The following is a 56,905-nucleotide window of genomic DNA, read 5'->3' as shown; positions in this document are numbered from 1 at the left end:
GCCCCCTTCCTTTTGAAACAGCGCCTTGCGCGGCAAAGCTGATCTTAGCTGCACCGCGACCTTGCCGCAAAGCGCCGCTTTGGCTTGAACTTTGCGGGGCGGCTGATATGCACGGGCGCAACATATTTTCATCCTCTATAAGGAAGCCCTCCACGTGGATCTGACAGCCCTCTCACGCGCACACCCTGACCACTGGTCCAAAGCAACCGCCATTCGGGCACTGACCCTGGATGCTGTTGCTGCAGCCAACTCTGGCCATTCTGGTATGCCGATGGGCATGGCTGATGTGGCCACGGTATTGTTCGAAAAGCACCTGAAATTTGATGCCGCCAACCCGCTTTGGCCTGACCGGGACCGGTTCATTCTGTCTGCCGGTCACGGGTCCATGTTGCTTTATTCTTTGCTTTATCTTGTGGGCGATGCGCAGTTTCCCATCGAAGAAATCAAGAACTTTCGCCAGATGGGCGCGCGCACGGCGGGCCACCCTGAGAATTTTCTTGCCGATGCGATCGAAGTGACCACGGGTCCATTGGGTCAGGGCATCGCCAATTCCGTGGGATTTGCCATGGCCGAGGAAATTCTGCGCGCGACCTATGGCAGCAAGGTTGTCGATCACCATACCTACGTCATCGCGGGCGACGGGTGTCTGATGGAAGGGGTGAGCCAAGAGGCAATCACCCTGGCCGGACGTCACAAGTTGAGCAAATTGATCGTGATGTGGGACAACAACAACATCACCATCGACGGCCCCGTGAGCCTGTCCGACCATACTGACCAGGTGGGACGCTTTGCAGCAGCCCAGTGGCATACAATCGAAATCGACGGACACAACCCGGATGAAATTGACGCGGCCCTCACAGAGGCCCGTAAATCTGACAAGCCGACGATGATTGCCTGCAAAACCCACATCGCACTGGGCCACGCGGCACAGGACACCTCCAAAGGTCACGGTGCCCTGACCAATGCCGATCAGAACGCAGAGGCCAAGGCCGCCTATGGTTGGACAACCGGCCCGTTCGAAGTGCCCGCAGATGTCAAAAATGCATGGGAAGCCATCGGCAAGCGCGGCGTGGATGCGCGTAAAGAATGGGAAGAGCGGTTCGACAAAATGCCGCGCTCCAAGCGGGAGACCTTTAACCGTGCGCTGGCGCTGGACACCCCAAAGAAACTGAGTGCGACGATCAAAGCTTTCAAAAAGCAGATGTCGGACACGGCACCGAAACTGGCGACCCGGTCCAGTTCTGAAAAAGTGCTGGAAGTGCTGAACCCGATCCTGCCCGAAACGGTGGGCGGGTCCGCAGATCTCACTGGCTCCAACAACACGAAAACCGGTGATCTGGGCGTGTTCGACGTCGACAACCGCGCCGGTCGGTATGTGTATTGGGGGGTGCGCGAGCATGGCATGTCATCTGCGATGAACGGCATGGCCCTGCATGGCGGCATCCGGCCCTATGGCGGGACATTCATGTGTTTCACCGACTATGCGCGCCCGGCGATGCGCCTGGCGGCCCTGTCGCAGATCCCAACCGTCTTTGTGATGACCCACGATTCCATCGGTCTGGGCGAAGATGGGCCAACCCACCAACCGGTTGAACATCTGGCCATCAGCCGCAGCACGCCAAATACCTATGTGTTCCGCCCCGCTGACACGATTGAAACAGCCGAGGCGTGGGAGATCGCGTTTTCATCCCAGAAAACCCCATCGGTGCTGTCATTGACCCGTCAGGGCCTGCCCACCGTGCGCACCGAGCACAAGAACACCAACATGACCGAAAAAGGCGCTTATGTTTTGGCCGATGCAGACAGCAAACGGCAGGTGATCCTGATTGCCACCGGGTCAGAAGTGCATGTCGCCATGCAGGCCCGTGATCTTTTGCAGGCCGAAGGCATTGGTGTGCGGGTCGTGTCTATGCCCTGCATGGAGCTTTTTGCCGCACAAGACGATGCCTACCGTAAGCGCGTGCTGCCCGGTGGGGCCGTACGTGTCGGCATTGAGGCTGGTGTGCGCATGGGCTGGGATCGCTGGCTGCTCGGCGAACGTGGCAAATTCGGCAAGGCTGATTTTGTCGGCATGGACCGTTTTGGGGCCTCTGCCCCGGCCGAAGAGCTGTTTGAAAAGTTCGGGATCACCGCCGAAAATGTGGCGGCAAAAGCCAAGGCACTGCTGGCGTAACAAGCACAACCTAAAATTGTGCGCCGATTGGTGCCACCGCCTTTAAAAGAGAGTTACATGAATCGCCGCTGCCTTTGGGTAGCGGCGATTTTCGTGATTATCACCTGTAATTGGAGCTTCCCCACAAAAATATCATCGCGAAATTTCCTTTTTGCTACTTATACTAGAATCAATCTATAGTAGTACTTACTAAATTAACGATACGTTAGTCCTTTGCGTACAGAGTTGCTGTGTTGATGTTTTTAAAACTCAGAAAGACCTGATCCATGTTGCTGGCCTATCTTCTCTGCGCGATCCTATTTGCAATCTTCTGCACAGTTGTCTGGCTGATTGGCGGGGGATCATTGGTGCTGGCGATTGTCGTTTATACGATGTCCGGAATGCTGATGCTTGCGGCCCTGGCTTCGGCGAAACTCTTTCGATCGCGCGACCGGGAAGAATAGGCGGATCGCCCCGCTCGCTTCGCTTATTTCAATGCAGCTTGAGTTGCCGCATCGCGGTTCATGACCTTGCGCCAGATCGGGGTGACGATCTTTTCCCCAATGGGGATCAGGACCAGCCCCAGCAGCAGACCAAAAATGCCGTCAAGGGCTGCTTTGGCAAACCATTCAACGGCCCCCTCAATTCCAGCCGGAACAGCATGTCCTGCAGCATAGGCCGCATCATGTATCCAGTGTCCCAAGGTGCCGAACCCCAGTTCCTCTAGCCCATGAACGATAATTGATCCGCCAACCCATAGCATCGCCGCGGTACCGATAATCGTGAGCAGATGCAGAAAGCCCGGCATGGCTTTTACCAGCCCGCGGCCGAGGCTGCGGGTCAGGCCCAGCTGGCCGTGATTGGCCATTGCCAGCCCCAGATCGTCCATCTTAACAATCAGCGCAACAGATCCGTAAACAGCGACCGTGATCATGATTGCCACAGCGGCGAGCGTTGCCGCTTCCATCCAGAAATTGCTGGCCGGGATCGCAGCCAGTGCAATTGTCATTATTTCAGCGGATAGAATGAAATCCGTCTTGATGGCCCCGGCGGCCTTTTGTTCTTCGAGATGGGCAGGATCATCCGGCACCTCGTCGTGACCGGGATAATCCTCATGGCCGTGACTTAAGCCCAATGCATGGGCAACCTTTTCGGCCCCTTCAAAACATAGATACGCCCCACCCAACATCAAAAACAACGGAATGAGGAAAGGCGCAAAATTCGACAGCAGCAACCCAATGGGCAGCAAAAAAACCAGCTTGTTTTTCAACGATCCTTTGGTGATCCGCCAGATGATCGGCAGCTCGCGGCTGGATTCAAATCCATGCACGTATTTGGGCGTCACCGCCGCATCGTCAATCACAGCGCCCGCAGCCTTGGTTCCCGCCTTGGCCGCCTGCCCGATCACGTCATCAATACTGGACGCCGCCACTTTGGCAATCGCCGCCACATCATCGAGTAACGCAATCAATCCGCTCATACCTGTTCCCCTGCTGTCAGAACCTTTAGCTAGCACTCTGCGGGCTGAGGGCAAACCCTTTTGGTGGCCCTCCACTTTTACCGCTAACAGTCAAGTTTAACGCTAACATATGGAAATCCTGCATCTTTCCCCCTTTTAACCCATGCCGCCCCCCCGATATAGAGCGGCCAACGGACGCCACCTAAAGGATTGTTTTCATGACCATCAAAGTCGGCATTAACGGATTTGGCCGCATTGGCCGCTGCACGCTCAGCCATATTGCGTCCTCAGGTCGTGACGATATCGAGGTGGTCAAGATCAATGCCACAGGGCCTTTGTCAACGGCGGCACATCTGATCAAATACGATTCGGTGCACGGACGGTTCCCCGGTGAGGTGAGCATTGACGACGGGTATATGAACCTTGGCCAAAACGACATCGAAGTGATGTCGACCTACAATCTCGAAGAATTGGACTGGTCCGGCTGCGATGTGGTGTTGGAATGCACAGGGCAGTTCAATGACGGCAACAAGGCGAATGTCCACCTCAAGAATGGGGCCAAGCGGGTTTTGCTGTCTGCCCCCGGTAAAAACGTCGACCGTACCGTGGTTTATGGCGTGAACCATGACACCATGGTCAAATCCGATCGGATCATTTCAAACGGCTCCTGCACGACCAACTGTCTTGCCCCGATGGCCAAGGTCATGCACGACGCGGTGGGTATTGAATCGGGTCTGATGACCACGATTCACAGCTATACCGGTGATCAGCCGACGCTGGACCGCAGGCATTCTGATCTTTACCGCGCCCGCGCTGCCGCGATGGCGCTGATCCCCACGTCGACCGGGGCCGCCAAAGCGTTGGGCGAGGTGTTGCCCTCGCTCAAAGGCAAGCTCGATGGCACAGCGATGCGGGTGCCCACGCCCAATGTCAGCGCTGTCGACCTTACCTTCACCGCGTCGCGCGTCGTCACCGTTGAAGAGATTAACGCCGCCGCGCGCGCCGCTGCCGATGGGCCGATGAAACGGGTGTTGGGGTATGATCCCGAACATAAGGTCAGCATCGACTTTAATCACACCGAGGAAAGCTGCATTTTCGCGCCTGATCAGACCATCGTCGTTGCGGGCCGGACCGTGCGCGTGTTGGGCTGGTACGACAATGAATGGTCCTTCTCTGTGCGGATGGCGGATGTTGCCGTTGCGATGGGCAACCTGGGCTAGAAATAGCGCGCTCTGATGCTTGCACGTATGCAGCACCCCTGTCATATCGGGGCACGCCACCCGGAGAGCGTTTGTGACGAACCGAATTGCCATATATTTAGGAGCGTTCCTGATCGCCGCGCTTGTGCTGGACAGCATGGTGTATGGCAGTGATCACCTTGTTTTTCTGGGCAAAAAACTATTCGAACTGATCGAATGGATCGCTTTCTGGCGCTGATCCAGTGTTGTCAGTGTGCCGCGTAAAACATTGTATCGGTACGTTATAATCCGGGTCGAGCCGTTGACACCACAGGTGAAGCGCGCATTTTGATCGCATAATTTGATCAAAAGGTGCCATCATGACCGTCAAGCTTGGGATCAACGGATTTGGCCGCATCGGCCGCAACATTCTGCGCGCCATTCTGGAGCGCAGCCAGGGCAATCTGGAAGTTGTGGCAATCAACGATCTGGCCCCGCTGGAAACCAACGCGCATCTGTTCGAATTTGATTCCGTTCATGGGCGGTTTGGCAAACCTGTCACCTTGGGCGATGGCACCATTGATGTGGGCCGCGGGCCCATCCGCGTCACTGCTGAACGTGAGCCGGACAAATTGCCCTGGGCTGATGTGGATATCGCGCTCGAATGCACCGGCTTTTTCCGCAGCCCTGAATTGGCAGGGCTTCACCTCAAAAACGGATCGAAGAAGGTTCTGATCTCTGCGCCCGGTAAAGGGGACATTAAAACAATCGTTTACGGGGTGAACGACACTCTGGTCACTGCGGCTGATACGATCATCAGCAATGCGTCCTGCACGACCAACTGTCTGGTGCCCGTGGCGCATGCCCTGCATCAGGCGTTTGGCATCAGGCGCGGGCATATGACCACGGTGCACAGCTATACCGGCAACCAGCCGGTACATGACCGGGCGCACAAGGACCTCTACCGCGCACGGGCCGCTGCCCTTTCGATGATCCCGACCACCACGGGTGCTGCGCAGACTTTGGGTGTTGTCCTGCCCGACTTGGACGGGTTGATCACCGGCACCGCAATTCGGGTGCCGACGCCCAATGTGTCTTGCGTTGATCTGGTGATTGAGACCGACAAGAGCGCCAGCGCGGACGAGGTCAACGCCGCGATGGCAAAGGCGGCCAAGGGCATGCACGGGGTGATGGGCGTCACGGACCGCAAATTGGTGTCGATGGATTTCAACCATGATCCGCGCAGCGCCATCTTTGCCAGCGATCAGACCGCCGTTCAGCAGGGCAATCTGCTGCGGGTTCTGGCGTGGTATGACAATGAATGGGGATTTTCGAACCGGATGGTCGATATGGCCGGGGTCATGGGGCGGATGTGAATGCGCCCCGCCCGCCTTATCCTTTGGAAAACTGCTTTAGCAATTCGCTGTTGACCCGCGGTGTCACGAATTTGCTGACATCACCGCCAAGGCGGGCGATCTCTTTGACCAGTTTGCTGGCAATCGGCTGATGCGCGGCCTCGGCCATCAAAAACACGGTTTCGATTGTATCGTCCAACTGCCTGTTCATGCCAACCATCTGATATTCATATTCAAAATCCGCAACCGCCCGCAGGCCCCGCACGATGATCTGCGCACCGACATCGCGGGCACAGTCGATCAACAGGTTCTCAAAAGGGTGTACGACAATCTCGATCCCGGTTTGCTCAGCAAGGGTCGCACATTCCGCCTCAATCAGCGCCACGCGTTCTTCCAGATGAAACAACGGGCCCTTGTCGCGGTTGATCGCCACACCAATCACCAGTTTATCAACCAGCGTTGCCGCCCGGCGGATGATATCAAGGTGTCCCAAAGTGATTGGATCAAAGGTGCCGGGGTAAAGGCCAACGCGCATAAATTCGTCTCGATTGGATCATGTCAGTCTGGTCACGCAACCACGCTGCGCTTTGGGGTGCAACCCGAATTTCTGGGTTAATGGCCCATGATCATGCCCTGAAGGGCATCTTTCTCCATCGAGAGTTCTGTCAACCGCGCTTTGACCACGTCACCGAGCGAAATCAGCCCCACCAATTCACCGTCTTTCAGCACCGGCATGTGGCGAAACCGGCCATCGGTCATCTTTTGCAAAATGGCGTCTGCCCGGTCATCAAGGCTACAGGTGACCAGCTTTGACGTCATCAGATCTGCGACAGTCTGTTTCAGACACGCACCACCTTTGACACCCAGTTCCCGCACGATGTCACGCTCAGACAGAATGCCATCAGGCGTCTTGCCATCTTTGGAAATCACCAAGGTCCCGATCCGTTTTTCCGACAGCATCTTGGCAGCATCAGAAATCAACATTGTTGGCAGCGACGTGAACACCGCGTCATCCGATTTTGTCTTGAGAATTTGCGACACCAGCATTGAATGCTCCTTTGGTTGGATGACAATTGTCTTAGCGTCACCAGCATTGGGTGTTCTGTCAAGTGTTTGGCTTAGTTCAGGGCCTCAATCCGGGCCACTTCTGCGCGCAATCCGGTGCTGAGCGCATGTGCAAAGCGGCTTAACCGCAGGTTGCGTTGGTCATCTTCGTGCCGGATCAGGTAAAAGGCGCGTTTCAGGCCGAATTTATCTGTCAGTATGCGGCGGACCCCCGGCGCGAATCCCAGCGAAAAATCATGCACCACACCAATGCCGCCCCCCTGACGTATCATGTTGACCTGCACCGAGACTGAGTTGGATGCCATCGGCACCCGCGCACCGCCCAGTTCAGCAAGATAATCCAGTTCCCGGTCAAAAATCATATCGGGGATATAGCCGACCAGCCGGTGGTCTTTCAGGTCCGCGAGGTGGTGCACAGGGGCGCGGGCGGCCAGATACGTCTCGGATGCTGCCAGATGCAGCTGATAATCCGTGATCTTCTGCACCACCAACCGGCCCGCAGTCGGCGCACTGACCCCGATGGCCATATCCGCCTCGCGCCGCGACAGGTTAAAGATACGTGGCAAGGCGACAATCTGGATGTCCAGATCGGGGTTGTTCGCGACGATCTGTGCACAGACCTGCGGCAACAGAAAATTCGCACAGCCATCCGGGGCACCAATGCGGATCTGCCCGGTCAGATGTTCGCTTTCAACCGCGACCTCTGAGGTGGCCAACCGCATGGCACGCTCGGCCACCTCGGCGCGCTCCATCAATTGCACGCCGGCCTCGGTCAGCGCATACCCCTGCGGTGATTTCACGAACAGCCCAACCTGCAGGGTCTTTTCCAACCGCGCCACGCGGCGCCCCAGGGTCGCGGGATCAAGGCGCAGGACCTTTCCCGCCCCTGACAGGCTTTGTTCGCGTGCGACGGCCAGAAACAGCCGCAGATCGTCCCAGTTATGCGCCATGTCTGTCTTTCATTATGGACGGTATCACCCAGATGAGATTGGCCTCAGTCTTGCAAAAATGCAAAACCATTTTGGAACCTTGCCTCTTTCCCTTGTCTTTTTGCAAGCCTATCGTGCTGTCAACATCAAGGGAGAGATGACCATGAAAGAACTCACACATTATCTGAACGGCGCTCATGTCAAAGGCACGTCTGGCAGGTTTGCTGACGTCATGAACCCCGCCACCGGCGAAGTGCAGGCAAAATGCCCGTTGGCAAGCGCCGATGAACTGGATCAGGCGGTGAAATATGCACAGGCGGCACAGCCAAAATGGGCCGCAACCAACCCACAGCGCCGTGCGCGGGTGATGATGAAATTCGTGTCCCTGCTCAACGATAACATGGACAAACTCGCCGAAGCGCTGAGCCGTGAACACGGCAAGACCCTGCCCGATGCGGCGGGCGACGTGCAGCGCGGCCTTGAGGTGGTTGAATACTGCATCGGCGCGCCGGAACTGCTCAAGGGTGACTACACCGATTCTGCCGGCCCCGGCATCGACATGTATTCGATGCGTCAGGCGCTTGGCGTTACCGCAGGCATCACGCCCTTCAACTTTCCCGCGATGATCCCGATGTGGATGTTTGCCCCGGCGATCGCCTGTGGCAATGCCTTCATTCTCAAACCGTCCGAACGTGACCCGTCCGTGCCGCTGATGCTGGCTGAACTGATGGAAGAAGCCGGCCTGCCCAAGGGTGTGCTGCAGGTCGTAAATGGCGACAAAGAAGCGGTGGATGCGATCCTGCACCACGATGTCATTCAATCCGTCGGCTTTGTCGGATCGACGCCGATTGCGGAATACATCTATGCCACCGGCTGTGCAAACGGCAAGCGCGTGCAGTGTTTTGGCGGTGCCAAGAACCACATGATCATCATGCCTGACGCTGACATGGATCAGGCCGCGGATGCGTTGATTGGTGCGGGTTATGGTGCGGCTGGCGAACGTTGCATGGCAATTTCCGTGGCGGTGCCTGTCGGGGATGAGACCGCAGACCGTTTGATCGAAAAGCTGGTGCCGCGCATCGAAAGCCTCAAGGTTGGTCCCTACACCTCTGGTAAAGACGTCGATTACGGCCCGGTCGTGACCGCCGCAGCCAAGGCAAATATTGAACGATTGGTGCAAACCGGGATTGATCAGGGTGCGGAACTGGTTGTCGATGGCCGTGATTTCAAATTGCAGGGCTATGAAGAAGGTTTCTTTGTTGGGCCGCACCTGTTTGACCGCGCAACCAAAGACATGGACATCTACAAATACGAAATCTTCGGTCCGGTCCTGACCTGCGTGCGTGCGCAAAGCTATGAAGAGGCGATCGGCCTTGCCATGGACCACGAATATGGCAACGGCACCGCGATCTTTACCCGTGATGGCGATGCGGCGCGTGATTTTGCCAATCGCATCAATGTCGGCATGGTGGGTATCAACGTGCCAATCCCCGTTCCGCTGGCTTATCACACCTTTGGTGGCTGGAAAAAATCGGTCTTTGGCGATCTGAACCAGCATGGCCCGGATGCGTTCAAATTCTACACCCGCACTAAAACTGTGACGGCCCGCTGGCCCTCGGGCATCAAAGAGGGCGGCGAATTTTCCATCCCTGTGATGGAGTAATTGGTCATCTGACCCCTCTTCGGGCACGCAGGCAGCAGCCAGCGTGCCCGTATTAGCGTTAAATTAGCGCCATATTTTTGCCAAATTCCATCTCTACCCTAATTTGCAATATCTTGATTTTGGGGAAAATTACTGATGTTTGCGATGCTGTTTGGAAAACCAGAGCCTGAGGAAAAGGTGTTTTGCCGGATCCATGAACCGAGGCCCCTGACCCGGTTTCCGCGCAATCACACACGACCCGAACCGCTTGATGACGCCCCCGAAACGGCGCCGCAGCAGCAGGTGTTTCATACACCAGAACCCATGGAACAGCCCGGGCCAGTGATCAACCCTGTTGACCATTTGCATTCTGATGCGCCAATTCCGATTGATATTTTGCGCCGGGCTTTGCCGCAACGGTTTCGTGAAATTGATGCAAAGGCCCGCGACCGCGCGGCAGGTGCCGCGGCCTGAAACGGTCCGTCAAACCATAGTCACTTGCGTTTACCCATCCCGTTCATTCGCGCGGCCCACGTTGCCAGGCATGACAGATCCACACGCGGCTGATCACAGTAGCGCAACCGCGTCCGGCATTGTATAGATTGACTATGCAAGACAAATTTACCATCGGCATCGAAGAAGAATACCTCATGGTTGACCGCGACAGCTTTGCGCTGACCCCGGCACCTGAGGCGTTGATGAAGACCTGTCAGGCTGAGCTCGGCGAACAGGTCAGTCCCGAGTTCCTGCAATGTCAGATGGAGATCGGCACCAAAGTTTGCGAAACCGTCGCCGAAGCGCGCGAAGAGCTGTGCCGCTTGCGCAGCTGCATCGCCAAACATGCGAAAGATTACAATCTGGCCCCGATTGCTGCGGGCTGCCATCCGTTTTCAGATTGGAAAGAACAGCATTTCACCAGCAAGGAACGCTACAGCACTCTGGAACGCGAGCTGGAAGGTGTCGCGCGACGGATGCTGATCTGCGGGATGCATGTGCATGTTGGCATCGATGCGGAAACCCTGCGCATTGATCTGATGCCACAGCTTTGCTATTTCCTGCCCCATCTTCTGGCGCTGTCGTGCTCTTCGCCTTTCTGGCAGGGGGACGACACCGGACTTGCCTCTTACCGTCTGACGGTTTTTGACAATCTGCCACGCACGGGATTGCCCCCGAAATTCGGCAGTTGGGCTGAGTATGAGCGCACGACCGGAACCCTGATTGATCTGGGCGTGATCGAAGATACAACCAAGATTTGGTGGGATTTACGCCCCTCTGACCGCTACCCCACTCTTGAGGCGCGCATTTGTGACGTGCAGCCGCGCCTGGAAGATGCGCTGGCGCTCGCCGCGCTGACCCAAGCTTTGGTGCGGATGTTGATGCGGCTGCGCGACCGCAACCTGCGCTGGCGTGAATATGATCGTTTCCTGATTTCTGAGAACCGCTGGCGGGCGCAGAGATACGGCGTGTCAAAGGGCCTGATTGATTTTGGCGAGCGCAGCATCCGTCCCTTCGATGACTTGTTGGACGAATTGATCGAAATGTTGGCTGAGGATGCCGAGGCGCTTGGCAGCCTCAAAGAGATCGAGCGCCTGCATGACATTGTGGCCAGCGGGGCCAGTGCGACGCGGCAGCGCGATGTATATGCAACCGCCGAAAAGGGCAAAGGTGGTGAAGCGGTCGTAAAACACCTGATCGAAGAGTTCCACGAAGGCCTCTAACTGTTGCCGGGTGAAGATGAGACTGCTATAATTAAACAAGCGTTCATTTCAATCTTCACCCGAGGACTCTGAAGCCATGGATTTTGCCCTTAGCGAAGAACAAACCGCCATTTTCGACATGGCTTATGCCTTTGGGCAAGAACATATCGCGCCTTTTGCACGCGACTGGGAAAAAGACGAAACCATTCCCAAGGAATTGTGGCCGAAGATCGCCGAACTGGGGTTTGGCGGGCTTTACGTATCAGAGGATGCGGGCGGCTCTGGCCTGACCCGGTTGGATGCGACCCTGGTTTTTGAAGCGCTCAGCATGGCCTGCCCTTCGGTTGCCGCGTTTTTGTCGATCCACAACATGTGCGCCAAGATGCTCGATAGTTTTGCCAGCGATGAACTCAAAGCCCGGATCATGGATGATGTTTTGTCGATGAATACCGTGCTCAGCTATTGTCTGACGGAACCCGGTTCCGGATCCGATGCGGCGGCGCTCAAGACCAAAGCGGTGCGCACGAATGAAGGATACACCCTGAACGGCACCAAAGCCTTCATTTCCGGTGGCGGCTATTCCGACGCCTATCTGGCCATGGTGCGCACGTCTGACAATGGCGCGGCGGGCGTGTCCACGGTCTATGTCGAAGATGGCTCCGAGGGCCTTAGTTTTGGCGGGTTGGAAGATAAAATGGGCTGGCGCAGCCAACCCACGTCTCAGGTCCAGTTTGACAATTGCAACATTCCTGCTGGAAATCTGGTGGGCGAAGAGGGCAAGGGTTTCAAATATGCGATGATGGGGCTGGATGGTGGGCGGTTGAACATTTCAGCCTGTTCGCTCGGTGCCGCTCAGACGGCACTGAATGCCACGCTGCAATATATGGGCGAACGCACCGCTTTCGGCAAACCTATTGATCAGTTTCAGGGCCTTCAATTCCGCCTTGCTGATATGGAGATTGAATTGCAGGCGGCGCGCGTTTTCCTGCGTCAGGCCGCATGGAAGCTGGACACAGGCGCGCCGGATGCAACGAAATTCTGCGCGATGGCCAAGAAATTTGTGACCGAAACTGGCAGCAAGGTTGTCGATCAATGCCTGCAACTTCATGGCGGCTATGGTTATCTTGCTGATTATGGAATCGAAAAGCTGGTGCGGGACCTGCGGGTGCATCAGATCCTGGAAGGCACCAACGAGATCATGCGCGTGATCGTCGCGCGCGACATGCTGAAGAATCGCTGAGGTCCGGGACATGAGTGATATTGATATCCGCGTCACGGGGTGTGCGGGCCGGATCACCCTGACCCGCCCTCATGCGTTGAACGCGATGACCTATGACATGTGCATGGCCATTGATGCGGCTTTGCAAAGATGGGTCAACGACGATGCTGTCGCAGTGATTGTCATCGATGCCATCGGTGAACGCGCATTTTGTTCCGGTGGCGACATTGCCGAGCTTTATGAAAGCGGCACCAAAGGCGATTATGCCTACGGGCAGAAATTCTGGGCCGATGAGTACCGCCTGAACAACCGTATTTTCAATTATCCCAAGCCTGTGGTGTCGTTCCTGCAAGGGTTCACCATGGGCGGTGGCGTTGGCATTGGCTGTCATGGGTCGCACCGCATCGTTGGCGAGACCAGCCAGATCGCGATGCCAGAATGCGGCATTGGGTTGGTGCCGGATGTGGGCGGCTCGCTGATGCTGGCGCTGGCACCGGGGCGGTTGGGTGAATATCTGGGCACCACAGGTACAAGGATGGGGGCCGCAGACGCGATATATGCAGGTTTTGCAGACAGTTACGTGCCAGAGAACCATTGGCCCACCCTGATCGAAAAGCTTGAACAGGACGGCGATGTGACAGTGCTTGACGCCGCGGCAGAGGTGGCACCGCCCGGCACGCTGCACGGCCGGATCGATCAGATCAATGCGCTTTTTGGCGGCGAGGCCCTTGGCGATGTATTGACGGACCTGAGCAACGACAGCAGCGATTTTGCGGCTGAAACCCTCAAGGGAATGCGCCGCGCCTCACCGCTGTCGATGGCCTGCGCCATTGAGATCATACACCGGTTGCGGGGGCCGTCGCTGAGCATGGCAAAGGCACTGGATCTGGAGTACCGTTTTACCTTTCGCGCGACGGAGCATGGCGATTTCATCGAAGGCATCCGCGCGGCGATAATCGACAAGGACCGCAATCCGAAATGGCAGTTCGCGGACATGAAGGTGCCGCCGGCCGCCGTTTCCAAGATGCTGCAACCCTTGGGCAAACACGCGCTGACATTGGAGGATAGAGGTATGCAACCGCTGACAATTGGCTTTATCGGACTGGGCAACATGGGCGCGCCGATGGCCGCCAATCTGGCAAAGGCCGGGCACAAGGTGCGCGGATTTGATGTGGCTGGCACCACTGCCGCCGGGGTAGAGGTTGCGCCAGACATTGCTGGTGCGGCCAAGGGCGCCGATGTGGTCATCACCATGCTGCCCAACGGATCTATCTTGCGACAGGTGGCGGCGCAGGCGATTGAACATATGGCCGAGGGATCGTTGTTTATTGATTGCTCGACCGTCGATGTGGAAAGTGCCCGCAACACATCTGAGGCCGCAGAGAAGGCCGGGGTATTGGCCGTGGATGCGCCGGTCTCGGGTGGCATTGGCGGGGCGTCTGCGGGTACGTTGACGTTCATGGCCGGCGGGTCCGAGGCGGCGTTTGCCAAGGCGGCACCGCTTTTTGATATCATGGGTCAAAAGGCCGTGCATTGTGGTGATGCTGGTGCGGGTCAGGCCGCGAAAATCTGCAATAACATGATTTTGGGGGTGACAATGATCGCCACCTGCGAGGCGTTTGCGCTGGCTGATAAGCTGGGGCTTGATCGCCAAAAGATGTTTGATGTGGTCAGCACCTCGTCAGGCTATTCGTGGTCAATGAATGCCTATTGTCCGGCCCCCGGTGTCGGGCCAAATGCGCCCAGCGACAATGACTATAAACCGGGCTTTGCCGCGGAATTGATGCTCAAGGATCTGGGGCTGTCGCAACAGGCCGCTGAGATGGCTGATGCGGATACGCCAATGGGTGAACTGGCCCGCGCGCTTTATGCCCAGTTTGTCGAGAATGAGGATGGCAAAGGAATGGACTTTTCCGCCATGTTGCCGCGTTTTGAAAAGCGCGGGCGCAACAGCTGAGCGTCGCAAACAGGCAATTCAGGCGCATGAGGTGACGTAAGGTGGGGATGAATGCGCCCCACTGGAAATCTGTCATGCCCCTGCCCTTTCATAAATTTGCTGCCGATCTGACCCTTGCCGATCTGCCGGATGATGTGCTGCGCGTCTTGCGCCGATCGTTCACGGACACGATGGGCGTGGCCGCAGTGGGGTCGACAACCGCAATGGCCGATATTGCCCGGCGCGGTGCTGTGGCGCTTTTTGGTGCCGGGGCTGCGGGTGGTGCGCGGATCGTGATGAACGGTCAGACCGTCAGCCCCGCAGGTGCCGCGATGGCGGGGGCATTCACCGTTGACGCCGTCGATGCGCATGATGGGACATCCCCCTGCAAGGGCCATGCCGGATCAGCGGTGTTTCCTGCCCTTCTGGCCATGGCAGATGCGGCAGAAGGGACAATGACGGGTGCAGATTTCGCCGCATTGCTGGCAGTGGCCTACGAGGTCAGCTATCGCGCGGGTCTGGCTCAGCATGCCACCTGTGCAGATTACCACACCTCTGGTGCATGGACTGCCGTGGGGGTCGCTGTCGCCTGTGCCCGCGCCCTGGGGTGCAGCGCCGATCAAATCAGACATGCGGCAGGCATCGGCGAATATCATGGCCCGCGCAGCCAGATGATGCGCTGCATTGATCACCCGACGATGCTGCGCGACGGGGTTGGCTGGGGTGCGCCATCGGGTCTGACCGCCGCCTATCTGGCCCGCGAAGGATTTACCGGTGCACCGGCGCTGACCTGCGAGGACGCGCCGAAATTTTGGGCGGACCTTGGCGAGCGCTGGCGGCTGGTCGAGGACACCCATTACAAGCCCTACCCCTGTTGCAGGTGGGCACATCCAAGCCTTGATGCCGCCGCTGCATTGATGCGAGATCATGCGCTGACCCACGATCAGATCGCCGCCGTCGAGATTAAAACGTTCCACAACGCCACAAGGTTGGCGGGCCATACCCCCGCAACACCTGATGAATTTGCCTATTCCATCGCGTTTCCCGTGGCGGCGATGATCGTGCGCGGACAGGTTGGGGTGCCGGAACTGGCCGAAGCCACGTTGCATGACCCCGACATCCTGCGCATCTCACAGGCGACCCGATTGGTGGATGATCCCCATTTCAGTGCAATTTCCGTCGGTAAACGATGGGCGCAGGTGACGATGACACTGAAAGACGGGCGTTCTGTCACGTCTGAGCCGCGCACGCCACGCGGCGACACCGACCTGCCCTTGTCTGATGCCGAGATATCTGAAAAATTTCATCTGTTTGCAGACCCGGTGTTGGGCAGCAGTCGCGCAGATGAATTGGAAAAGCTCAGCGGTTGCTTTGACACACTTGACGCGAAAGGTTTTGCCCGCCTGTGTGATCTAGCTCTCAACGCACCCGGAAAATAAAGTCATGTTGATTCAGATCAACACAATCTGACCAAAAACATGCGACTCTTTGAACATCAAACCAAGGAGATGGTGACATGTTTTCAAAAAATGTAGGGGTTTTCGACAAGACCGTGCGGGTCCTCGTCGGGATCGCCTTGTTGGTCGCGTTCTTTATGATGCCCGACGCCCCTTATCGCTGGCTGCTTCTGATCGGGATCGTCCCATTGGCCACCGGTGTTTTGGGGACGTGTCCCTTGTACAGCTTGCTGGGCATGAACACCTGCGGCACGAAACGTTGAAAAGGCCGGCGGCGGACTATTCCGCCGCCACTTTCGTCCGTTTTTCCAGCATGGGTTTGAGGTATTTGCCAGTGTAGCTTTCCGCGACCTCGGCCACCTCTTCGGGGGTTCCTGTGGCCACGATGAGGCCACCACCATCGCCGCCCTCCGGGCCAATATCGATGATATGGTCGGCTGTTTTGATCACATCCAGGTTGTGTTCAATGACGATCACCGAATTGCCCTGATCCACCAGTTCATGCAGCACTTCCAGCAGCTTTCGCACATCTTCAAAATGCAGACCCGTCGTCGGTTCATCCAGAATATAGAGGGTGCGACCGGTGGACCGCTTGCTCAGCTCTTTGCTCAGCTTCACGCGCTGCGCCTCCCCGCCCGAAAGCGTGGTCGCCTGTTGACCGACCTTGATATAGCCAAGGCCAACCCGCATCAGTGCATCCATCTTTTCGCGGATTGACGGAACCGCCTGAAAGAAGGTTTGCGCATCTTCAACAGTCATGTTCAGCACGTCTGCGATGCTTTTGCCCTTGAATTTGATCTCAAGCGTTTCGCGGTTATAACGCGCGCCCTTGCAGGTTTCACATTCCACATAAACGTCCGGCAAGAAATGCATTTCGATCTTGATCACGCCGTCGCCCTGACAGGCCTCGCACCGCCCGCCCTTGACGTTGAAACTGAACCGTCCCGGCTTGTAGCCGCGCGCCTTGGCCTCGGGCAGTCCAGCAAACCAGTCGCGGATCGGCGTAAAGGCACCGGTGTAGGTCGCTGGATTTGAGCGCGGTGTGCGGCCAATGGGGCGTTGGTCGATGTCGATGACCTTGTCGAGGTGTTCAAGGCCTTTGATGGTCTCACAAGGGGCTGGCGTCTGACGCGCGCCATTGAGGTTCATCGACGCGGTTTTGAACAGCGTTTCAATGGTCAGGGTGGATTTGCCGCCGCCTGAAACGCCCGTGACACAGACAAACTTGGCCAGCGGGAAATCCGCCGTGACGTTTTGCAGGTTGTTGCCGGTGGCTTTGACCACCTGCAGTTTCTTCTTGTTCCCCTTGCGCCGCGCTGCGGGCACGGGAATTTCGCGCACGCCGGTCAGATATTGTCCGGTGATCGAATTGGGGTCGTTCGCCACATGATCAGGGGTGCCGTGGCTGACCACACGGCCACCATGCACACCCGCACCGGGGCCGATATCGAACACATAGTCCGCCTCGCGAATGGCTTCTTCGTCATGTTCCACCACGATCACCGTGTTGCCCTGATCGCGCAGGTTCTTGAGGGTCAGCAACAGCCGGTCATTGTCGCGCTGGTGCAGCCCGATGGACGGTTCATCAAGCACATAAAGAACACCGGTAAGACCAGAGCCGATCTGGCTGGCCAGACGGATGCGCTGGCTCTCGCCGCCACTTAACGTGCCACTTGAACGGGCCAGCGTAAGGTATTCCAACCCAACGTTATTCAGGAAACCGAGACGCTCGCGGATTTCCTTCAGAATCGCCTTGGCAATCTCGTTTTTCTGGACCGTCAGATGTTCCGGTACGGTCTGGCACCACTCAAATGCCTCGCGGATCGACATCTGAACCACCTGCCCCGCATGGAGCAGTTTTTCCGGCCCACCATCAGCAGGCCCAATCTTGACCGCCAAAGCTTCAGCACGCAGGCGGTAGCCGTTGCAGGTGCCGCAGGAGCGGTTGTTCTGATAACGCTCAAATTCTTCGCGTATCCAATTGCTGTCGGTCTCGCGGTACCGGCGTTCCATGTTGGGGATCACGCCTTCGAACACGCGCGTCACTTCGTAAACACGCCCGCCTTCGTCATAGCGAAACTTGATCTCTTCCTTACCGGATCCATAAAGGAAAACCTGCTGTACGTTTTCCGGCAGGTCCTTCCACTTGGCGGATTGCTTGAAACCATAGTGTTTTGCAATCGCTTCGATGGTCTGCAGAAAATAGGGCGACTTGCCCTTGCGCCAGGGTGCCAGTGCGCCGTCATAGATTTTCAAGTTCTGATCCGGCACCACCAGGCGTTCGTCAAAGAACAGTTCGACCCCCAAACCGTCGCATTCTGGACAGGCCCCAAACGGCGCATTGAACGAAAACAGGCGCGGTTCGATTTCCGGGATGGTAAAACCGCTGACCGGGCAGGCAAACTTTTCGGAAAAGGTATAGCGGTCCGGGTCGCCTTCGGACGGGGCCGTTTCCAGAATTGCGATTCCGTCGGCAAGGTCAAGCGCGGTGCGCAAGCTGTCCGCAAGACGCGTTTCCAGCCCTTCGCGCACCACAATCCGGTCGACCACCACATCAATGTCATGGCGAAACTTCTTGTCGAGTGTTGGCGGCTCGTCCAGTTCATAGAACTCACCGTTCACCTTGACCCGTTGAAAGCCGGTCTTGCGCAACTCCATGAATTCCTTGCGGTATTCACCTTTTCGGTCACGTACGATGGGGGCCAGCAAATAGGCGCGTGTGCCCTCCTCCATCTGCATGATGCGGTCCACCATGTCCTGAACCTGCTGGGCTTCGATGGGTTTGCCGGTGGCCGGGCTATAGGGCGTGCCGACACGGGCGAACAGCAAACGCATGTAGTCGTAGATTTCCGTCACCGTCCCGACTGTGGACCGTGGATTTTTTGACGTGGTTTTCTGTTCGATGGAAATGGCCGGGCTGAGGCCGCTGATGTGATCCACATCGGGTTTTTGCATCATATCAAGGAACTGACGCGCATACGCGGAAAGCGATTCGACATAGCGCCGCTGCCCTTCGGCATAGATCGTGTCAAAGGCCAGCGACGATTTTCCAGACCCGGAAAGACCCGTGATAACAACCAGTTGGTCGCGGGGGATATCCACATCTATGTTCTTGAGATTGTGTTCGCGCGCGCCGCGCACTTCGATATTTTTCAGCTCAGCCATCACATGCCCCCGTTAACGATCTGTACATAGGTGGTGTGGCGGGATTCTCCAATCAAAAAATGAGAACGAAAGTGGAACGAACTCACTTCTTGCGCAGAACACCCAAGGATAGATGGATCGCCAGACCACCAACAAAGGCCATGCCCGCCAGCAATGGCAGCGCGGCATAGCCCATGCCAGCCAAGGCGGCGGCCATAATCGGTGTGCCGATGGTATTGCCGATGTTGCCCATCTGGGCCATCGCACCATTGGCCTGTGCCTGGGTTGCGGGTGTTTCATTCAGGTATGGCACCGCGGCAAAGCTGGCCCCCTGGATCAATCCCATCGCCCCGGCCAACGCGAGACAGGCCAAAGGTGCACCGGGGCTAAGCCACAGCCAGACCATGCAAAGCGCCGACAGGGCAAACCCCACTTCGACAACACGCACCGGCGAGATGACCCGCAAAAGCGCCACGCCAAAGGTCATGGAGACCGCAATGCTGGTCAGCGGCATCGCCCCCATGATCAGGGTGCGCACCTCTGCGTCCAGATAGGGGGGCAAGACGGTCAGGATCGACACGAAACTGAAGGTATAAAACAACCATCCCGCCGCTGCCGCAGGAATGCGGGGGGACCGGTAAATGGTGACATGGTCGCGCAGGGTCTGGACCAGCGAGAATGGCGGCTGTGTCCCCTCGTCCGGCAGGGCGCGAAGGCGTGCAGAAAGATACAGCGCAAACCCCGCCATATAGACCCCATGTGCCGCAAAAAGCGCAGGCAGGCCCAGTGACAGCGCCAAGGGACGTCCAAGCCACGCCAATACGGCAAAGGCCACGCCAAAGAAGGTGCCCCAGAGCGTCAGGGTCAGTCCCCGGTCCTTGGGCGCGCTGAGTTGGGCGATGAGGGTCGGTGCGGCAACCACGATGGCAAGGTGCGATGCGCCCTCAATGATCCTGCTGAGCAACATCCAGGGCAGCGGTGGCAGGAACGCCTGCACCATTGAAACGGCTGCCCCGGCCCACAACGCCGCCAGCAAGGCGCGTCGATAACGGATGCGCGCGACGACCAATCCGGCGACAACGCCGAACAGGATGCCGACAAAACCAACCAGCGACACGATGAAGCCAATGGCAGCGCCCGCGCCGGGATAGGCGTCGGGCAGCATGTCAAAGATCACGCTGACCTTGCCATATTGTGCAGCCGCACCAAGGCCGGCACCCCAAAGGGCAAAGATCAAGGGAAAGGGGGTTTTATCAGTCACTCAGCTTCGCATTACGTCTTCTGGGCCAAGGCCCAGGAACAGATCGGCATCATCGGATCGTTCTTGATATCATCGGTTTCGGGGTCGTAGACGGGCGGCCATTCTTCTTCCATATTGCGCAGGGCGACATGGCGGTTGCCCCATTGCTCGGAATGGATTGCATCCGCATCAAAGCCGCCCTCGATCAGCAGGTTTTTGAGGCCGCGCGCGGACCAGCGTGAATTGTCCTGCGGGGCGGCGTGGAACGGCACGAAAAACGGCACGGCCACCCAGAAGAACCCGCCCTTGCGCAGCATTTTATGGATGTTACGGGTGGCGGCATAGGGCCGGTCCAGATGTTCCCAGACCTGATTGGCAAGGATCAGATCAAAGCGCCGTTCCTCACCCGTTTCGGCATCTTTGAACGGCCCCTCACAGATGTCATATTTGGGATAGCGAAATTGTTCATAACTCTTGAAGTTGAACATTTCGCCCCATTTGCCAGACACCTCTGCGACCTCAAGCTTTTGTGGTCCAAGCGCCTGGATCATCCGGCGGCTGGCCGGTTGCATGACGACACGGTTGATGCTGACCATTTGGCGTGACTTCCTAAGGGTTTGGTACTGCGCCCAAGTCTGTGCGCAACCAGCGATTGTCGCCTGCGTTTATCAAACCCGATGCGCAATCGCGATGGCAAAAGGGACAAATCCATAAAGCGATCCGTTTTCGATCCGACGGTCATATTCCGCAATCAACGCATCGGCCAGCTCTTGCCCAATCAGGCCCTGTTCCACCATCATCTTGCCGCCCATGCCCACAAAGGTCATGCCGCCCTGCCCTTCGGTGATGATCCGGGTTGCAACCCGAAAGGAAGCGAGGTCGAGGCCGCTTTGCGCGATCAGATCACGCAGCTTTCCAACCAGGAACTTGTCGGTCACGAAGTGTTCCGCGAAATACTGCGCGCAGGCCCCTAATGGGTCCGCAAAGGCGTTGCCAATGCTGGCCTTGGCAAAATCGGCGTCACAGACGACCAGCGCCCCGCCCGGTTTCAGGACACGCGCCGCCTCGGTCAGCAAGACCGATGGATCAGGCACATGCGACAACACCGTGTGCATCACAACATTTTCAACGCTGGCGTCCGCGTGCGGCAATCTCCCCCCGTCGCTGACTTCAAAGTGCAGGTTTTCGGGATTGTCTTTGTGGGCCTTGGCATAGGCGATCAGGCCCGGTGACATGTCACTGGCAACAACTTTGCCGTTGTGCGCATGGGCGGCCAGTTTGCGGGCGATTGCCCCGCTGCCCGCGCCGATTTCGATGTGCAGGCCACCATCAGGATAGGTCAGTTCAGCCAGATAGCTGTCGACGATTTCCTGCATCTTGGGTTCAGCCGCACGGGTCTCAAGCGCATCACCTACGGTTTTGATGAATTCAGCGCCGCGCGCGTCGACGTTTTGAAACGGATCAGACATGGCTTTCTCCTGCCGCAAGTGAAGGTGCGGCTCAGGTCAAGTTACCCAGCCGAACGCCAGACACCTACATGTGGATGACACGCCCATAGGCATCCAACACCGCCTCGTGCATCATCTCGCTCAGCGTTGGGTGCGGGAAGACCGTGTTCATCAGGTCTTCTTCGGTGGTTTCCAACTGTCGGCCCACCACATAGCCCTGAATCAGTTCGGTCACTTCGGCCCCAACCATATGCGCGCCCAAAAGCTCTCCGGTTTTGGCGTCAAAGACGGTTTTGATCATGCCGCCCTCTTCGCCCAGAGCAATCGCCTTGCCGTTGCCGATAAAGGGGAAGCGGCCGACTTTGATTTCATATCCCAGTTCCTTGGCCTTCGCCTCGGAATATCCAACGCTTGCGACCTGCGGATGGCAATAGGTGCAGCCCGCGATGCTTTCGGGTTTGACAGGATGCGGATGTTTGCCCGCCATCAATTCTGCGACCATGACGCCCTCGTGGGACGCCTTGTGCGCCAACCATGGTGCACCTGCGATGTCGCCAATGGCATAAAGCCCGTCCACACCCGTACGACAATATTCATCTGTCACAACATGGGTCCGGTCAACTTTCACGCCCAGTTCTTCAAGACCCAGTCCCTCGACGTTGCCGACGATGCCGACGGCGGAAATCACGGTGTCAAACTCTTGCTTTTCGACCTTGCCGCCCACTTCGATATGCGCGGTAACCTTGTCCTTGGCACGGTCAAGCTGCTTGACCATCGCCTTTTGCATGATCTTCATGCCCTGCTTTTCAAAAGCTTTCTTGGCAAAGGCTGAAATCTCGGCGTCTTCGACCGGCAACACGCGATCCATAACTTCGACCACGGTCGTTTCGGCCCCCAGCGTGTTGTAGAAACTGGCAAATTCAATGCCGATGGCACCGGATCCGATGACCAGCAGCTTTTTCGGCATGTGGGGTGGCTGCAGGGCGTGCTTGTAGGTCCAGACGCGTTCCCCGTCGGCCTCAAGCCCAGGCAGTTCGCGCGCACGTGCGCCGGTGGCCAGAACGATGTTTTTGGCGATCAACTCCTCATCACCTTTGTCGGTTTTGACGCTGACCTTGCCCTTGCCGGTCAGTTTCGCCGCCCCCATGACAACGGTGATCTTGTTCTTTTTCATCAGATGGCCAATGCCACCGGACAATTGCCCCGCCACCTTGCGCGAGCGTTTCACCACGGCATCGAGATCATAGCTGATGCCTTCGGCTTTGAGGCCAAATTCCTTGGCGCGGTGCATCAGGTGAAATACTTCGGACGAACGCAGCAGCGCTTTGGTCGGGATGCAGCCCCAGTTCAGACAGATACCGCCGAGATGCTCGCGTTCGACAATTGCGACACTCATGCCCAATTGTGCCCCACGGATCGCTGCAACATAGCCGCCCGGCCCTGCCCCAATCACAATAAGATCAAAGGATTTCGCAGCCATATCAGGGACCTCGCAGAGAAGAATTGCAAATATAGTTTACCGTTAAACTATATTTGCAAGGGCTACAACCGCGAGAATGGCGCGAATTCTACGCTGCCTGAACGCCTTCCTGCAACGCGCGCACTGTCATGCCGTAACCACCCTGGGCCACATAATCGCGTTCAACGGCTGTCCCCGGCCGTTCAAGCGCATCGTTGCGATACGGAAAGCGTCCAAATTTGCGGATCACTTCGCGGTGCGCGCGGGCGTGCAGTAGATTGGCTTCGCGGGTGACCGGCATGCGTTCGCACATCAGGCGCACGCAGCGGTCCTGATCGCACAGATTTTCGGAATGCATCAGCGGCATGTAAAAGAACTGACGCGCCGGTTCGTCAATGCGCATGTCCCAGCCTTTGTCGATGGCCGATTTTGCGGCGGCCAATGCAATCTTGTCGCTGGCAAATGCCTTGCCAGTGCCGCGGAACATATTGCGTGGAAACTGATCAGTGAGGATGATATAGGCCAAGGCACCGGATGGATATGTCAGCCAGAGCGAAAACTGGCCTTCGCAGGCTGCATTCCAGGTGTCCTCAAACTTATTGCGAATATCAGTATCAAGGGTATCGCTGGCATCATACCACCCTTTTTGGCCTATTTCATCTAACCAGAACTCTAATACCTTTTCAGGGCCTACCATTGGGTGCACTCCTTTGTCGTGCGGTTTCCAAGTTATTAAAGATTAAGAGCTACTTAACCTGTCTGCCTACTCACATTTTGCAACAGGTTCGACACAGTTGCACTAATGTCCCGCATCGTCGGCATCCTGGCTGGCGTCTATTGCGTATTCCTGTGCATATTCAACTGCTACCGGCGTGGCCGAAGCATAGATCGGCACATAATTGCCAGTCTCGTCCACGGGCTTGGCCGCGCGCTGTGTCGCGCGGTAGGCGGCATAGCCCGCCAGCACAAAAAACAAGATGGCTGTGAACAGGTAAAAGCCACCCGGTCCCAAGGCTGTTCCCATCAGCCAACCGGTGATGATTGGCCCAAGAATGGCCCCTAAGCCATTGATAAATACCATACCTCCGGAGGCGGCGGCCATGTCTTCATGTTCCAGAAAATCATTGGTGTGGGCAATCAGCAATGAATAGAGCGGGTTTGACATCCCCCCCACCACAAAGGCAGAAACCAGCAGGATCGGGAACAGATGGCCAAGCACCATACCCAGCACAGACCCGCCCCCGCCAACCAGTGAAACGATCACAATCAGCGTGCGGCGGTCCATCCGGTCAGACACCCAGCCGATCGGATATTGCAAGATCACGGCCCCGACAAAAAACATCGCAACAAACATCGAAATCTGCGCCACGCTGAGCCCGGCTTCGGCCCCGTAAACCGCTGCCATCCCGAATTGCGCGGAAAACACTCCCCCCAAAAGGAACATGCCAACACAACCCAAGGGGGAAAAATTCAACAATTCCCGAAGGCTCATCGGTTTGGTGGTGTCAAAGGCAGGTGTCGGGCTGATCGACAGCAAAATCGGCGTCACCGCGATGCTGACCAGCACCGATGGAATGACAAAAAGGACAAACCCGGACGGGTCCGCGGTCAGCAACAGCGCCTGTGCAAGCACAATGCCCAGCGTCTGCACGATCATGTAAAGCGACAAGGCCTGACCCCGGTTTTCATTGGTTGCCGCGTTGTTGAGCCAGCTTTCCGCTGTCACATACACGGCAGAAAAACAGAACCCGATCAGCACGCGTCCCAGGGACCAGATGATGATGTTGGGAAAGGTAGGATAGAGGATCATCACCGCTGAAATGAGCGATGCGAGTGCTGCAAAGACGCGCACGTGGCCAACCCGCCGGATCATGCCGGGTGCCATGCGTGATCCACCCAGAAAGCCCACGAAATAGCACGACATCACGATCGACATCTCGAAAGTCGAGAACCCTTCAATGCCGCCCCGGATACCGAGCAAGGTGCCCTGCATCCCGTTCCCGATCATCAGCAATCCCATGCCAAGCAAGAGCGCCCACGCGCTGGCCAAAACCTGAATCATCTGCCCGAATCCTTTGTCACTTTTGACCCCTCCCTGAACCTATTGAAGGCCCAAGTCATCCCTTAGAACGACATGCGCGCCTTTAATTGCGGCGCGGCCTCAGGGGGCGGGAAAAAGCAGCGATGCGTCGCCATAGGAAAAAAACCGATATTGTTCTGCAATCGCATGGGCATAGATGTTTTTGACGGTTTGCGTGCCCATCAGCGCGGACACCAGCATCATCAATGTGGATTTGGGCAGATGAAAATTGGTCATCAAACCATCCGCGACCTGAAATTTGAAACCCGGTGTGATGAAGATGTCCGTGTCGCCCTCCCAGGCGGCGATCTGGCCTGTGCGGGCAGCGGTTTCAATCAAGCGCAATGCAGTTGTCCCCACTGGGATCACGCGCCCGCCTGCCGCTTTGGTGGCCGCAATGTCAGCCGCCGCAGCGGCGCTGACCTGACCCCATTCGCTGTGCATTTTGTGCTGGCTGATGTCGTCGACCTTGACGGGCAGGAATGTCCCGGCCCCCACATGCAGCGTGACATGGGTGACTCTAACGCCCTTCGCCGCAAGGGCGGCAAGCAGGCCGGTGTCAAAATGCAGCGACGCCGTCGGGGCGGCGACGGCCCCCGCACGGCGGGCAAAGACGGTCTGATAATCGGTCAGGTCCCGGGCATCGGCAGGCCGCTTGGCGGCGATGTAGGGCGGCAGCGGCATGGCCCCTGCGGCATTGAGGGCAACATCAAAGGCATCACCTGTGCAATTGAACCGCAGATGGCCCTGCCCGTCTGCAACACCGTCCAGTGTCGCAGACAGATCGGCGCTGAACACCACGGTTTCCCCGATCTTGAGCTTGCGCAGCGGTTTGATCAGCGCGGCCCATGTGCCATCTGCGCGCGGCTCCAGCAAAGTCACCTCGATCCTGGCCTGCACACGTCCTTGGGTGCTGTCGCGGACCCGCTGGCCCGTCAGGCGCGCGGGGATCACCTTGGTGTCGTTGAGCACCAGCAAATCCCCGGCCCGCAACCAGGTGGTAAGGTCGGTCACATGGCCATCATGCAGATCATCACCCTGCGCCACCAGCATGCGCGCCGAGGAACGCGGCACAGCGGGGCGGGTGGCGATCAAGGTTTCGGGCAGGTCAAAATCAAAGTCAGACAGTTTCATGGCCGCGCCCTACCGATCCTCGCCGCGCAGGACAACTGGTTTATCGCGTTCGGGTGGCGGTGCGGGCAAGGTTGATCCGGTGACGCCGTCAACGGCGGGCAATTCGGGTGCCGGGGCACGAAAGATTTCCCGAAGACCGCCGGGCGTCAGGGCCGACAGCGGATTGACCGAGACATTTGGCGCTTTGGCCGGACCTTTGAGGGTATAGTTGAACCCGATCAACCCCTCGCCCTTGCGGGTGAAAATCGACCCGATCCCATTGAGCAGATAGACAGGCGTGATCACGCCCTGCATGTTCACCTGCCCGCTGTCCAAAACATAGATGCCGTCCATCGACAGCCCCATGGATGCGCCCACGGCGCTGGCCTTGGTCAGGGTCAGCCGGTTCGGGGTCAGCCTGAAATCCGCTTCAACATCATCAAAATAGATACCGTCGCCATTCAGTTCATTGATCAGGCCCACGACGGAAACGGCATTGAGCAAGGCGGCGATGCCCGGTGCGTCCTTAATGCGCACATCACCAATCGTCAGCCGCCCGTCAAAGGCACCGCCCGATCCGACCGGCAACAACGACAGCGTCAATTGACCGCCAACGACCTGTTTGAGCAAGCCCGCCGCGCGCAGCACACCGCCTGCATCGGCAGAGATCAGCCGCACAGCACTGCGCCCTTGTTGCGGGCTCACGCGCCCCTCAACAGGTGATCCACCATTCAGTTGCGCCTGAAACGCCCCGTCCAGACCGCGCGCTGTGTCAAAGCGCCCGTTCAGGCCGGTCAGCGCGATGGTGTCGGTAATCTGCAACCGGTCCAGAATGACAATCATTGGCGGACCGGGTGGCGCATTCGCGTTTGGTTTGCCAAATTCAGCGCGGCGCAGATCAAGGATGCCACCGCGCAACACCACCTGAACCGGGTTGCCCTTGCCCTGCCCGATCAGGTCGACCGGGATATCGAGCCATCCACCAAGGCGCAGACGGTCAAAGCGCACCCGTTCCAAGGAGCCGCCTTCCGCAAGACGCACCGAGCCTTTGGCGCTTAGCCCGGCCCCTTCGATTTGCAGCACATCGACCTGTGGTGTCGTCCCCAATTGTCCCGAGACCTGCAAATTTCCGGATGCTGAGCGTGGTTTGACCCATGACAATTGCGGCACCGAAAGCGAGATCCCGCGCAGGTCCGACCCAAGAGCAAATTTTGGCGGCGTGTCCCGCTGAAAATCAAGGGCGATCCGGGCGCTGCCTTCGCCGGAAAACATGCCCGACGGCAAGGTGATGCCAAACGCATCAAGTGTGGTCTGGGTCAGGCTCACATCACCGCGCAAGGCGCTCTTGCTGGCCCCCGCACCGATCGGCTGCGTCCATGTGCCGTCAAAGGGCACCCCGTCAATGCGCCCTTTGCCAGAGATGACCAGCCCATCATTGTCGACCGATACCTTAAGCCGTGCGGCCCGCAACGCGCGCCCTTTGACCAATGTGTCAGTGCGCAGCGACACCAGATCACCGGTCGCATGAAATTTGACATCTCTGGGGTCGCCGCCTTTCCTCAGCGGCACCGCCAAAGTCCCTTCGAGGACCGCCTGTGCATCGGCCAGATCGACAGGCAGCTTGACCTTGTCCATAACCTTCATCGGTTCTTGGTTCAGCAAAGACAGCGCGGCGGTGAGCGTTGAGCGTGTCAAAAGCCGGATAACGGACGGCGGCCCATCCTTAACCCGTACATCAGGCATGATAAACGACGATCCGCTCAAGGTAACGGCACCCCCTTGGGGGGCGATGACCTGACCATCATCCACGGTCACCACAAGACGGTTATCGTTCAGGCTCATGTGGCCGCGCCCTTTGGTAACGGGCGGCATGGTGCGCATGAAACGCACCGTGGCATCGTGATAATCAAATGCGAGATAGGTTTGCGGCGGCGCATCGGGACTGCGGCGCAAGGCCAGATCAATATTGCTCAGCACCCCGGATTGCAGGTTTTCAACCAGCCAGGTGCGGGTCTTGGGCTTGAGCCGCTCTGGCCATAGTTCCAACAGCCGCTCAGGTCGCACCCCGTCCATGCGCCCATCCAATGACAGCCGCCAGCCGTTGGGATCGGCCTGCAACCCGCCATCAACAAGCAGTGTCTGTCCCTGATCGGAGATTTGCAACCGACCCAGTTGGACGCGAAACGGTTTCAGCTTCATTTGGAAATCAATGTCTGCCTCGGCGAGGCTCACAGGTTCAGGATAAAGGTTCAGCGGATTTGCCGTCAGGTCTGTCAGGGTGAATTGCCCGACCAGATCGGTCAGCTGTCCGCCCGCCCCCACACCCCCCAAGGCGGCGGTTCCGCTGGCCTGCCCGCTGACCCATTGGCTGCGCACGGACAGGGAGTCGAACCGCAACAATTGTTCTGCCGGATCATAGCTGAAGTAACTGCGCGCACCCTCAAAGGGGATCGGTTTGGTCTGCTCGTTCGGCTGCACTACCCCGGCCCCGATCTGCAAGGTGGCGTTGATCGGCGCAAAGCGACCGTTTTCGTCCAGACCACTGCGCACGGAGCCCGAAATTGGCGCGCGCAGCACGTCGAGCCATGCGAATGCGGGGCCCTGGGCGGCAATATCCGGGGCTGCAATGCCATCAAAACTGACCCCGAATTCGGCTGCCGTATCACCAATATCGCTGGTGTAATTGGCCGCCAGCGTGGCCACGCCCGCCCCGCCACTCAGCACAGCCAGATCCGCAGCCAAGGTCAACGCCTTGCCTTTGCGGGTCGCGACGATCCGCCCGCCATCCAATGTCCAGACCCGACCGGACCGGACGTCTTCATAGCGCAGCGTCAGGGCGCGCAGTTCAATGTTGACCAGCGCGCTCAACGCAGGCGTATCCAACACCTGATCCATCTGCCCGATCAGCTGTGGCAGTGTTGCGGCTTCGCGCCGGGGGGCCGATGGTGCGGTGCCCGCGATCAGGGAAACGCGCCCGTTCTCGCCCCGCCTGAGTGCGGCATAGACCCCGGACAGCGATACATCACGCGGCTGCACGACACCGCGCATCAGGGCGCGCATGGAAAATGATGCTTTGAGTTCGTTAAAGCCGATGATCTGCGTGCCTGTGGGTGTGTCCACGGAAACATCTCGAAGCAGCGCACGGGGCCGCCACCCTTCATCCATGACAAAGACCATTTCGCCAAATGTCACGCGGGCTTGCGGCATCTCTTGTGCGATCCGCGCCTCAATACGCGATTGCACCCATTGTGGCGCGGTGATGGGGCGTTCTTTCACGTAGATGAGCGCGCTCGCTGCGGCGATCACCACAAGCATCGTCATCGCCAGTGACCAGACCCCGGCGAGGCGCAATCGACGGCGGCGCGGCTTTGGTGTGGGTGGGGCGACGCTTTTGGTCATTGATGTCCATGTCATGGGAATTCAGGGGGGCTTGGCCGTTGCCAATTTCGCCCTAGTATGACAGCCCTTACCTGCCCTTCCAAGTGAATAGAAAGTGAGCCATGCCAGAGATTTCGCAGCCCGCCCCGGATTTCACCCTGCCCGCCACCGGTGGCGGCGACATTACGCTGAGCGCCCTCAAGGGCAAGGCCGTGGTTCTGTTCTTTTATCCACGCGATGACACGCCCGGATGCACCAAGGAAGCTATCGGATTTTCGGCAGATCTGGCAGCGTTTGAGGCCGCAGGTGCCCGGGTTTTCGGCATTTCGCGCGACACCATGGCCAAGCATGACAAGTTCACCGCCAAACATGATCTGACGGTGCCGCTCTTGTCAGACGAGAACGGCAGCGTGACAGAAAGCTATGGCGTCTGGGTCGAGAAAAATATGTACGGCAAGAAATCCATGGGCATTGAGCGGGCGACGTATTTGATTGCCGCGGATGGCACCATCGCGCGCATCTGGCGCAAGGTCAAAGTGCCTGGTCATGTTGATGAGGTTCTCGAAGCGGTGCGCGCTTTGTGAAACCGCTGGCAGAGATGGCCGAAGCCGTTTTGCGCTGTGGCGATGGCCGCGCAAAGACCAAAATGTCACGCAGCTTTGCCGCCCAGTGGCAAGCCGCGCGTGCGGCGGGTGAAACGCCCGACGTGGGCCGCGCCTCCCCCCCGATGCAGCCCGCAAGGCCCGAGCGCCCCGAATTGTTACGCCCCCGCGACGTGCCCCACCGCAAGCCCGGCACGCCCGAGGGTCGGATCGCACTGTTGCACGCTGTGGCCCATATTGAATTGAACGCGGTCGATCTGCATTGGGACATCATCGCGCGGTTTTGCGATGTGAAACTGCCGATGGGGTTCTATGATGATTGGGTCAAAGCGGCAGATGAGGAATCCAAACATTTTAATCTGATGTGTGATTGCCTTGAATCGGCAGGCAGCTTTTATGGTGCATTGCCGGCCCATGCCGGCATGTGGCGCGCCGCAGAAGACACCGCGGAAGATCTGATGGGACGCCTTGCCGTGGTGCCGATGGTGCTTGAGGCGCGAGGGCTCGACGTGACCCCGGGCATGATCAGAATCTTCCAGCAGGCCAAAGACAAAGGGGCCGTCGCCGCGCTTGAGACGATCTATGCCGAGGAAGTTGCCCATGTTGCTTACGGCAGCAAATGGTTTCATTTTTTATGCGGGCGGTTTGACGAAGACCCCAAAGAGCGGTTTCACGCGCTGGTCCGGCAATATTTTCACGGCGCTCTCAAGCCACCGTTTAACGAAGAAAAGCGCGCCGAGGCGGGTATCCCACCTGACTTTTACTGGCCCCTGACGGAACAAGGATGAAGCTGATCCGGCAAGTCGTTGGTATAGGCGGATTTTTGCCCATTTCTACCATTCCGGTGGTTTGACGCCAAGCCGTTGGTCATCAGGGTTGCCCGATTGGCACCCACTGGCTAATGACGTATGAAAGCGAGCGCACCAAAGGGGGATTTGGTGGGCCTTTTCGGGACGAAAAAAGAGGACATCACACGTGCGCACACGGATCGCTATCAAAATCCATTCCATACTGGAACGACACTTTCCCGAACGCCGGGTGTTCCTGAAATCTGACAATGATACGCGCTTTATCCGTTTACACCCCAGCACCCAGCTGATTGCATTTGCGGGCTCCGCCTTGCTGGTGGCATGGGCGATTGTGGCGACGGCCATCATTTTGATGGACAGCATCGGTTCCGGCAATTTCCGCGAGCAGGCCAAACGGGATCAGCGCACCTATCAGGCCCGCCTGAATGACCTGTCTGCTCAGCGCGACACCCGCGCCGACGAAGCACTTGCCGCGCAAAACAGGTTCAATGCCGCCCTGAAACAGATTTCTGTGATGCAGTCGGAGTTGTTGGAATCAGAGACCCACCGCCGCGAACTGGAAACCGGTATTGACGTGATCCAGTCGACGTTGCGCGACACGATGAAAGACCGTGAAATCGCGCGCACGCAGCTTGCTGAATTGCAAGGCGACCTCGAAGAAGGCGGCACAGGGGTCATTCAAACCGCCGCCAGCAACGCCCCGATTGATTTTCTGGCTGAGGCATTGGCCCGCACGGCAAAAGAACGTGATCAGGTGATTGTCGATGCGCAGGACGCATTGCTTTACGCCGATGAAATGACCCAAGAGATTGCGCTGATGCGCGACCAGAACGACGCGATCTTTCGCCAGTTGGAAGAAGCGATGACCGTTTCGGTTGCCCCGCTTGATAAAATGTTCCGCAATGCAGGCATGCCCACCGAGAGCATTCTGGCCACTGTGAAACGCGGCTATTCCGGTCAGGGTGGCCCGATGACGCCGCTGTCGTTTACCACGCGCGGCGAAGAGCCTACCCCTGATACATTGCGTGCCAACCGGTTGCTGGATCAGATGGACCGTCTGAACCTTTACCGCATCGCCGCTGAAAAAGCGCCCTTTGCAAAACCCGTGAAAAACGGGTTTCGCTTTACCAGCCAGTTCGGGTTTCGCCGCGATCCCAAAACCGGTGGTCGGCGCATGCACTCAGGCGTTGATTTCGCGGCCAGCGCCGGCACCCCGCTTTATGCCACGGCGGACGGCGTTGTCACCCACGCAGGATGGCAATCGGGTTATGGACGACTGGTCAAAATCAAACACGACTTTGGCATTGAGACAAGATACGCTCATCAATCGCGTATTCGCGTAAAAGTAGGCCAAAGGGTCTCGCGCGGACAGCATATTGGTGATATGGGAGCGTCTGGACGGGTCACCGGTGTCCACCTCCACTATGAAGTCCGTGTAGGTGGCAAAGCTGTTAACCCCATGATCTATATCAAGGCTGCAAACGATGTTTTCTAAAAGCAAAATCAACGATCCCGCCCCTCAAAAGGACGGCGATGCGCACAAACCAACGACCTCGAATGTATCGGCATCTGGTGCCCCTTCGGCACCCAAGCCCAATGAATTCAAGGCCAGCGCGCCCAAAGCGAAACCGCCAGCCTCTGTGCTTTCAGCGGATTTGCACGTCACGGGCAATATGAAAACCACCGGCGACATTCAGGTCGAAGGCACGGTTGAAGGTGACATTCGCGCACATCTGCTGACCATTGGTGAAACCGCCACCATCAAGGGCGAAGTGATTGCCGATGACGTTGTGATCAATGGCCGCATTGTCGGACGTGTGCGTGGCCTCAAGGTCCGCCTGACGTCGACTGCACGGGTTGAAGGCGACATCATTCACAAGACCATCGCCATCGAATCGGGTGCGCATTTTGAAGGTTCGGTTCAGCGTCAGGACGATCCGCTGAACCCCGGTGCCAAAGGTGCACCAGCGCAAAAGTCGAACCCCGCCTCTTAACGGCTAGGACGGCAACCAACGACTTAAGGCATCGCAGCACGCTGCGGTGCCCTTTTTTATGCCTGATGCAAATCCCTAGCCCGACCTGACCACAGCGGCACCGCCGCGTCGGCCCCCGCGCATGCAAAAAGGCGGCCCGTGCTGGACCGCCTTTTGTTTTTTTAACGTTGTGGCCGCTGCCCTCAGTCGATCACAGTGACTTTCTGCATCACGTCAGGATCGCCAACCACAGTGCCGTTACCGCCGGTGCCGCGTTTGATCGCATCAACGATATCCTGTCCGTCCGTCACCCGGCCCACCACCGTGTACTCGCCATTCAGGAAATGACCGGCATCAAACATGATGAAGAACTGGCTGTTGGCACTGTCAGGGCTTTGCGACCGCGCCATCCCCACCACGCCCTTGTCAAAAGGAATCTCAGAGAATTCAGCCGGAACATCCGGCATATCCGATCCGCCCATGCCAGCACGCGCCGTGTCGCCATCAGACTTGCCAAACTGCACGTCACCGGTTTGTGCCATAAAGCCATCAATCACGCGGTGAAACACCACACCATCATACGCCCCTGCCGCAGCGAGTTCAGTGATCCGTGCGGTGTGCAGAGGTGCAACATCTTCGAGCAAGTCAATAGTGATGGTGCCGTTGGCCTCACCGGCCACTTCGATCTTGAGGCCAGAGGCCACCGCCGATGTGCCGATGAGTGCCGCAAAAAGGCCGCCGATTACAACGTCACGCATCGGCTGCGACCTTGACGCTGATCATGCGATCAGGTTCGGCCGGAGGCTCGCCCTTGGTGATCGCATCGACTAGGTCCATGCCTGAAATCACCTGACCGTAGACGGTGTATTGTCCGTTCAGGAAATCGTTGTCCTTGAAGTTGATGAAAAACTGGCTGTTGGCGCTGTCAGGATTGGCAGAGCGCGCGGCACCGATAGACCCGCGGGCATGGGGGATCTTGGAAAATTCCGCCGGCACGTTGCCAAGGTCCGACCCACCTGTTCCGGCCATCCGCAGGTTAAAATCGTTTTCCATGTTGCCATGTTCCACATCGCCGGTCTGGGCCATGAAACCATCAATCACACGGTGAAAGGCCACGTTGTCGTATTTGCCTGCGCGGGCAAGTTCTTTCATCCGTTCCACATGTTTTGGGGCCACATCGGGCAGCAGCTGGATTGTGACGGTGCCGCCTTTCAGCTCCATCAGGATGGTGTTTTCGGGGTCTGTAATCTCGGCCATCGGGCGCTCCTTAACTGAAAATCTTGACTGTTACCTAGGGGTGATTTCCACAATTGCCAAGCGGCTCCATTGACCTAAGCCTCCATAACAGCAAAACACAGGCGCAACAGATGGTCAGGGAGACGTGAAATGAGCTGGAAATCGCTGGATGATATGGATGTGGCAGGCAAAAGGGTTCTGGTGCGCGTCGACATTAACGTGCCGGTGGAAAATGGCCATGTCACCGACGCGACCCGGATCGAGCGGATCGTGCCGACGGTTGCGGACATTCTGGCCAAGGGCGGCAAGCCAATGCTGCTGGCGCATTTTGGCAGGCCAAAGGGCAAAGTGACCCCAGAGATGAGCCTTGCACAGATCCTGCCCGCGCTTGAGGCGGCGTTGGGGCGCCAGGTGCAGTTAATCGAGACGCTTGAGGCCGCTGAGGCGCTGAATGCGGATGCCTGGGCGGCAGATGTGCTGCTGCTTGAAAACATCCGGTTCTATCCCGGCGAAGAAGCCAATCACATCAGTTTTGCGCGCCGGTTGGCAGCACTTGGGGACGTCTATTGCAACGATGCCTTTTCCGCCGCACACCGCGCCCATGCGTCAACCGAAGCGCTGGCGCGGCTTTTGCCCGCCTGTGCCGGACGTCTGATGCAGGCAGAGCTCAGCGCGCTTGAAGCGGCCCTTTCGAACCCTGAACGCCCGGTGGGGGCAGTGGTGGGGGGGGCCAAGGTATCGACCAAGATCGAATTGCTTGAGAACCTTGTGAACCGCCTCGACGTGCTGGTGATCGGTGGCGGGATGGCCAATACGTTTTTGGCAGCACTTGGGGCCGGTTTGGGCAAATCACTGCAAGAGCCTGACTATTTCGGCACGGCAAAGGACATCATGGCGCAGGCGGACAAGGCCGGTTGCCGCGTGATCTTGCCCGTGGATGGTTTGGTTGCCACGGAATTTGCGCCGGGGGCCGATCACGTGGTTGTGCCGCTGGGGGCCGATACCGTTCTGGACCCGGATCAGATGGTGCTGGATGCTGGCCCCGCCAGCATCGAGGCCGTGCGTCTGGCGTTTGAGGGCCTCAAGACGCTGATCTGGAACGGGCCTTTGGGTGCCTTTGAAATTGCCCCGTTTGATACGGCGACTGTTGCCGCGGCTCAGGCGGCCGCCGCACAGACCCGCAATGGCACATTGATTTCTGTGGCTGGTGGCGGTGACACTGTTGCCGCTCTTAATCAAGCGGGGGTGGCGGATGATTTCACCTATATCTCCACCGCCGGTGGCGCGTTTCTGGAGTGGATGGAAGGCAAGACCCTGCCCGGTGTTGCAGCCCTTGAGGGGTAAGCGCGGGCGGCACTTGAAGACGCCGCGTGCAGATACCCAGCGGCAAGCTGGCTATCGCCACCCCGGCGACAAACTGGCAGTTTCCCGTCAGACCCGCTAATGATCTGCGCCTGACCTTCACCTGCAACAAGGACATTCACCGATGACGAAATGGACATTGATCACCGGGGCGTCCGAGGGGCTGGGCGTTGAATTTGCCCGGATCGCCGCACGCGAGGGGCGCAACCTGATCCTCACTGCGCGTTCTGAGGACAAATTGGAAGCGCTGGCAACCCAATTGCGTGCAGGCGGCACTGAGGTGGTGGTGATCCCGGCAGACCTGAATGACAGCAGCGAGGTTGCCCGGCTGTGGTCCGAAGCGACGGTTGATCGCGCGATTGACGTCGTTGTGAACAATGCTGGGCTGGGTCGCAATGGGCCATTCGCTGAAGACAGAGATAACGGAGCCGATTGGGCACGCGAGCTTAGCTCAATCGAGGTTAATATGTCCGCCCTGACGCGGCTGATGAAACTGGCCATTGCCCATATGCGAGGGTCCGGCGGTGGGCGGGTTTTGAACGTCGCCTCGACGGCTGCCTTCCTGCCGGGGCCAAACATGGCCGTCTATCACGCGACAAAGGCCTATGTGCTGTCGCTGTCCGAGGCGGTCGCGTTTGAAGTGCGCGGATCGGGTGTGACCGTATCGGCGCTTTGCCCCGGTGCGACGCAGACCAACTTTTTCGACGCCGCAGACATGCACGGTATTCGCTTGCTGAAATTCGCACCACCTGCCGCCGCAGACAAAGTGGCGCAGATCGGTTGGGATGGCATGTTGCGCGGCAAGGCAGTGATTGTGCCCGGACTGATGAACAAGTTCTTTGCATTCTCGCCCCGCATTTCGCCCCGGTTCATGGTGGTGTGGGTTACAAGCATATTTATGTCAAAAAGCTAACCTCATATGAAATAAGGGGATTCACAGGGCGAATCATCTGTGTCATAGTCTGTGGACGTCCAGCAAGAGACGATTTGAGGCAGACCAGATGACCCGCACCCCACGCCCCGCTTTTGGCACGTTGCTGTTTTTTGCAATTGCATTTGCGCTGAGCCTTTATTTCACTTTTGCCGCCGTGCAGGGCAGTTTTGGCTTGTTCCGGCGCGCCGAGATTGTCGCCGAAAGCCATGACCTGCGGGTGCAGCTCGCCTCTGTGCGCGCCGACGTCATGCGCATGGAAAATCTGACCCATCGGTTGTCGGATGACTACCTTGATCTGGACCTGCTGGATGAACGCGTGCGCAAGGTGCTTGGCATGCTGCGCAGCGATGAGATTGTTATTCGGTAAGGTCCGCTAAGCGGACATTGCTGCCGTTCGCTTCTGATCTGTGAATGCCTGCTAAATCGTCTTTCCAGCCATTGGTGCAAAAGCTCGCATGAAATTGGTGGTCTGAACTACTTGACGAACAAGCCAACCTCTGCGGCCTCGCAGTCACAAAGGCTTCCAGATCAGAGACCCTTGCTAATGTGTCCAATCTTGAGGCACGGTTGATCGAACAGGAGGTATTTGCCATGTGTTGGAGCGCAACGGCGTCTGTCGCGATGGTGGCATTGGGCGGCGCTGCAGTCGCGGTCACAGCGATGCGCGGTGAACCGAAAGCGATTTGGATCACTCTGGGCTTTTTCACCGTGATGGAGGGTTTGCAAGCCGTTGGATATGCAGTTGTAGATGAATGCTCGAACCCCGCAAACCAATCGATTACATTGCTGTCCTATCTACACATTGCCTTTCAGCCCTTGTTCATCAACGCTTTTGCAATGGCAATTGCACCATCCCCGGTGCCGAAGTGGCAGGCACGCAGAGTATATGGCCTTGCTGCTCTCGCCACAGGATTCATGCTGCTGAAACTGGTTCCGCTACAGGCACTTGGCAATTGCACGCCCGGGTCGCCACTTTGCGGGCTACAAACTTGCCTGATCTCAGGCGATTGGCACATTGGCTGGATTTTGCCGCTCAACGGTTTCATGGAAGGTTTCAGCTCGACCTTTGGTATCCACATCTGGTTCCCAGCCTATTTTCTTGCTGTTTTTGCCCTGCCTCTTTGGTACGGCGCATGGCGCTTTGCGTTATTTCATTTGTTGATCGGACCATTTCTCGCCTTCGCACTGACGACCAACCCAAATGAACAACCCGCAATATGGTGCCTGTTCTCGATTGGTATCATCTTGGTGTCGCTTAGTTCGTTTATCAGGGTCCGGGTGATGGGCGCGCATCAGCCAGCGTAAAATTAATCAAAAAGCCTGTTTCCATCAAACCTGCCCGAGGACATCATTACTCCTGTGTAAAACAGGCTATCAAGAGCTGGGACTGACGCTCTGCTTTGCTCAGCTAATAGGTCGTAAGGCAGCTTTTCCGCGGTTTCAGGTCACTTGTGCAGCTTGCGGCATCCGGGACTCTGGGCTCAAAGCAGGCCTTCTCTCCACTGCCCCCAAAAGTCAAAAATATCGCAACAGCGATCTGTGTCCACACTTTGAACTCGCTCCCTTAACCCGACGTCACAATGCCCCTACCCTTCCCTTCCCGAATCCGATAAACAATAGTTTAACGCTAAACTATCTCTGCGCACCCACGGCCCGCGCTGACGGAGGAAATGCCCATGGCAGCCAAGAAACCCACCAGGAAATCAAACGTTTCAGCCGATGAGTTGAAAGCTTATTACAAGGACATGCTGTTGATCCGGCGGTTCGAGGAAAAGGCAGGTCAGCTTTATGGCATGGGTTTAATTGGTGGGTTCTGCCACCTCTACATCGGGCAGGAAGCAGTTGTTGTGGGCCTTGAGGCCGCCGCCAAAGAAGGTGACAAACGCATCACCTCCTACCGCGACCATGGTCATATGCTGGCCTGTGGCATGGACCCCAAGGGCGTGATGGCCGAACTGACGGGCCGCGAGGGCGGCTATTCCAAGGGCAAGGGTGGCTCCATGCACATGTTCTCGAAAGAGAAGCATTTTTATGGTGGCCACGGCATTGTTGCGGCACAAGTGCCACTGGGTGCTGGTTTGGCCTTTTCCGACAAATACAAAGGCAACGACAATGTCACCTTCACCTATTTCGGGGATGGTGCGGCGAACCAGGGTCAGGTCTATGAGGCCTATAACATGGCCGAGATTTGGGACCTGCCTTGTATCTTTGTGATTGAGAACAACCAATATGCGATGGGCACCTCGACCAAGCGGTCGACCCATTCAACCAGCTATTGGGAACGTGGTGCCGCCTATGGCATCGAGGGCGAGGAGGTCGACGGGATGGACGTGCTTGCGGTCAAGGAAGCCGGCGAAAAGGCGGTGGCACACTGTCGCGCGGGCAAAGGACCCTACATTCTGGAAATCAAGACCTACCGCTATCGCGGCCATTCGATGTCGGACCCGGCGAAATACCGGACCCGCGAAGAGGTCCAGAAGATGCGCGACGAACGTGACCCGATTGAGGCCGTGCGCAGCCTGCTGTTGACCGGCAAACATGCCACCGAGGATGACCTCAAAGAGATCGACAAGGAGATCAAGAAGGTCGTGAACGAGAGCGCCGATTTCGCCAAGGAAAGCCCCGAACCACATCTGGATGAGCTGTGGACAGACATTTACGCAACCGAAGTTCCACAGGAGGCTTGATCAATGGCTACTGAAATTCTCATGCCCGCCCTGAGCCCGACAATGGAAGAAGGCACGCTTGCCAAATGGTTGGTCAAAGAAGGTGATACGGTCAAATCCGGTGACATCATGGCCGAGATCGAAACCGACAAAGCCACGATGGAATTTGAAGCCGTGGACGAAGGCACCATTGGCAAGATTCTGATTGCCGAAGGCAGTGAAGGGGTGAAGGTGAACACCCCCATCGCAGTTCTTCTGGAGGACGGCGAAAGCGCCGATGACATCGACAGCGCATCAGCGGCCCCTGCCCCCGCAGAGGCGGAAAAAGCTGACACCAAGGCCGAAGCCCCAAGTGCCGGGATGAGCCAGCCCAAGCCCGCAGCGCCGCAAAGTGACACCACGCCGGATTGGCCGGAAGGCACGACGCTCAAGCAGCAGACCGTCCGCGAGGCGTTGCGCGACGGCATGTCCGAGGAAATGCGCCGCGACGACAGCGTGTTCCTGATGGGCGAAGAGGTTGCTGAATATCAGGGTGCCTACAAGATATCCCAGGGGATGCTTGATGAATTTGGATCCAAGCGCGTGATCGACACCCCGATCACCGAACATGGGTTTGCCGGGATTGCCACGGGTGCCGCCTTTGGTGGCTTGCGCCCGATTGTGGAATTCATGACCTTCAACTTTGCCATGCAGGCGATTGACCACATCATCAACTCCGCCGCCAAGACGCTCTATATGTCCGGTGGCCAGATGGGCGCGCCCATGGTGTTTCGAGGCCCCAATGGTGCTGCGGCCCGTGTGGGTGCCCAGCACAGCCAGGATTATGCTGCATGGTACATGCAGGTGCCGGGCCTCAAGGTTGTCATGCCCTATTCCGCCTCTGACTATAAAGGCCTGATGAAAACCGCGATCCGTGATCCCAACCCCGTGATCTTTCTGGAAAACGAGATCCTCTATGGGCGCAGCTTCGATGTGCCTGACGTCGATGATTATACCGTGCCGTTCGGCAAGGCCCGGATCTGGCGTGAGGGATCGGATGTCACTATCGTCAGCTTTGGCATTGGCATGACCTACGCACTGGAAGCCGCCGAAAAATTGGCCGAAGACGGTATCGAGGCCGAGGTCATCGACCTGCGCACCCTGCGTCCGATGGACACGCCCGCCGTCATAAAATCTGTGATGAAAACCAACCGCTGCGTGACGGTCGAGGAAGGTTGGCCTCAGGGCTCTGTCGGCAATTACATCTCTTCCGTGATCATGCAGGAAGCGTTTGATTACCTTGATGCGCCGGTGATCAATTGTACCGGTAAGGATGTGCCAATGCCCTATGCGGCGAATTTGGAAAAACACGCACTGCTGACGGCTGCCGAAGTCGTCGATGCGGTGAAAAAAGTGACATACAAATAAGGAGCGGCACCATGCCTATCGAAATTCTCATGCCCGCCCTTTCACCCACGATGGAAGAAGGCACATTGGCCAAATGGCTGGTCAAGGAAGGTGATACTGTGTCTTCCGGGGATATCCTGTGCGAGATTGAAACCGACAAGGCCACGATGGAGTTCGAGGCCGTGGATGAAGGCACCATTGGCAAAATCATGATCTCTGACGGGACTGAAGGCGTGAAAGTGAACACACCGATTGCTGTGCTGCTGGAGGATGGCGAAAGCGCCGATGACATCGGTGCTGCATCCGCGCCCGAGCCGCAGGCATCCTCCAACGCAGCACCTGCCGAAGCGTCGGACGCGACCGCACCGGCCAAAGGGCATGGCCGCGGTGAAACCGATGCAACGCCGGCACCCGCGGCACCCGAAACTGCTGAGGGCGACCGCATCTTTGCCTCGCCGCTTGCACGTCGCATTGCGGCTGACAAAGGTCTGAATCTGGCGGACATCAAGGGCTCAGGCCCGCATGGCCGCATCGTCAAGGCTGATGTTGAGGGGCTGTCCAAATCCGACGCGCCAAAAGCCGCCGCTGCCGAGGCACCAAAAGGAGCACCTGCCGCTGCTGCTGGCCCTTCTGCCGATGCCATTGTCAAGATTTACGCGGATCGGGAGTACGAAGAGGTCAAATTGGATGGCATGCGCAAAACCATCGCAGCGCGCCTGACCGAAGCCAAACAAACCGTTCCGCATTTCTATCTGCGGCGCGATATTCAGCTGGATGCGCTCATGGCGTTCCGCGCGCAGTTGAACAAACAACTTGAACCGCGCGGTGTGAAGCTCAGCGTCAATGACTTTATCATCAAAGCCTGCGCGCTGGCACTGCAACAGGTGCCTGATGCAAACGCGGTCTGGGCCGGTGATCGGATGTTGAAACTCAAACCTTCGGACGTGGCGGTTGCCGTTGCGATCGAGGGCGGCCTCTTTACCCCCGTTCTGAAAGACGCCGAGATGAAGTCGCTTTCTGCGCTTTCGGCTGAGATGAAAGACCTTGCCACCCGTGCGAAGAGCCGCAAACTAGCCCCTCATGAGTATCAGGGCGGCAGTTTTGCAATCTCAAATCTGGGGATGATGGGGATTGATAACTTCGATGCGGTGATCAATCCTCCCCACGGCGCGATCCTCGCGGTGGGTGCAGGCGTGAAAAAGCCAGTTGTGGACGCAGAAGGTGAAGTGGCTGTGGCCACGGTCATGTCAGTCACATTATCCGTCGATCACCGTGTCATCGACGGTGCCTTGGGTGCCGAATTGCTGAACGCCATCAAGGATAACCTTGAAGCACCGATGACGATGTTGGCCTGATCGCCATCTGACCTGAATTATCTGGGAATGCCCAAGACGATTTGGCGCTGGCGCGCGCCTTAAGGTGGCAATATTAAATAAAAAGCCGGGGCAATGATCCCGGCTTTTTCAATTATTATGAAATCAGATTACTGGTCTTGTTCCCACGGGCCCAACATGTGGTTCATAGAAACAGCCGGTTGATCACAACCCGCCTCGCCCACAATTCGAGCGGGTATCCCGGCCACAGTCTTGCACGGCGGCACCTCTTCCAGCACCACCGATCCTGCGGCAATGCGGCTGCAATGGCCAACCTTGATATTGCCCAACACCTTGGCCCCGGCCCCGATCAGCACGCCATCCCCGATCTTGGGGTGGCGGTCTTCTTCTTCCTTGCCGGTACCGCCCAGCGTGACCGAATGCAGCATCGACACATTGTCCCCAACCACGGCCGTTTCGCCGATCACGATGGAATGGGCGTGATCAATCATGATGCCCTTACCCACCTTGGCAGCGGGATGAATATCGACACCGAAAATTTCGCTGACCCGCATCTGCACGAAATAGGCCAAATCACGTTTGCCGTTCTTCCAAAGATAATGGCCGACCCGATAGGCTTGCACTGCCTGATAGCCCTTGAAGTACAAGATCGGCTGCAACAGGCGATGGCACGCAGGGTCGCGCTCAAAAATTGCAACCAGATCAGCACGCGCCGCGGCCACCAGATCAGGCTCGGCAGCATAGGCCTCATCCACGATCTCGCGCACAACCATCATCGACATCTCATTTGATGACAGCTTGGCCGCGATGCGGTAGGACAGCGCCTTTTCGATGGATTTGTGATGCAGGATACATGCGTGCACAAAGCCGCCAATCAAAGGCTCATCAATGACTGCCTGTTGGGCCTCGTCTTGAATGCGTTCCCAAACTGGGTCAATCTGGGCGATGTTTCTGCGGGTTTCGGCCATGTTGTGGTCCCTTCGTTAGGTTTAGATTACCTCATGCAACATCACTTAACCAAACGCAAACCCGTGATGCACCTAATTTTTCATGTGGGCATGTAACCGAGACTTACAAGCCTTCCCGGCACGATGCCGCTGAAGACATTGGAGGATCACGGCAAAACAAATGGCATATTCGGGGTCTGAAAATGATTTTTCCGGCATCATTTGCCGCGTACGCGACACAGCCATCAACGTGCCATTACCCCAGCGCGGATGCGGCTTTCCCATCCGCTTGGCGAACTTATCTGCCCAATCCGCCTCTCGAAGCAGTTGGGAACAGACGTCTTCGCGCAAGTCATGCGGCACGGCCAAAAGGTGCCGCGCCGCCGCCGTCAGGTCGCTCGGAAACACCTCGCGCATCAGGCCCCTATGTCGACCCGTCTGTCCAGCCCCGCCCCAAAGGTCGCTGAGACCTGGGCGACCGACAAAACAGCCCCAGACCCAAGCCCATCTTCGACCTGTGCAGCACTTGGATAGGTCCATGTCGGGCTGTTGACCAAGACCTCGCGCAATACCGTTTCCCCCTGCAACACCCGCACCTGATAGCTTTCGCTTTCCTCACCCAATGGCACGTCTGGGATGTCCCAGGAATCGCCATTTATACGGGTGCGCCGGATCCAGGCAAATGTGCGGTCTCTATTCGCGGCCAGCGTGCCCGATACATGGCAGGGGCTTAGCGGGCGCAGACCGTTACCGGCAAATGCACGCACAAAATGCCGGTATGATGGGTCATCGGTGCCTCGTCGTGCCGGCCCGATCCGGTAGTGTTGCGCCACGCGGCGCAAGTTGGGGCTTAGCTCGATTTGCAAAGGCACCCCATTCAACAACACAAATGTTGATCCAGTTGGCCAGACTTCGGGCATCAATCCATCGGTCCCCGCCTGCCCGCGCAACCTGTTCCTGAGCCAATAGGTATTGGGTGCGACCAGTTCTGCATCCTTAAACTGGAAAACTTCCCAATTGTCCGAACTACCATCACCAATTACCGCAAAATTGGCACCACTCAACAGCGCGTCCATGCTCACGCTTTCCAACGTACCGCTTGTCAACTTGACCTCCAGAACATCCCCGCGATCAACGAGACCTGAAGGGCTGGCAGCCATGGCATTGCGGGTCACGCCGATTGTTGCGCGTATAGGCAAAATCGAATTGAGCTGATAGTTTGCGTCCGTTGCCGATTGATACACCGCAACAGCCCCCGGCCATGGTTGCGCTGTGGCCGCGATGTAGGGTGCATGCGGCACTTCATCCCCCCGCAACAACGGCAAATCCATGAAATAGGGCTGAACTGGCACAGGAGGCACAAAGGGGCGCAATTGCACCAATTCGTCATCGATCGGGGCCGGATCATAGACTTCTGGCTCAATCCGTACGGCATCTATCACCTGGACATCTGCCTGTTCCACCCTGTCAATCCGGTAGAGCCCCGGCCCTTCGGCCCCGTCCCCCGGCATCTTGATCACATCGCCCGCGCCCAGCGCCATTTGTGATAGCGGCAAGGCTAGCCTGATGTTTTCCCGCGACACCCGTGCCTCAGTAAGCCATCGCTCAGCCACCTGCCTGCCTTCTGACCGGGTCAGCGTCATGTTCAACTCAGAGGCGGATACGGCATGGGTGGCTTCATCCCGCCAAAACAGCTTCTTCGGCAATGGGGGCAAAATTGCCGTCCGCCTGAACAAATTTCAACCTGACCCGGCCAGTGATTTCAGCATCTGCATCTCGAACCTGTTCGATCACTCCGTCCAGTTCAGGGCTGACCGCTAGCTGCTGAGGGTCAAGCGTGACCGCGTCCACCCCATCCCGCATCCGGAAATTGAGCACACCATTGCGTTCAATCGCGTCAAACCCGTGCCGGATCATCAAAGGCTGCAATGCGGCGCGTGCGTCCGTCACCTGATCAACGGCATAGCCCCGGACATATCCATAAAGCCCCTTGGTGGAATAGTCTTTCAGTCCAGCGCGGCGGCAAATTTCGCCCACGACAGAGGCAAGCGACCGCGATGACGTGCGCCCATTGATCCAATGTCCGCGCGCATAGTTCTGACCATCGCTCCACAAGGCGCGGTTGTTGGGAAAGAACGGATACGGCCGCACGTCCCATGCCCAGACAAAAGCGCGCCGCATGTCCACCATGACACCGTCGTATTCGCTCGATTGTGGGTTATGCGCCGGATCAGCCCAATAGTCCGACATCGCGCGCAAATACTGCATCTGCATCAGATCGTCACGCGCACCAGTGGAATACCTGGGCAGGCTGCTTTCTGAACTTTTCAGGTCCAGAAATTTGTTGGGCTGATTCGCGCCCTTGTCTACGGCAGCACACCCATATTCATCCACCCAAGCCGCGTCAAACTGCGGGCCGCGCAACCCTTCGGGATCATGGGCTGTGTGCACCGTGGCCACCGCACCATTGGGCCAGACAAGCCGTTTGCGCGTGGCCTCCCAATCTGGCCTTCGGTCCGCTGGCGAACACGCCAATATCCCGCTGTCGCCAAAAATCATCACCTCGCGCACCTGCTCAATGGTCTCACCGACCAATGCCACACGGCGGCACTTGCCTGCATCCAGCGGCTTGGCCCCTTCGACCACGGACCGGACCCATTCTGCGCCTGCGCGTGTTTTGCCCGCACCACGGCCGCCCATGATCACCCAGGACCGCCAATCCCCCGCTGGTGGCAGTTGATGATCCATCGCCCAGAACTCGAACAAAAAAGGGAGAGCCAAAAGCTCTCCCTCATCCAGATCATTCAGAAACTGGTCTTGTACCGCCACATCGGCGGAGCCGATCCAACTTGCACCCGATCTCAACCCGCGCCTTGTCAAGATCAAGGGCATACCCTCCTCGGGCAATGCCCGCTTGTCTGTTTCGACACTCATTCAGATAGGTCTCCACCTTTGCGCAGTTCCCAACAATACTGGTGACTTTGCCAATCACCTTGGTCGCCGCAGTTTCATTGATTTCCTCCCCGGATCTTGCCTGTTTTTTCAGGCTTTCTACTTCACGACGCAGGTCGCCGATCGCATCCTTAAGCGAAGAAAGCAGTTCTTCACTTTCGGCAATCTCTTGCTCCGGGGTAATCATTGTCATTCTTGCTCATACCTCTCGTTTGGCTTTCCCCAACCGAGCAGACACAAAAAAACGACCACCGGGAATTACCCCGGGGCCGTTTGCCCACGTCCTCTAGCATGCCACAAGGTCTACATCAGAGCGTGCGCAATGTCAAGAGAAATGAGGTTAACAAAACCTTCCAAGCCATTACGATGGTTCAATAATCCCTTAACCTATATCGCTTGCAGGATTGGTATTTTCCCACCCGGCGGGCGCTATCAGTTGCCACCCGTCGAAGCATTTCCCGCCGCTTCCGCACCGCGTTCCGCCTCAATCTGCCGCCAACGCGCAACATTCTGGTTGTGCTCTTCCAATGTAACGGCAAAGGCATGTCCGCCAGTGCCATCAGCAACGAAAAACACAAACTCGCTGTCATCCGGCTGTGCGGCCGCCATCAGGCTGGCGCGCCCCGGATTGGCAATCGGTGTGGGTGGCAAACCGTCAATCACGTAAGTATTCCACGGGGTTTCCTTGCGCAGTTCCGATTGACGCAACCCGCGCCCCAGAATGCCTTCACCCTTGGTGATCCCATAGATCACCGTCGGGTCCGTTTGCAGGCGCATGTTCTGGTTCAGGCGGTTCACAAACACCGCGGCCACCTGTCCGCGCTCCTCCGGCACCCCGGTTTCCTTTTCAACAATCGATGCCAATACCAACAGATCTTCCGGGCTGCTGATCGGCAAATCAGGTGCGCGCGATTCCCAGGCGGCAGCGACCAATATCTCCTGTGCCGCCTGCATCTCAGCGAGGATCATGTTGCGATCGTCGCCCGGTCGCACCTCGTAGCTGTCTGGTGCCAAAGCCCCCTCTGGCGGGACCGCCTCCACGGTGCCTTCCAGCACCTCCATGCCTTTGAGTGCTTCGGTCACCTGCCAACTGGTTACGCCCTCTGCCAACGCAATCCGAAACCGCGTGTCGGCTTTCGCGGTCTTTTCCGTGTAGATGTCTGGCACATCATCCGCGCCGGGCGTGAATTCCGCCCGCTCCACAAACCGGTTTGTCGCAGGGTCCAATTCGCGCACCTGTACCGAAACCCGGTTGATTCCGATGCGATACACGACTTCCGTACCACAGGTGCTGGCCCCGCCCTTGGTGACAACATCGACAATCTCAGCCATGGACGTACCGGGCTGCACAAGAAAACTACCAGCCTTCAAATCACCGGTCTTTTCCTCATAATCCGCGCCAATCCGAAAGATCGAAGAGGACGTTACCGCCCCTTGTTCTTCCAGATTGCGGCTGACCTTGCGCATGGTTGACCCGCGCTCAACCTGCAAACAGATGGCCTCCTGCAAGGGTCCTTCAGCCGTGTACTGGCCTTTGCCCCACAAGATCACGCCACCCAACAAGAACAGCCCAACCATCAGGAAGGTCACCGCATTTGACGCGATATGACGCCACATTAGGAAACTTTCCCAAACAGCACGCTTGCATTGGTTCCGCCAAAGCCAAACGAATTTGACAGCGCCACATTGATCTTGCGTTCGACCTTTTGGTTGGGAGCCAGATCAATCTTGGTCTCCACCGCAGGGTTGTCGAGGTTGATCGTCGGCGGTGCCACCTGATCCCGGATCGCAAGGATCGAGAATATTGCCTCAATCGCGCCCGCAGCCCCCAACAGATGGCCCGTCGCCGACTTGGTTGATGACATTGTCACCTGCCCGGCCGCATCGCCCATCATCCGCTCAACAGCACCCAACTCGATTGTATCGGCCATCGTAGATGTGCCGTGCGCGTTGATATAGTCGATGTCCTTTGGTTCAAGGCCCGCCCCGCGCAGGGCGGCACGCATCGACCGCTCCGCGCCATCGCCATCTGCGGCAGGTGCCGTGATATGATAGGCGTCACCCGACAGGCCGTAACCCAGAACTTCGGCATAAATCTTGGCACCGCGCGCTTTGGCGTGTTCGTATTCTTCAAGCACAACAATGCCTGCGCCCTCGCCCATCACAAACCCGTCACGGTCCGCGTCATAGGGGCGGCTGGCCTTCTGGGGGTCATCGCCACGCTTGGTGCTGAGCGCCTTACAGGCATTAAAACCGGCAATGCCGATTTCGCAAATGGCCGCTTCTGCACCGCCCGCAATCATCACATCCGCATCGCCGTGCTGGATAAGACGCGACGCATCACCGATGGCATGCGCACCGGTGGAACAGGCCGTCACGACCGAATGGTTCGGCCCCCGGAACCCATAGCGTATGCTGACCTGACCCGAGATCAGGTTGATCAACGCACCCGGCACAAAAAACGGGCTGACCCGGCGCGGACCCTTTTCAGCCATCATCACGGCAGTGTTTGCGATTGAATTCAAACCACCGATGCCCGAACCGATCAATACGCCAGTGCGCTCCTGATCGTCGCGTTCTGTTGGCAACCAACCAGAATCCTCAACCGCCTGCTGTGCAGCGGCCATGCCAAACATGATGAATGTATCAACCTTGCGCTGTTCTTTAGGCTCCATATAGGTGTCCGCGTTGAACGTTCCGTCGCTACCATCACCCAAGGGCACTTCGCAGGCGTACTGCGTGACCAGATTGCTGGCATCAAAGCCGGTGATGGGTCCCGCACCTGATTGCCCCTCAAGGATCCGGCTCCAGCTTGCCTCGACCCCATCGGCCAATGGCGTGACCAACCCCAAACCCGTCACAACTACTCTGCGCATATCCAAGCCCCTTGGTGTTCTTTTTGCGTTGAACCGCTATACCTTGCGGGGGGCGGTCTGTTCAAGTGCGCATGGGCCGCGCTTGGCCCACGACATCATCACGACATAATGAAGGTCAGACCGGCGGCCCCTTGCGTGTCATCAGTTGCACGACTTCCCCATCGATCTCTGCCTCGCGTAACGGCAGATAACCAAGTGCCGATGCAATTTTGAGCGATCCGTGGTTTTCGGGCGTGATCATACAAACCGTGCGCACCGCAATAACCCTGTCGAACCAGTCATGTGCCGCGCGCGCCGCATCCAGACCCAACCCTTTTCCATGCGCCCCCGGTTCCAACACCCACCCGGCTTCTGGAAAGGGGTCGAAATCCTCACCCAAGCCCCGCGAGCCAAAAAAGAAACCGGCTTGCCCGGCCATTTCAGGCTCGCCATGCACCTGGACGGCCCATTGCCCAAACCCGGTGATTTGCCAGTGCCCGGCATTGCGCAAAAACGCGTCCCATGACCGTGATTTTGGCCAGGGTTTGCCGCTGATGTGCGTCACTACCTCAGGCGTTGCCCAAATTTCGGCAAAACGGTTGAAATCCTCGGCCCGCATGGCACGCAAAGTGACACGGGCGGTGTTGATGGTTGGAACATTACGCGTCATTGGGATCAGACATGGATTTTAGACATTGAATGTAGTCATGGGGGGGTGAATTACCTTCACACGTGATAAGCTGCTTTGCGTGATCATTGCGCTGCCAGCGCCGCCGGCACAACCCCTTGAGATGTCTAATTAAACAAAAACGGCGTCAATCCGCAGGGGATCAACGCCGCTTAAGAATTTTTCTGCCGATCACGGCAGGCCGAACGCTTTATGCGTTGCTGATGAACTTCACCGCATCGCCGAATGTCTGGATGTTCTCGGCTGCGTCATCGGGAATTTCGATGCCGAATTCTTCTTCAAACGCCATCACCAACTCGACTGTGTCCAAGCTGTCAGCGCCAAGATCGTCAATGAATGACGCATTCTCAACAACCTTGTCTTCTTCCACACTCAAGTGTTCCACAACGATCTTTTTCACGCGGTCTGCGACGTCGCTCATAAGTAAATCCTCATCTTTTCGGGCCGAAACCCCTATTGCTTTCCGCGCGCCTTATTGTGGCGGTTGGAGGATGCCCCGTCTTTGAGGCGGCTCTGTCCCTTGTTTGCACAAGGTGTAAGGGGCAATCAAGCACCCAAATAGTCGAATCTGCGCCCCCTTTAGCATAAGACACACATCTGGCAAACGCTATTCCAGCGCCGCTTACAACATGGCCATACCGCCATTCACATGCAAGGTGGTGCCTGTGACATACCCTGCCTCAGCACTCGCAAGATACACCACAGCTGCGGCAATCTCGCCCGGTTCGCCCATACGGCCAGCGGGAATTTGTCCCATGATACCAGCCTTTTGGTCGTCGGTCAGCTTGTCCGTCATTGCGGTTGTGATAAATCCTGGGGCAACCGCATTTACCGTGATGCCACGGCTTGCAACCTCATAGGCGAGCGATTTTGACATACCGATCATCCCCGCCTTTGAGGCCGCATAATTGGCCTGACCGGGATTGCCCGTGGCCCCGACAACGCTTGAGATATTCACAATCCGACCCCAGCGCGCCTTCATCATCCCACGCATCACACCCTTACACAGTTTGAATGTCGCGGTCAGATTGACGTTCATGACCGCATTCCATTCCTCATCCGACATTCGCATGAACAGGTTGTCGCGGGTAATTCCGGCGTTGTTGACCAGAATATCAACCGACCCCATCGCCTCAGCCGCCTGCTTGGGCAGCGCCTCGACGGCGTCCATATCACTCAGGTTACACGGCAGCACATGCGCGCGGTCGCCCAGTTCGGCCTTCAGCGCTTCCAGCGGCTCAACCCGGGTTCCCGACAACCCAACCGTGGCCCCTTGGGCGTGCAGCATGCGCGCGATGTCCGCACCAATGCCACCAGAAGCCCCTGTAATCAGGGCATTTTTTCCGCTCAGGTCAAACATAGTATTTCCTTTGTTTCATCAATTCAGCACCGGGCCGGTCAACAGCCCAAAGCGTGCGATTTCCGCCGCCGTCATCTCATGTATCCCGTCTGAGGGAGCTGCCTGCAAGGTAAACCAGTAAAACGCGTCACTGCCCAGCATGTCAGCGATATAGTCCCGTGTCAGGTCATGCTCTGGCGAACTTGGCGGATAGCTGCTGCCTTCGCGGTAGCCATTGCGCCAACTGTGCACGCCGATGCTGGCCCCACGTTCCATGGTGCGCCTGCGTCCGGCAAGAAACAGATCAACACCCCCCGAATCGACGACACTATCGGACCGCAAATGCGTCGAGAGCCCCAAGTCACGCACACGGTATCCCATGGCGATGGTCGCTTCACCGTCAATCGACCCATCGACCCTCGTCTGGACCAGCGTCCTGATCTGCGGGTTCAACGCCAGTATGCGCTCAAAGTTCTGCGGGGTGCGGCTGGTGATGGTGCCGGAAAGCACCAGCTGATCGGCCTCAACGACCATCTGCGTCCCGTCAGAGGCGTTTTCAATGACCCCGCAGGCACTGAGCCACAGCACCAAGACCAAAGCAGACAGGCGCATTATGCGTCCTTGGCCGCTACAACCTCTGCCGGGGTCCCGATGGTGCGGCTGACGCTGTCTTTGCTGATCCGGCGGATCATCCCAGACAGTGCCTTGCCTGCGCCGATTTCCCAGAATTCAGTCACGCCTTGCTCGACCATCCATTCCACCGACGTGCGCCACCGCACCCGGCCCGTCACCTGATCAACCAGCAAGGACCGGATCAAATGGGACGCCGAAACGCCCGCCGCCAAGACATTGGACACCAGTGGCACCTTGGGGTCCTTAAAATCAACAGTGTCCAGCGCCCGCGCCATTTCAGCCGCCGCAGGCATCATCAATGTGCAGTGAAATGGGGCGGACACGGGCAGCATCAGCGCGCGTTTTGCCCCTGCCTCTTTGGCCAGTTCAACGGCGCGTTCCACGGCGGCCTTGTTGCCGGACACCACATTCTGTGCCGGGTCGTTTTCATTGGCGACCTGGCAAATTTCGCCCATCGCCGCGTTCTGCGCAATCTTGGCCGCCTGCTCAAAGCTTAGGCCCAAAATGGCCGCCATCGCGCCTTCACCCACAGGCACTGCTGCCTGCATGGCTTTGCCCCGAATGCGCAACAACCGCGCCGTGTCTGACACTGAAACCGACCCTGCCGCACACAGCGCTGAGTATTCACCCAGACTGTGTCCCGCCACGTAAGAGACCCGGTCTATACCGATCCCTTCGGCCTCAAGTGCCCGGATGACCGCCATCGACGTGGCCATCAACGCCGGCTGTGCATTTTCCGTGAGCGTCAGCGTGTCAATATCGCCTTCCCAAATCAGGGAAGACAGGTTTTGCCCCAAAGCTTCATCAACCTCATCAAACACCGCCTTGGCGGCAGGATAGGCATCAGCCAGTTCTTTCCCCATGCCGATGGTTTGGGCCCCTTGCCCAGGAAATACGAATGCGACGCTCATGATATACCCCTGTATTCTGCTTATCTCGTTTGCTTATCTCAAAATGTATCCTGCACCATCCTCGCAAACAAGTCTGCACGCCATATGTGCGGCAATTGTCATTGTGGCTATCTGGCGTTCGTTTTAGTTTCCCGCCAAACCAGTACGGAGCACGCCACATGGCCCTGACAAACACCGCGCAGCGCTATGGCGGCGTCACCAAGACCTTTCACTGGGTCACTGCCCTGCTCATCCTGACGCAGTTGCCGTTGGGGCTTTATGCAAATGATCTGCCCTATGACACAGCCGAACAGTTGGCGCGCAAGGCGTGGTTCTTTTCGCTGCACAAAACACTGGGTGTCACCGTCTTTTTCGTAGCCTTGGGAAGAATCATCTGGGCGCTGAGCCAACCCAGACCGGGTTTGCTGAATGCCGAAAAAAAGCTTGAAAGCTTTGCCGCCGAAACAGTGCATTGGCTGCTCTACGGGGCTCTGGTCATCGTACCGTTGTCTGGCTGGATCAGCCATGCCGCCGCCACCGGTTTCGCACCGATCTGGTGGCCCTTTGGTCAAGGCCTTCCGCTCATTCCGAAATCCGTCGTTGTTGAACATCTTTTTGGCGAGGTGCACGAGGTTGCTGTGAAAGGGCTGCTCGCTGCTTTGGTGCTGCACATAGCGGGCGCATTGAAACACCACTTTGTTGACCGGGACCCCACGTTGCGACGCATGTTGCCAGGCGAGCCTGCGATCGGCCCCCTGCCACCTCAACATCACACATCTGCGCCCTTGATCAGCGCGCTCGTTCTGTGGGCATTGGCCCTCGCATTGGGCACCGTTCTGGCCACGTTTGGAACCAAAGCCAATGACAGCACGGGGGACCAGTTGGCCCAAGTGACCTCTGACTGGCAGGTTCAGGAGGGCCAGATCGACATCACCGTGGTGCAATTCGGGTCAGAGGTCACCGGTTCTTTTGCGGATTGGACAGCGGCCATCAGCTTTGATGAAATGATACCCATCGGAAAAGCCGGCGATGTCACCGCGACGATTAATGTGGCCTCGCTGACGCTAGGATCGGTGACGCAACAGGCGTTGGGCGTGGATTTCTTCCGTGTGGAGACATTCCCCACTGCCGTTTTCATGGCAGACATTCAACATGCATCTGATGGGTACGAGGCCGTTGGCACGCTCACCATCAAAGAAAACAGCGTCCCCCTGACCCTTCCACTGAATCTGGCCGTGACGGGCGACAGCGCGGAAATGCGCGGAAATGTGACCCTGGACCGCCGTGATTTTGGCATTGGGGACAACCTGAATGACGAAAAGGGCCTCGCCTTTGCGGTCAAAGTTCACATCACGCTCAAGGCCAATCGCGAACCATAAAAAAACCGCCAGGTGCAAGACCCGGCGGTTTCCAATCTTCAAAATACGGCGTGGATCATTCGGCTTTCATCGCCTCGATAGAGATCTTCACTGCCACTTCGTCGCTGACGTATGGGGCATACAACCCAAGATCAAAATCTGACCGCAACACAGTTGTTGTCGCGTCAAATCCGACCCACGGCTTGCCCGCCTGCGGGTGATCACCCTTCTGGTTTAATTTGGCATCCAGAACCACGGATTTTGTCACGTCATTCATCGTCAGATCACCCGTGATCTTGGCGGTGGCATCGCCCGTCACCTCAATTGACGTAGATGCAAAGGTGATCATGTCGCCCTCTGTCGCCCCGAAAAAGTCATCGGACATGAAGTGCTCTGACCGCTTTTCCCAGCCGGTGAAAATTGACATCACAGGCATGGAGACGGTCACGGATGAACGGGCCGGATCGGCCTCATCAAAGTTGATCGTGCCGTCAAATCCCGAAAAGACGCCAAAGGTTGTTGAAAAACCAAGGTGTCATAGCTGAACAGCACCTGACTGTGGCTGGCATCCAATACGTAAGTATCGGACGCAACCGCGCTGGTCGCACCGAAAGCAAGGGCTGTGGCAAAAAGAACGGACTTCATATGATGGCACTCCAAATTGAAACAAGATGGATGATAGCTAGCGGGACAGGCGGCCTGCGCAATTCCGCACCCTTCAACAAGGCATGCGCGGAAATGAACATGAAAAAACGCCCCGGCGTTTGCCGAGGCGCTAAGACCTTGCAGTAAAGCGTTGAATTAAACGAGCTTACCCGCGGCACGCAGGCCGGACACAAGGCTCGTCATCACATTGCGGTCGTTCAGCGTGACTTCTGCCAGCGGTGCGTTGTTTTTGTCCCACAAACGCACCTTCACGCCTTCCCATTCCGCGCGGGCAAGATCGGCAAAGCCGCAGCGCTGCAAAACAATGTTCTTGCCTTCCGCCACCAGCCGCACCAACCGCACTTCGCGGCGGATCGTATCAATCTCAATCTTTGGGGTGTTTGGCTTTGCACTTGATTGCATCAACCCCAACCCTGCCAGCGCAGCAGTCAGCGACAGGATCAGTTTGAACAACATCACATCACTTTCCCAGGCGGCACCCGGTGCCAACCAAAGTGCGAACGCCGCGAAAACCAATGCAACCCCGGTCAGGCGCTGTGTGGCGCGTATCAACATGGGGCCACCTTCCGCAATGCGCACAGGCGCGATTGTGGTCGTGTCGGCATTCATGAATTCGACTGATACACTCATTTTCTTGGTCCCTCGTTCACTCTTATTCTCTTGATCAATCCTTGACTGAAGAAAAAGACGAAATAACGGCGAGGCTGCGACCATGTCATGGAACTTTGCGGGTTACACGGGTTCTGCGGTCAAGCGGACTTCGCGGCTTGCCCCGCGCCATAAACCGTGTATATGAGCCATTCCTTTGCAAAAACGTTGAACCGCGCAGACTCTCGTGGTGGGGCCGCAAAGGTAATCTGCCCTGCCTATGAAATGCGCCTTGATATAAATAGGAGACCGCATGCCGCTATATGAGCATGTCATGATTGCGCGTCAGGATCTGTCCAACACGCAAGCCGAAGGCCTTATCGAACATTTTGGCACAGTCCTCGCCGACAACGACGGCAAACTCGTGGATCACGAGTACTGGGGCGTCAAAACAATGGCCTACAAGATCAACAAAAACCGCAAGGGCCACTATGCCTTCCTGCGTTCGGACGCACCTGCGACCGCCATTCAGGAAATGGAGCGCCTGATGCGCCTGCACGACGATGTGATGCGTGTTCTGACCATCAAAGTTGATGAGCACAAAGAACTGCCATCCGTGCAGATGCAAAAGCGAGACGAGCGCCCCGAACGTGGCGAACGCCGCGAGCGCCGTTGATCAACAGCTTGATAAAAAGGACATAAACCATGGCTGCAAAACCATTTTTCCGCCGTCGCAAAGTCTGCCCCTTCTCAGGCGACAACGCTCCGGCCATCGACTACAAAGACACACGTCTTTTGCAACGCTACATCTCTGAGCGTGGCAAAATCGTGCCTTCCCGTATCACCGCAGTATCTGCGAAAAAGCAGCGTGAACTGGCCCGTGCCATCAAACGCGCCCGCTTCCTCGCCTTGCTGCCCTATGCCGTTCGTTAAGGAGAAAGCACATGCAAGTTATCCTTCTGGAACGTGTGGCTAAGCTGGGCCAAATGGGCGACGTCGTTGACGTCAAACCAGGCTTTGCGCGCAACTTTCTGTTGCCACAGGGCAAGGCGCTGTCAGCGTCCAAAGCCAACATTGAAGCCTTTGAGGGCCGCAAGTCGCAGCTTGAAGCGCAGAACCTTGAAAGCAAAAAAGAAGCCGACGCAATGGCGGACAAGCTGAACGGTCAGCAGTTCATCGTGATTCGTTCAGCATCTGACGCGGGCGCGCTTTATGGGTCCGTCACCACCCGTGACGCTGCCGAAGCTGCAACCGAGGCTGGTTTCACTGTCGATCGCAAGCAGGTTGTCCTGACTGCGCCGATCAAGGAACTTGGTCTGCACGACGTTGCTGTTGTTCTGCACCCCGAAGTTGAAGCAACCATTCAGTTGAACGTCGCCCGTTCTCCTGAGGAAGCCGAACTTCAGGCATCAGGCAAATCCATTCAGGAATTGGCTGCCGAAGAAGAAGCAGAAGCAGAGTTTGAAATTGCGGAACTGTTCGACGATATCGGTGCTGCGGCATCCGAAGACGACGATCTGGCCGAGGCAATTGAGACACCTGCCGAGGACGCAGAGGACGAAGACGCAAAAGCGTAATCGTCTCTTCTTTGAATATGACAGGGGCCGGATGCATCACGCGTCCGGCCTTTTTCGTGCGCCCCTTTGCACGGGCAAAATCGGCACCATCGCGCTGGCATTCTCTGCTGCTGCTTTGCGGATTGCCGCCCATGGCAGGACCGCCTACTTGCCCGGTTG

Annotated in this window: 55 protein-coding genes and 2 pseudogenes; 28 read left to right on the top strand and 29 right to left on the bottom strand. The window is 57.4% G+C overall.

Annotation, left to right across the window (positions count from 1 at the left end):
• Positions 1 to 154 precede the first annotated feature (154 nt).
• Together tkt and C1J02_RS20885 are read left to right on the top strand one after the other, a co-directional pair.
• On the top strand, positions 155 to 2,173 hold the full coding sequence (tkt, locus tag C1J02_RS09815) for a transketolase (protein ID WP_114878414.1): 2,019 nt from the start codon (positions 155 to 157) through the stop codon (positions 2,171 to 2,173).
• Between the two features lie 266 nt (positions 2,174 to 2,439).
• Positions 2,440 to 2,616, top strand: coding sequence for a hypothetical protein (locus C1J02_RS20885; protein WP_162798296.1), 177 nt, complete (start codon positions 2,440 to 2,442; stop codon positions 2,614 to 2,616).
• Positions 2,617 to 2,639: 23 nt separating this feature from the next.
• Here the strand turns inward: C1J02_RS20885 and C1J02_RS09810 are convergent, their stop codons facing one another.
• A complete protein-coding gene (locus tag C1J02_RS09810) occupies positions 2,640 to 3,632 on the bottom strand; it encodes a DUF808 domain-containing protein (RefSeq protein WP_114878413.1) in 993 nt (330 codons plus the stop codon).
• Positions 3,633 to 3,829: 197 nt separating this feature from the next.
• On the opposite strand from C1J02_RS09810, the gene gap (C1J02_RS09805) reads away from it, so the two are divergent.
• The 3 genes from gap (C1J02_RS09805) to gap (C1J02_RS09800) all read left to right on the top strand — a co-directional run bounded on the left by gap (C1J02_RS09805) (position 3,830) and on the right by gap (C1J02_RS09800) (position 6,165).
• Positions 3,830 to 4,831 (top strand): type I glyceraldehyde-3-phosphate dehydrogenase, encoded by a 1,002-nt coding sequence (gene gap, locus C1J02_RS09805; protein ID WP_114878412.1) that lies wholly within the window; start codon positions 3,830 to 3,832, stop codon positions 4,829 to 4,831.
• A 73-nt stretch (positions 4,832 to 4,904) separates the two neighbouring features.
• Positions 4,905 to 5,048: a hypothetical protein gene (locus C1J02_RS21055; protein WP_205389892.1), complete on the top strand. Its 144-nt coding sequence runs from the start codon at positions 4,905 to 4,907 to the stop codon at positions 5,046 to 5,048.
• A gap of 121 nt (positions 5,049 to 5,169) precedes the next feature.
• Positions 5,170 to 6,165: a type I glyceraldehyde-3-phosphate dehydrogenase gene (gene gap, locus C1J02_RS09800; protein WP_114878411.1), complete on the top strand. Its 996-nt coding sequence runs from the start codon at positions 5,170 to 5,172 to the stop codon at positions 6,163 to 6,165.
• A gap of 16 nt (positions 6,166 to 6,181) precedes the next feature.
• Here gap (C1J02_RS09800) and coaD read toward each other — a convergent pair whose 3' ends face one another.
• The 3 genes from coaD to C1J02_RS09785 form a co-directional block, all read right to left on the bottom strand.
• Complete coding sequence (gene coaD, locus C1J02_RS09795) at positions 6,182 to 6,679, bottom strand: pantetheine-phosphate adenylyltransferase (RefSeq protein ID WP_114878410.1); 498 nt, start codon at positions 6,677 to 6,679, stop codon at positions 6,182 to 6,184.
• 77 nt (positions 6,680 to 6,756) lie between these two features.
• Positions 6,757 to 7,191 carry a CBS domain-containing protein gene (locus tag C1J02_RS09790; protein ID WP_114878409.1) on the bottom strand — a complete coding sequence of 145 codons (435 nt, stop codon included), beginning with the start codon at positions 7,189 to 7,191 and terminating at the stop codon, positions 6,757 to 6,759.
• A 71-nt stretch (positions 7,192 to 7,262) separates the two neighbouring features.
• Positions 7,263 to 8,159: a LysR family transcriptional regulator gene (locus tag C1J02_RS09785; protein ID WP_114878408.1), complete on the bottom strand. Its 897-nt coding sequence runs from the start codon at positions 8,157 to 8,159 to the stop codon at positions 7,263 to 7,265.
• Positions 8,160 to 8,301: 142 nt separating this feature from the next.
• Between C1J02_RS09785 and C1J02_RS09780 the strand changes: the two genes are divergently transcribed.
• The 8 genes and pseudogenes from C1J02_RS09780 (at position 8,302) to C1J02_RS09750 (ending at position 16,352) form a co-directional block, all read left to right on the top strand.
• Positions 8,302 to 9,801, top strand: a complete 1,500-nt coding sequence (locus tag C1J02_RS09780; protein WP_114880494.1) for a CoA-acylating methylmalonate-semialdehyde dehydrogenase — start codon at positions 8,302 to 8,304, stop codon at positions 9,799 to 9,801.
• A gap of 135 nt (positions 9,802 to 9,936) precedes the next feature.
• Positions 9,937 to 10,254: a hypothetical protein gene (locus C1J02_RS09775; RefSeq protein WP_114878407.1), complete on the top strand. Its 318-nt coding sequence runs from the start codon at positions 9,937 to 9,939 to the stop codon at positions 10,252 to 10,254.
• Positions 10,255 to 10,388: 134 nt separating this feature from the next.
• A complete protein-coding gene (locus C1J02_RS09770; protein WP_114878406.1) occupies positions 10,389 to 11,498 on the top strand; it encodes a carboxylate-amine ligase in 1,110 nt (369 codons plus the stop codon).
• Between the two features lie 76 nt (positions 11,499 to 11,574).
• The gene (locus C1J02_RS09765; RefSeq protein ID WP_114878405.1) at positions 11,575 to 12,717 is read left to right on the top strand and encodes an acyl-CoA dehydrogenase family protein; all 1,143 of its coding nucleotides are present in this window, start codon (positions 11,575 to 11,577) and stop codon (positions 12,715 to 12,717) included.
• Positions 12,718 to 12,727: 10 nt separating this feature from the next.
• Positions 12,728 to 13,744: pseudogene (locus C1J02_RS21295) on the top strand (enoyl-CoA hydratase/isomerase family protein); the annotation flags it as partial.
• Positions 13,745 to 13,768: 24 nt separating this feature from the next.
• A complete protein-coding gene (mmsB, locus tag C1J02_RS21290; protein WP_368073783.1) occupies positions 13,769 to 14,653 on the top strand; it encodes a 3-hydroxyisobutyrate dehydrogenase in 885 nt (294 codons plus the stop codon).
• Between the two features lie 74 nt (positions 14,654 to 14,727).
• Complete coding sequence (locus tag C1J02_RS09755; RefSeq protein ID WP_114880493.1) at positions 14,728 to 16,071, top strand: MmgE/PrpD family protein; 1,344 nt, start codon at positions 14,728 to 14,730, stop codon at positions 16,069 to 16,071.
• A gap of 77 nt (positions 16,072 to 16,148) precedes the next feature.
• A complete protein-coding gene (locus C1J02_RS09750) occupies positions 16,149 to 16,352 on the top strand; it encodes a DUF2892 domain-containing protein (protein ID WP_114878403.1) in 204 nt (67 codons plus the stop codon).
• A 16-nt stretch (positions 16,353 to 16,368) separates the two neighbouring features.
• Here C1J02_RS09750 and uvrA read toward each other — a convergent pair whose 3' ends face one another.
• From uvrA to C1J02_RS09705, 9 genes are all read right to left on the bottom strand, one after another.
• On the bottom strand, positions 16,369 to 19,254 hold the full coding sequence (gene uvrA / locus C1J02_RS09745; protein ID WP_114878402.1) for an excinuclease ABC subunit UvrA: 2,886 nt from the start codon (positions 19,252 to 19,254) through the stop codon (positions 16,369 to 16,371).
• 82 nt (positions 19,255 to 19,336) lie between these two features.
• Positions 19,337 to 20,494, bottom strand: a complete 1,158-nt coding sequence (locus tag C1J02_RS09740) for an MFS transporter (RefSeq protein ID WP_114878401.1) — start codon at positions 20,492 to 20,494, stop codon at positions 19,337 to 19,339.
• Positions 20,495 to 20,505: 11 nt separating this feature from the next.
• Complete coding sequence (locus C1J02_RS09735; RefSeq protein ID WP_114878400.1) at positions 20,506 to 21,069, bottom strand: methyltransferase domain-containing protein; 564 nt, start codon at positions 21,067 to 21,069, stop codon at positions 20,506 to 20,508.
• 72 nt (positions 21,070 to 21,141) lie between these two features.
• The gene (locus tag C1J02_RS09730) at positions 21,142 to 21,942 is read right to left on the bottom strand and encodes a methyltransferase domain-containing protein (protein ID WP_114878399.1); all 801 of its coding nucleotides are present in this window, start codon (positions 21,940 to 21,942) and stop codon (positions 21,142 to 21,144) included.
• 64 nt (positions 21,943 to 22,006) lie between these two features.
• Positions 22,007 to 23,401, bottom strand: a complete 1,395-nt coding sequence (lpdA, locus tag C1J02_RS09725) for a dihydrolipoyl dehydrogenase (RefSeq protein ID WP_114878398.1) — start codon at positions 23,399 to 23,401, stop codon at positions 22,007 to 22,009.
• Between the two features lie 88 nt (positions 23,402 to 23,489).
• The gene (locus tag C1J02_RS09720; RefSeq protein WP_114878397.1) at positions 23,490 to 24,077 is read right to left on the bottom strand and encodes a DUF924 family protein; all 588 of its coding nucleotides are present in this window, start codon (positions 24,075 to 24,077) and stop codon (positions 23,490 to 23,492) included.
• A 102-nt stretch (positions 24,078 to 24,179) separates the two neighbouring features.
• The gene (locus tag C1J02_RS09715; RefSeq protein WP_114878396.1) at positions 24,180 to 25,442 is read right to left on the bottom strand and encodes an MFS transporter; all 1,263 of its coding nucleotides are present in this window, start codon (positions 25,440 to 25,442) and stop codon (positions 24,180 to 24,182) included.
• A gap of 99 nt (positions 25,443 to 25,541) precedes the next feature.
• A complete protein-coding gene (gene queA, locus C1J02_RS09710) occupies positions 25,542 to 26,594 on the bottom strand; it encodes a tRNA preQ1(34) S-adenosylmethionine ribosyltransferase-isomerase QueA (RefSeq protein WP_114878395.1) in 1,053 nt (350 codons plus the stop codon).
• Between the two features lie 9 nt (positions 26,595 to 26,603).
• The gene (locus tag C1J02_RS09705) at positions 26,604 to 29,972 is read right to left on the bottom strand and encodes an AsmA-like C-terminal region-containing protein (RefSeq protein WP_114880492.1); all 3,369 of its coding nucleotides are present in this window, start codon (positions 29,970 to 29,972) and stop codon (positions 26,604 to 26,606) included.
• A gap of 101 nt (positions 29,973 to 30,073) precedes the next feature.
• On the opposite strand from C1J02_RS09705, the gene C1J02_RS09700 reads away from it, so the two are divergent.
• The 4 genes from C1J02_RS09700 to C1J02_RS09685 all read left to right on the top strand — a co-directional run bounded on the left by C1J02_RS09700 (position 30,074) and on the right by C1J02_RS09685 (position 33,356).
• Positions 30,074 to 30,535, top strand: coding sequence for a peroxiredoxin (locus C1J02_RS09700; protein ID WP_114878394.1), 462 nt, complete (start codon positions 30,074 to 30,076; stop codon positions 30,533 to 30,535).
• Positions 30,532 to 31,341, top strand: coding sequence for a ferritin-like domain-containing protein (locus C1J02_RS09695; protein WP_114878393.1), 810 nt, complete (start codon positions 30,532 to 30,534; stop codon positions 31,339 to 31,341). Before C1J02_RS09700 ends, C1J02_RS09695 begins: the two co-directional genes overlap by 4 nt.
• Before the next feature lie 187 nt (positions 31,342 to 31,528).
• Positions 31,529 to 32,857 carry a M23 family metallopeptidase gene (locus C1J02_RS09690; protein ID WP_114878392.1) on the top strand — a complete coding sequence of 443 codons (1,329 nt, stop codon included), beginning with the start codon at positions 31,529 to 31,531 and terminating at the stop codon, positions 32,855 to 32,857.
• Entirely contained in the window at positions 32,847 to 33,356 is a 510-nt protein-coding gene (locus C1J02_RS09685; RefSeq protein ID WP_114878391.1) for a polymer-forming cytoskeletal protein, read from the top strand. Before C1J02_RS09690 ends, C1J02_RS09685 begins: the two co-directional genes overlap by 11 nt.
• A gap of 182 nt (positions 33,357 to 33,538) precedes the next feature.
• Here C1J02_RS09685 and C1J02_RS09680 read toward each other — a convergent pair whose 3' ends face one another.
• On the bottom strand, positions 33,539 to 34,093 hold the full coding sequence (locus tag C1J02_RS09680) for a peptidylprolyl isomerase (RefSeq protein WP_114878390.1): 555 nt from the start codon (positions 34,091 to 34,093) through the stop codon (positions 33,539 to 33,541).
• Complete coding sequence (locus tag C1J02_RS09675) at positions 34,086 to 34,592, bottom strand: peptidylprolyl isomerase (RefSeq protein ID WP_114878389.1); 507 nt, start codon at positions 34,590 to 34,592, stop codon at positions 34,086 to 34,088. Before C1J02_RS09675 ends, C1J02_RS09680 begins: the two co-directional genes overlap by 8 nt.
• A 129-nt stretch (positions 34,593 to 34,721) precedes the next feature.
• Between C1J02_RS09675 and pgk the strand changes: the two genes are divergently transcribed.
• The 7 genes from pgk (at position 34,722) to C1J02_RS09640 (ending at position 42,274) form a co-directional block, all read left to right on the top strand.
• Positions 34,722 to 35,915, top strand: coding sequence for a phosphoglycerate kinase (gene pgk / locus C1J02_RS09670; RefSeq protein WP_114878388.1), 1,194 nt, complete (start codon positions 34,722 to 34,724; stop codon positions 35,913 to 35,915).
• A 142-nt stretch (positions 35,916 to 36,057) separates the two neighbouring features.
• Complete coding sequence (locus tag C1J02_RS09665) at positions 36,058 to 36,846, top strand: SDR family oxidoreductase (RefSeq protein WP_114878387.1); 789 nt, start codon at positions 36,058 to 36,060, stop codon at positions 36,844 to 36,846.
• 88 nt (positions 36,847 to 36,934) lie between these two features.
• Positions 36,935 to 37,234, top strand: coding sequence for a septum formation initiator family protein (locus tag C1J02_RS09660; RefSeq protein WP_114878386.1), 300 nt, complete (start codon positions 36,935 to 36,937; stop codon positions 37,232 to 37,234).
• Between the two features lie 224 nt (positions 37,235 to 37,458).
• Positions 37,459 to 38,172: a DUF5765 domain-containing protein gene (locus tag C1J02_RS09655; protein WP_114880491.1), complete on the top strand. Its 714-nt coding sequence runs from the start codon at positions 37,459 to 37,461 to the stop codon at positions 38,170 to 38,172.
• A gap of 371 nt (positions 38,173 to 38,543) precedes the next feature.
• Complete coding sequence (pdhA, locus tag C1J02_RS09650) at positions 38,544 to 39,554, top strand: pyruvate dehydrogenase (acetyl-transferring) E1 component subunit alpha (protein WP_114878385.1); 1,011 nt, start codon at positions 38,544 to 38,546, stop codon at positions 39,552 to 39,554.
• A gap of 3 nt (positions 39,555 to 39,557) precedes the next feature.
• Positions 39,558 to 40,940, top strand: a complete 1,383-nt coding sequence (locus tag C1J02_RS09645) for a pyruvate dehydrogenase complex E1 component subunit beta (protein WP_114878384.1) — start codon at positions 39,558 to 39,560, stop codon at positions 40,938 to 40,940.
• Positions 40,941 to 40,951: 11 nt separating this feature from the next.
• A complete protein-coding gene (locus C1J02_RS09640; RefSeq protein ID WP_114878383.1) occupies positions 40,952 to 42,274 on the top strand; it encodes a pyruvate dehydrogenase complex dihydrolipoamide acetyltransferase in 1,323 nt (440 codons plus the stop codon).
• A gap of 128 nt (positions 42,275 to 42,402) precedes the next feature.
• On the opposite strand, the gene cysE is transcribed toward C1J02_RS09640, so the two are convergent.
• The 12 genes from cysE to fabD form a co-directional block, all read right to left on the bottom strand.
• Positions 42,403 to 43,221: a serine O-acetyltransferase gene (gene cysE, locus C1J02_RS09635; protein ID WP_114878382.1), complete on the bottom strand. Its 819-nt coding sequence runs from the start codon at positions 43,219 to 43,221 to the stop codon at positions 42,403 to 42,405.
• Positions 43,222 to 43,293: 72 nt separating this feature from the next.
• Positions 43,294 to 43,617, bottom strand: coding sequence for a hypothetical protein (locus C1J02_RS09630; protein ID WP_114878381.1), 324 nt, complete (start codon positions 43,615 to 43,617; stop codon positions 43,294 to 43,296).
• Entirely contained in the window at positions 43,617 to 44,915 is a 1,299-nt protein-coding gene (locus tag C1J02_RS20880; protein ID WP_162798192.1) for a phage tail protein, read from the bottom strand. Before C1J02_RS20880 ends, C1J02_RS09630 begins: the two co-directional genes overlap by 1 nt.
• Positions 44,878 to 46,092, bottom strand: coding sequence for a glycoside hydrolase TIM-barrel-like domain-containing protein (locus C1J02_RS21165; RefSeq protein WP_254693256.1), 1,215 nt, complete (start codon positions 46,090 to 46,092; stop codon positions 44,878 to 44,880). The genes C1J02_RS20880 and C1J02_RS21165 overlap by 38 nt, the downstream gene beginning before the upstream one ends.
• Entirely contained in the window at positions 46,001 to 46,345 is a 345-nt protein-coding gene (locus C1J02_RS09620; protein ID WP_254693255.1) for a hypothetical protein, read from the bottom strand. Before C1J02_RS09620 ends, C1J02_RS21165 begins: the two co-directional genes overlap by 92 nt.
• Positions 46,346 to 46,584: 239 nt before the next feature.
• Positions 46,585 to 47,769 carry an endolytic transglycosylase MltG gene (gene mltG / locus C1J02_RS09615; protein ID WP_114878380.1) on the bottom strand — a complete coding sequence of 395 codons (1,185 nt, stop codon included), beginning with the start codon at positions 47,767 to 47,769 and terminating at the stop codon, positions 46,585 to 46,587.
• On the bottom strand, positions 47,769 to 49,028 hold the full coding sequence (gene fabF, locus C1J02_RS09610) for a beta-ketoacyl-ACP synthase II (RefSeq protein ID WP_114878379.1): 1,260 nt from the start codon (positions 49,026 to 49,028) through the stop codon (positions 47,769 to 47,771). The genes mltG and fabF overlap by 1 nt, the downstream gene beginning before the upstream one ends.
• A gap of 115 nt (positions 49,029 to 49,143) precedes the next feature.
• Complete coding sequence (locus C1J02_RS09605; RefSeq protein WP_114878378.1) at positions 49,144 to 49,677, bottom strand: GNAT family N-acetyltransferase; 534 nt, start codon at positions 49,675 to 49,677, stop codon at positions 49,144 to 49,146.
• A gap of 208 nt (positions 49,678 to 49,885) precedes the next feature.
• Positions 49,886 to 50,116, bottom strand: a complete 231-nt coding sequence (locus C1J02_RS09600; protein WP_114878377.1) for an acyl carrier protein — start codon at positions 50,114 to 50,116, stop codon at positions 49,886 to 49,888.
• A 201-nt stretch (positions 50,117 to 50,317) separates the two neighbouring features.
• Positions 50,318 to 51,055: a 3-oxoacyl-[acyl-carrier-protein] reductase gene (gene fabG, locus C1J02_RS09595; protein ID WP_114878376.1), complete on the bottom strand. Its 738-nt coding sequence runs from the start codon at positions 51,053 to 51,055 to the stop codon at positions 50,318 to 50,320.
• Positions 51,056 to 51,073: 18 nt separating this feature from the next.
• Positions 51,074 to 51,646 (bottom strand): alpha/beta hydrolase, encoded by a 573-nt coding sequence (locus tag C1J02_RS09590; protein WP_114878375.1) that lies wholly within the window; start codon positions 51,644 to 51,646, stop codon positions 51,074 to 51,076.
• Positions 51,646 to 52,578 (bottom strand): ACP S-malonyltransferase, encoded by a 933-nt coding sequence (gene fabD / locus C1J02_RS09585; RefSeq protein ID WP_114878374.1) that lies wholly within the window; start codon positions 52,576 to 52,578, stop codon positions 51,646 to 51,648. The genes C1J02_RS09590 and fabD overlap by 1 nt, the downstream gene beginning before the upstream one ends.
• A 158-nt stretch (positions 52,579 to 52,736) precedes the next feature.
• Here fabD and C1J02_RS09580 point away from each other — a divergent pair, with 158 nt between their 5' ends.
• A complete protein-coding gene (locus tag C1J02_RS09580) occupies positions 52,737 to 53,936 on the top strand; it encodes a cytochrome b/b6 domain-containing protein (protein WP_114878373.1) in 1,200 nt (399 codons plus the stop codon).
• A 55-nt stretch (positions 53,937 to 53,991) separates the two neighbouring features.
• Here the strand turns inward: C1J02_RS09580 and C1J02_RS09575 are convergent.
• A pseudogene (locus C1J02_RS09575) lies at positions 53,992 to 54,560 on the bottom strand (YceI family protein).
• Between the two features lie 156 nt (positions 54,561 to 54,716).
• On the bottom strand, positions 54,717 to 55,211 hold the full coding sequence (locus C1J02_RS09570) for a hypothetical protein (RefSeq protein ID WP_114878372.1): 495 nt from the start codon (positions 55,209 to 55,211) through the stop codon (positions 54,717 to 54,719).
• A gap of 271 nt (positions 55,212 to 55,482) precedes the next feature.
• Between C1J02_RS09570 and rpsF the strand changes: the two genes are divergently transcribed.
• Genes rpsF through rplI form a run of 3 tightly spaced genes read left to right on the top strand, consistent with a single transcriptional unit; the run spans position 55,483 to position 56,746 of the window.
• The gene (gene rpsF / locus C1J02_RS09565) at positions 55,483 to 55,845 is read left to right on the top strand and encodes a 30S ribosomal protein S6 (protein WP_114878371.1); all 363 of its coding nucleotides are present in this window, start codon (positions 55,483 to 55,485) and stop codon (positions 55,843 to 55,845) included.
• Between the two features lie 29 nt (positions 55,846 to 55,874).
• Complete coding sequence (gene rpsR, locus C1J02_RS09560) at positions 55,875 to 56,102, top strand: 30S ribosomal protein S18 (protein ID WP_114878370.1); 228 nt, start codon at positions 55,875 to 55,877, stop codon at positions 56,100 to 56,102.
• Positions 56,103 to 56,113: 11 nt separating this feature from the next.
• Positions 56,114 to 56,746 (top strand): 50S ribosomal protein L9, encoded by a 633-nt coding sequence (gene rplI / locus C1J02_RS09555; protein ID WP_114878369.1) that lies wholly within the window; start codon positions 56,114 to 56,116, stop codon positions 56,744 to 56,746.
• The last annotated feature ends 159 nt before the right edge of the window (positions 56,747 to 56,905 follow it).

The organism is Sulfitobacter sp. SK011, from assembly GCF_003352065.1.
In the GTDB taxonomy this organism is placed as follows: domain Bacteria; phylum Pseudomonadota; class Alphaproteobacteria; order Rhodobacterales; family Rhodobacteraceae; genus Sulfitobacter.
This window is presented reverse-complemented; position numbering and strand designations above follow the sequence as displayed.

Excerpts from the sequence above, each read along its gene's own strand:
- C1J02_RS20885 (WP_162798296.1), top strand. The coding sequence starts at position 2,440 with ATGTTGCTGGCCTATCTTCTCTGCGCGATCCTATTTGCAATCTTCTGC.
- C1J02_RS09810 (WP_114878413.1), bottom strand. The coding sequence starts at position 3,632 with ATGAGCGGATTGATTGCGTTACTCGATGATGTGGCGGCGATTGCCAAA.
- gap (WP_114878412.1), top strand. The coding sequence starts at position 3,830 with ATGACCATCAAAGTCGGCATTAACGGATTTGGCCGCATTGGCCGCTGC.
- gap (WP_114878411.1), top strand. The coding sequence starts at position 5,170 with ATGACCGTCAAGCTTGGGATCAACGGATTTGGCCGCATCGGCCGCAAC.
- coaD (WP_114878410.1), bottom strand. The coding sequence starts at position 6,679 with ATGCGCGTTGGCCTTTACCCCGGCACCTTTGATCCAATCACTTTGGGA.
- C1J02_RS09790 (WP_114878409.1), bottom strand. The coding sequence starts at position 7,191 with ATGCTGGTGTCGCAAATTCTCAAGACAAAATCGGATGACGCGGTGTTC.
- C1J02_RS09785 (WP_114878408.1), bottom strand. The coding sequence starts at position 8,159 with ATGGCGCATAACTGGGACGATCTGCGGCTGTTTCTGGCCGTCGCACGC.
- C1J02_RS09780 (WP_114880494.1), top strand. The coding sequence starts at position 8,302 with ATGAAAGAACTCACACATTATCTGAACGGCGCTCATGTCAAAGGCACG.
- C1J02_RS09775 (WP_114878407.1), top strand. The coding sequence starts at position 9,937 with ATGTTTGCGATGCTGTTTGGAAAACCAGAGCCTGAGGAAAAGGTGTTT.
- C1J02_RS09770 (WP_114878406.1), top strand. The coding sequence starts at position 10,389 with ATGCAAGACAAATTTACCATCGGCATCGAAGAAGAATACCTCATGGTT.
- C1J02_RS09765 (WP_114878405.1), top strand. The coding sequence starts at position 11,575 with ATGGATTTTGCCCTTAGCGAAGAACAAACCGCCATTTTCGACATGGCT.
- mmsB (WP_368073783.1), top strand. The coding sequence starts at position 13,769 with ATGCAACCGCTGACAATTGGCTTTATCGGACTGGGCAACATGGGCGCG.
- C1J02_RS09755 (WP_114880493.1), top strand. The coding sequence starts at position 14,728 with ATGCCCCTGCCCTTTCATAAATTTGCTGCCGATCTGACCCTTGCCGAT.
- C1J02_RS09750 (WP_114878403.1), top strand. The coding sequence starts at position 16,149 with ATGTTTTCAAAAAATGTAGGGGTTTTCGACAAGACCGTGCGGGTCCTC.
- uvrA (WP_114878402.1), bottom strand. The coding sequence starts at position 19,254 with ATGGCTGAGCTGAAAAATATCGAAGTGCGCGGCGCGCGCGAACACAAT.
- C1J02_RS09735 (WP_114878400.1), bottom strand. The coding sequence starts at position 21,069 with ATGGTCAGCATCAACCGTGTCGTCATGCAACCGGCCAGCCGCCGGATG.
- C1J02_RS09730 (WP_114878399.1), bottom strand. The coding sequence starts at position 21,942 with ATGTCTGATCCGTTTCAAAACGTCGACGCGCGCGGCGCTGAATTCATC.
- lpdA (WP_114878398.1), bottom strand. The coding sequence starts at position 23,401 with ATGGCTGCGAAATCCTTTGATCTTATTGTGATTGGGGCAGGGCCGGGC.
- C1J02_RS09720 (WP_114878397.1), bottom strand. The coding sequence starts at position 24,077 with ATGGTAGGCCCTGAAAAGGTATTAGAGTTCTGGTTAGATGAAATAGGC.
- C1J02_RS09715 (WP_114878396.1), bottom strand. The coding sequence starts at position 25,442 with ATGATTCAGGTTTTGGCCAGCGCGTGGGCGCTCTTGCTTGGCATGGGA.
- queA (WP_114878395.1), bottom strand. The coding sequence starts at position 26,594 with ATGAAACTGTCTGACTTTGATTTTGACCTGCCCGAAACCTTGATCGCC.
- C1J02_RS09705 (WP_114880492.1), bottom strand. The coding sequence starts at position 29,972 with ATGACCAAAAGCGTCGCCCCACCCACACCAAAGCCGCGCCGCCGTCGA.
- C1J02_RS09700 (WP_114878394.1), top strand. The coding sequence starts at position 30,074 with ATGCCAGAGATTTCGCAGCCCGCCCCGGATTTCACCCTGCCCGCCACC.
- C1J02_RS09685 (WP_114878391.1), top strand. The coding sequence starts at position 32,847 with ATGTTTTCTAAAAGCAAAATCAACGATCCCGCCCCTCAAAAGGACGGC.
- C1J02_RS09680 (WP_114878390.1), bottom strand. The coding sequence starts at position 34,093 with ATGCGTGACGTTGTAATCGGCGGCCTTTTTGCGGCACTCATCGGCACA.
- C1J02_RS09675 (WP_114878389.1), bottom strand. The coding sequence starts at position 34,592 with ATGGCCGAGATTACAGACCCCGAAAACACCATCCTGATGGAGCTGAAA.
- pgk (WP_114878388.1), top strand. The coding sequence starts at position 34,722 with ATGAGCTGGAAATCGCTGGATGATATGGATGTGGCAGGCAAAAGGGTT.
- C1J02_RS09665 (WP_114878387.1), top strand. The coding sequence starts at position 36,058 with ATGACGAAATGGACATTGATCACCGGGGCGTCCGAGGGGCTGGGCGTT.
- C1J02_RS09660 (WP_114878386.1), top strand. The coding sequence starts at position 36,935 with ATGACCCGCACCCCACGCCCCGCTTTTGGCACGTTGCTGTTTTTTGCA.
- C1J02_RS09655 (WP_114880491.1), top strand. The coding sequence starts at position 37,459 with ATGTGTTGGAGCGCAACGGCGTCTGTCGCGATGGTGGCATTGGGCGGC.
- pdhA (WP_114878385.1), top strand. The coding sequence starts at position 38,544 with ATGGCAGCCAAGAAACCCACCAGGAAATCAAACGTTTCAGCCGATGAG.
- C1J02_RS09645 (WP_114878384.1), top strand. The coding sequence starts at position 39,558 with ATGGCTACTGAAATTCTCATGCCCGCCCTGAGCCCGACAATGGAAGAA.
- C1J02_RS09640 (WP_114878383.1), top strand. The coding sequence starts at position 40,952 with ATGCCTATCGAAATTCTCATGCCCGCCCTTTCACCCACGATGGAAGAA.
- cysE (WP_114878382.1), bottom strand. The coding sequence starts at position 43,221 with ATGGCCGAAACCCGCAGAAACATCGCCCAGATTGACCCAGTTTGGGAA.
- C1J02_RS09630 (WP_114878381.1), bottom strand. The coding sequence starts at position 43,617 with ATGCGCGAGGTGTTTCCGAGCGACCTGACGGCGGCGGCGCGGCACCTT.
- C1J02_RS21165 (WP_254693256.1), bottom strand. The coding sequence starts at position 46,092 with ATGCCCTTGATCTTGACAAGGCGCGGGTTGAGATCGGGTGCAAGTTGG.
- C1J02_RS09620 (WP_254693255.1), bottom strand. The coding sequence starts at position 46,345 with ATGACAATGATTACCCCGGAGCAAGAGATTGCCGAAAGTGAAGAACTG.
- mltG (WP_114878380.1), bottom strand. The coding sequence starts at position 47,769 with ATGTGGCGTCATATCGCGTCAAATGCGGTGACCTTCCTGATGGTTGGG.
- fabF (WP_114878379.1), bottom strand. The coding sequence starts at position 49,028 with ATGCGCAGAGTAGTTGTGACGGGTTTGGGGTTGGTCACGCCATTGGCC.
- C1J02_RS09605 (WP_114878378.1), bottom strand. The coding sequence starts at position 49,677 with ATGACGCGTAATGTTCCAACCATCAACACCGCCCGTGTCACTTTGCGT.
- C1J02_RS09600 (WP_114878377.1), bottom strand. The coding sequence starts at position 50,116 with ATGAGCGACGTCGCAGACCGCGTGAAAAAGATCGTTGTGGAACACTTG.
- fabG (WP_114878376.1), bottom strand. The coding sequence starts at position 51,055 with ATGTTTGACCTGAGCGGAAAAAATGCCCTGATTACAGGGGCTTCTGGT.
- C1J02_RS09590 (WP_114878375.1), bottom strand. The coding sequence starts at position 51,646 with ATGCGCCTGTCTGCTTTGGTCTTGGTGCTGTGGCTCAGTGCCTGCGGG.
- fabD (WP_114878374.1), bottom strand. The coding sequence starts at position 52,578 with ATGAGCGTCGCATTCGTATTTCCTGGGCAAGGGGCCCAAACCATCGGC.
- C1J02_RS09580 (WP_114878373.1), top strand. The coding sequence starts at position 52,737 with ATGGCCCTGACAAACACCGCGCAGCGCTATGGCGGCGTCACCAAGACC.
- C1J02_RS09570 (WP_114878372.1), bottom strand. The coding sequence starts at position 55,211 with ATGAGTGTATCAGTCGAATTCATGAATGCCGACACGACCACAATCGCG.
- rpsF (WP_114878371.1), top strand. The coding sequence starts at position 55,483 with ATGCCGCTATATGAGCATGTCATGATTGCGCGTCAGGATCTGTCCAAC.
- rpsR (WP_114878370.1), top strand. The coding sequence starts at position 55,875 with ATGGCTGCAAAACCATTTTTCCGCCGTCGCAAAGTCTGCCCCTTCTCA.
- rplI (WP_114878369.1), top strand. The coding sequence starts at position 56,114 with ATGCAAGTTATCCTTCTGGAACGTGTGGCTAAGCTGGGCCAAATGGGC.